Annotated in this window: 48 protein-coding genes, 4 tRNA genes, 1 pseudogene and 1 riboswitch (1 of these 54 running past the window's edge); of the genes and pseudogenes, 15 read left to right on the top strand and 38 right to left on the bottom strand. The window is 60.4% G+C overall.

The genetic code is table 11. The features are described from left to right. Positions 1 to 222 carry the 3' end of a SprT family zinc-dependent metalloprotease gene (locus tag LIY45_RS25700; protein ID WP_026077778.1) on the top strand. Its footprint begins 273 nt before the window's first position, so only the last 222 of its 495 coding nucleotides appear in the window; its start codon lies off the left edge, out of view; it ends in the stop codon at positions 220 to 222. Positions 223 to 310: 88 nt separating this feature from the next. Here the strand turns inward: LIY45_RS25700 and LIY45_RS25695 are convergent, their stop codons facing one another. Beyond that, positions 311 to 1,492: a CaiB/BaiF CoA-transferase family protein gene (locus LIY45_RS25695; RefSeq protein ID WP_226478031.1), complete on the bottom strand. Its 1,182-nt coding sequence runs from the start codon at positions 1,490 to 1,492 to the stop codon at positions 311 to 313. 149 nt (positions 1,493 to 1,641) lie between these two features. Then, positions 1,642 to 2,976 (bottom strand): dicarboxylate/amino acid:cation symporter, encoded by a 1,335-nt coding sequence (locus LIY45_RS25690; RefSeq protein ID WP_226478030.1) that lies wholly within the window; start codon positions 2,974 to 2,976, stop codon positions 1,642 to 1,644. A 339-nt stretch (positions 2,977 to 3,315) separates the two neighbouring features. Here LIY45_RS25690 and LIY45_RS25685 point away from each other — a divergent pair, with 339 nt between their 5' ends. Next, positions 3,316 to 4,314 (top strand): AraC family transcriptional regulator, encoded by a 999-nt coding sequence (locus LIY45_RS25685; RefSeq protein ID WP_226478029.1) that lies wholly within the window; start codon positions 3,316 to 3,318, stop codon positions 4,312 to 4,314. 129 nt (positions 4,315 to 4,443) lie between these two features. Here LIY45_RS25685 and LIY45_RS25680 read toward each other — a convergent pair whose 3' ends face one another. The 3 genes from LIY45_RS25680 to LIY45_RS25670 are packed head-to-tail and all read right to left on the bottom strand — an operon-like array spanning position 4,444 to position 6,791. Then, entirely contained in the window at positions 4,444 to 5,790 is a 1,347-nt protein-coding gene (locus LIY45_RS25680; protein WP_226478028.1) for an ATP-binding protein, read from the bottom strand. Beyond that, a complete protein-coding gene (locus LIY45_RS25675; protein WP_003214228.1) occupies positions 5,787 to 6,464 on the bottom strand; it encodes a response regulator transcription factor in 678 nt (225 codons plus the stop codon). The genes LIY45_RS25680 and LIY45_RS25675 overlap by 4 nt, the downstream gene beginning before the upstream one ends. Before the next feature lie 18 nt (positions 6,465 to 6,482). After that, on the bottom strand, positions 6,483 to 6,791 hold the full coding sequence (locus tag LIY45_RS25670) for a hypothetical protein (protein ID WP_017475848.1): 309 nt from the start codon (positions 6,789 to 6,791) through the stop codon (positions 6,483 to 6,485). A 179-nt stretch (positions 6,792 to 6,970) separates the two neighbouring features. On the opposite strand from LIY45_RS25670, the gene LIY45_RS25665 reads away from it, so the two are divergent. Continuing rightward, complete coding sequence (locus LIY45_RS25665; protein ID WP_226478027.1) at positions 6,971 to 7,687, top strand: 4'-phosphopantetheinyl transferase superfamily protein; 717 nt, start codon at positions 6,971 to 6,973, stop codon at positions 7,685 to 7,687. 88 nt (positions 7,688 to 7,775) lie between these two features. Here the strand turns inward: LIY45_RS25665 and LIY45_RS25660 are convergent, their stop codons facing one another. Further along, positions 7,776 to 9,386, bottom strand: a complete 1,611-nt coding sequence (locus tag LIY45_RS25660) for an ATP-binding protein (protein ID WP_226478026.1) — start codon at positions 9,384 to 9,386, stop codon at positions 7,776 to 7,778. Beyond that, positions 9,383 to 10,108, bottom strand: a complete 726-nt coding sequence (locus LIY45_RS25655) for a response regulator (protein ID WP_226478025.1) — start codon at positions 10,106 to 10,108, stop codon at positions 9,383 to 9,385. Before LIY45_RS25655 ends, LIY45_RS25660 begins: the two co-directional genes overlap by 4 nt. 729 nt (positions 10,109 to 10,837) lie before the next feature. Here LIY45_RS25655 and LIY45_RS25650 point away from each other — a divergent pair. Next, a complete protein-coding gene (locus LIY45_RS25650) occupies positions 10,838 to 13,735 on the top strand; it encodes a ribonucleoside-diphosphate reductase subunit alpha (protein ID WP_063027882.1) in 2,898 nt (965 codons plus the stop codon). Positions 13,736 to 13,828: 93 nt separating this feature from the next. Here the strand turns inward: LIY45_RS25650 and LIY45_RS25645 are convergent, their stop codons facing one another. The 7 genes from LIY45_RS25645 to LIY45_RS25615 all read right to left on the bottom strand — a co-directional run bounded on the left by LIY45_RS25645 (position 13,829) and on the right by LIY45_RS25615 (position 20,078). Next, entirely contained in the window at positions 13,829 to 14,902 is a 1,074-nt protein-coding gene (locus tag LIY45_RS25645; protein WP_226478024.1) for a hypothetical protein, read from the bottom strand. 172 nt (positions 14,903 to 15,074) lie between these two features. Then, positions 15,075 to 16,397: a flagellar hook protein FlgE gene (gene flgE / locus LIY45_RS25640; protein WP_226478023.1), complete on the bottom strand. Its 1,323-nt coding sequence runs from the start codon at positions 16,395 to 16,397 to the stop codon at positions 15,075 to 15,077. A 31-nt stretch (positions 16,398 to 16,428) separates the two neighbouring features. Then, positions 16,429 to 17,157, bottom strand: a complete 729-nt coding sequence (gene flgD, locus LIY45_RS25635; protein ID WP_226478022.1) for a flagellar hook assembly protein FlgD — start codon at positions 17,155 to 17,157, stop codon at positions 16,429 to 16,431. A gap of 16 nt (positions 17,158 to 17,173) precedes the next feature. Beyond that, positions 17,174 to 17,626: a flagellar basal body rod protein FlgC gene (flgC, locus tag LIY45_RS25630; protein ID WP_017475856.1), complete on the bottom strand. Its 453-nt coding sequence runs from the start codon at positions 17,624 to 17,626 to the stop codon at positions 17,174 to 17,176. A 3-nt stretch (positions 17,627 to 17,629) separates the two neighbouring features. Then, a complete protein-coding gene (gene flgB / locus LIY45_RS25625; protein WP_003214246.1) occupies positions 17,630 to 18,037 on the bottom strand; it encodes a flagellar basal body rod protein FlgB in 408 nt (135 codons plus the stop codon). Between the two features lie 237 nt (positions 18,038 to 18,274). Further along, on the bottom strand, positions 18,275 to 19,102 hold the full coding sequence (cheR, locus tag LIY45_RS25620) for a protein-glutamate O-methyltransferase CheR (RefSeq protein ID WP_010165768.1): 828 nt from the start codon (positions 19,100 to 19,102) through the stop codon (positions 18,275 to 18,277). A gap of 43 nt (positions 19,103 to 19,145) precedes the next feature. Beyond that, entirely contained in the window at positions 19,146 to 20,078 is a 933-nt protein-coding gene (locus tag LIY45_RS25615) for a chemotaxis protein CheV (RefSeq protein ID WP_017475858.1), read from the bottom strand. A gap of 80 nt (positions 20,079 to 20,158) precedes the next feature. Here LIY45_RS25615 and flgA point away from each other — a divergent pair, with 80 nt between their 5' ends. The 4 genes from flgA to LIY45_RS25595 all read left to right on the top strand — a co-directional run bounded on the left by flgA (position 20,159) and on the right by LIY45_RS25595 (position 22,750). Continuing rightward, positions 20,159 to 20,923, top strand: a complete 765-nt coding sequence (gene flgA / locus LIY45_RS25610) for a flagellar basal body P-ring formation chaperone FlgA (protein ID WP_226478021.1) — start codon at positions 20,159 to 20,161, stop codon at positions 20,921 to 20,923. 142 nt (positions 20,924 to 21,065) lie between these two features. Then, positions 21,066 to 21,389, top strand: a complete 324-nt coding sequence (gene flgM, locus LIY45_RS25605; RefSeq protein WP_226478036.1) for a flagellar biosynthesis anti-sigma factor FlgM — start codon at positions 21,066 to 21,068, stop codon at positions 21,387 to 21,389. Positions 21,390 to 21,437: 48 nt separating this feature from the next. Then, the gene (locus LIY45_RS25600; protein ID WP_226478020.1) at positions 21,438 to 21,905 is read left to right on the top strand and encodes a flagellar protein FlgN; all 468 of its coding nucleotides are present in this window, start codon (positions 21,438 to 21,440) and stop codon (positions 21,903 to 21,905) included. A gap of 95 nt (positions 21,906 to 22,000) precedes the next feature. Further along, positions 22,001 to 22,750, top strand: a complete 750-nt coding sequence (locus LIY45_RS25595; RefSeq protein WP_017475861.1) for a flagellar brake protein — start codon at positions 22,001 to 22,003, stop codon at positions 22,748 to 22,750. Positions 22,751 to 22,811: 61 nt separating this feature from the next. On the opposite strand, the gene LIY45_RS25590 is transcribed toward LIY45_RS25595, so the two are convergent. Next, complete coding sequence (locus LIY45_RS25590) at positions 22,812 to 24,197, bottom strand: MFS transporter (protein WP_226478019.1); 1,386 nt, start codon at positions 24,195 to 24,197, stop codon at positions 22,812 to 22,814. A gap of 342 nt (positions 24,198 to 24,539) precedes the next feature. Further along, positions 24,540 to 24,616: transfer RNA gene (locus LIY45_RS25585), tRNA-Arg, on the bottom strand. A gap of 337 nt (positions 24,617 to 24,953) precedes the next feature. Between LIY45_RS25585 and LIY45_RS25580 the strand changes: the two genes are divergently transcribed. The 3 genes from LIY45_RS25580 to LIY45_RS25570 all read left to right on the top strand — a co-directional run bounded on the left by LIY45_RS25580 (position 24,954) and on the right by LIY45_RS25570 (position 26,144). Then, a complete protein-coding gene (locus tag LIY45_RS25580; RefSeq protein WP_226478018.1) occupies positions 24,954 to 25,181 on the top strand; it encodes a hypothetical protein in 228 nt (75 codons plus the stop codon). Between the two features lie 20 nt (positions 25,182 to 25,201). Further along, the gene (locus LIY45_RS25575) at positions 25,202 to 25,381 is read left to right on the top strand and encodes a PA3371 family protein (protein WP_017475886.1); all 180 of its coding nucleotides are present in this window, start codon (positions 25,202 to 25,204) and stop codon (positions 25,379 to 25,381) included. A gap of 436 nt (positions 25,382 to 25,817) precedes the next feature. Then, entirely contained in the window at positions 25,818 to 26,144 is a 327-nt protein-coding gene (locus LIY45_RS25570; protein WP_003175643.1) for an Arc family DNA-binding protein, read from the top strand. 109 nt (positions 26,145 to 26,253) lie between these two features. Here LIY45_RS25570 and mgtE read toward each other — a convergent pair whose 3' ends face one another. The 8 genes from mgtE to ltaE all read right to left on the bottom strand — a co-directional run bounded on the left by mgtE (position 26,254) and on the right by ltaE (position 34,003). Then, positions 26,254 to 27,696: a magnesium transporter gene (gene mgtE / locus LIY45_RS25565; RefSeq protein ID WP_226478017.1), complete on the bottom strand. Its 1,443-nt coding sequence runs from the start codon at positions 27,694 to 27,696 to the stop codon at positions 26,254 to 26,256. 339 nt (positions 27,697 to 28,035) lie between these two features. Further along, a tRNA-Arg gene (locus tag LIY45_RS25560) sits at positions 28,036 to 28,112 on the bottom strand. Between the two features lie 72 nt (positions 28,113 to 28,184). After that, positions 28,185 to 28,261 (bottom strand) — tRNA-Arg (locus tag LIY45_RS25555). A 108-nt stretch (positions 28,262 to 28,369) separates the two neighbouring features. Continuing rightward, a tRNA-Ser gene (locus tag LIY45_RS25550) sits at positions 28,370 to 28,460 on the bottom strand. A gap of 62 nt (positions 28,461 to 28,522) precedes the next feature. Next, positions 28,523 to 28,711: a carbon storage regulator CsrA gene (gene csrA, locus LIY45_RS25545; RefSeq protein WP_002554426.1), complete on the bottom strand. Its 189-nt coding sequence runs from the start codon at positions 28,709 to 28,711 to the stop codon at positions 28,523 to 28,525. Between the two features lie 185 nt (positions 28,712 to 28,896). Then, the gene (locus LIY45_RS25540; protein ID WP_003214308.1) at positions 28,897 to 30,138 is read right to left on the bottom strand and encodes an aspartate kinase; all 1,242 of its coding nucleotides are present in this window, start codon (positions 30,136 to 30,138) and stop codon (positions 28,897 to 28,899) included. Between the two features lie 95 nt (positions 30,139 to 30,233). After that, positions 30,234 to 32,852, bottom strand: coding sequence for an alanine--tRNA ligase (gene alaS, locus LIY45_RS25535; RefSeq protein WP_063027864.1), 2,619 nt, complete (start codon positions 32,850 to 32,852; stop codon positions 30,234 to 30,236). 146 nt (positions 32,853 to 32,998) lie between these two features. Continuing rightward, on the bottom strand, positions 32,999 to 34,003 hold the full coding sequence (gene ltaE, locus LIY45_RS25530) for a low-specificity L-threonine aldolase (RefSeq protein ID WP_226478016.1): 1,005 nt from the start codon (positions 34,001 to 34,003) through the stop codon (positions 32,999 to 33,001). Positions 34,004 to 34,193: 190 nt separating this feature from the next. Continuing rightward, positions 34,194 to 34,363: riboswitch (FMN riboswitch) on the top strand. Between the two features lie 111 nt (positions 34,364 to 34,474). Here ltaE and LIY45_RS25525 point away from each other — a divergent pair. Further along, complete coding sequence (locus tag LIY45_RS25525) at positions 34,475 to 34,984, top strand: 6,7-dimethyl-8-ribityllumazine synthase (protein ID WP_017475890.1); 510 nt, start codon at positions 34,475 to 34,477, stop codon at positions 34,982 to 34,984. A 130-nt stretch (positions 34,985 to 35,114) separates the two neighbouring features. On the opposite strand, the gene astE is transcribed toward LIY45_RS25525, so the two are convergent. The 7 genes from astE to LIY45_RS25490 form a co-directional block, all read right to left on the bottom strand. Further along, the gene (gene astE, locus LIY45_RS25520) at positions 35,115 to 36,119 is read right to left on the bottom strand and encodes a succinylglutamate desuccinylase (protein WP_226478015.1); all 1,005 of its coding nucleotides are present in this window, start codon (positions 36,117 to 36,119) and stop codon (positions 35,115 to 35,117) included. Positions 36,120 to 36,130: 11 nt separating this feature from the next. Continuing rightward, entirely contained in the window at positions 36,131 to 36,421 is a 291-nt protein-coding gene (locus tag LIY45_RS25515) for a hypothetical protein (RefSeq protein ID WP_003214319.1), read from the bottom strand. Positions 36,422 to 36,444: 23 nt separating this feature from the next. Continuing rightward, the gene (gene astB / locus LIY45_RS25510) at positions 36,445 to 37,791 is read right to left on the bottom strand and encodes an N-succinylarginine dihydrolase (protein WP_226478014.1); all 1,347 of its coding nucleotides are present in this window, start codon (positions 37,789 to 37,791) and stop codon (positions 36,445 to 36,447) included. Positions 37,792 to 37,967: 176 nt separating this feature from the next. Beyond that, complete coding sequence (gene astD / locus LIY45_RS25505; RefSeq protein WP_226478035.1) at positions 37,968 to 39,437, bottom strand: succinylglutamate-semialdehyde dehydrogenase; 1,470 nt, start codon at positions 39,435 to 39,437, stop codon at positions 37,968 to 37,970. Continuing rightward, a complete protein-coding gene (gene astA / locus LIY45_RS25500; RefSeq protein WP_003214325.1) occupies positions 39,434 to 40,459 on the bottom strand; it encodes an arginine N-succinyltransferase in 1,026 nt (341 codons plus the stop codon). Before astA ends, astD begins: the two co-directional genes overlap by 4 nt. Before the next feature lie 49 nt (positions 40,460 to 40,508). Continuing rightward, a complete protein-coding gene (gene aruF / locus LIY45_RS25495) occupies positions 40,509 to 41,528 on the bottom strand; it encodes an arginine/ornithine succinyltransferase subunit alpha (protein ID WP_226478013.1) in 1,020 nt (339 codons plus the stop codon). Positions 41,529 to 41,773: 245 nt separating this feature from the next. Continuing rightward, complete coding sequence (locus tag LIY45_RS25490) at positions 41,774 to 42,994, bottom strand: aspartate aminotransferase family protein (RefSeq protein ID WP_088426877.1); 1,221 nt, start codon at positions 42,992 to 42,994, stop codon at positions 41,774 to 41,776. 292 nt (positions 42,995 to 43,286) lie between these two features. Between LIY45_RS25490 and LIY45_RS25485 the strand changes: the two genes are divergently transcribed. Then, on the top strand, positions 43,287 to 48,251 hold the full coding sequence (locus LIY45_RS25485) for a leucine-rich repeat domain-containing protein (RefSeq protein WP_226478012.1): 4,965 nt from the start codon (positions 43,287 to 43,289) through the stop codon (positions 48,249 to 48,251). On the opposite strand, the gene LIY45_RS25480 is transcribed toward LIY45_RS25485, so the two are convergent. The 7 genes from LIY45_RS25480 to acs all read right to left on the bottom strand — a co-directional run bounded on the left by LIY45_RS25480 (position 48,248) and on the right by acs (position 56,265). Beyond that, positions 48,248 to 49,228 (bottom strand): GlxA family transcriptional regulator, encoded by a 981-nt coding sequence (locus LIY45_RS25480; RefSeq protein ID WP_003214334.1) that lies wholly within the window; start codon positions 49,226 to 49,228, stop codon positions 48,248 to 48,250. The genes LIY45_RS25485 and LIY45_RS25480 overlap by 4 nt on opposite strands. Before the next feature lie 246 nt (positions 49,229 to 49,474). Then, positions 49,475 to 50,239, bottom strand: coding sequence for an ATP-binding cassette domain-containing protein (locus tag LIY45_RS25475; protein WP_003214336.1), 765 nt, complete (start codon positions 50,237 to 50,239; stop codon positions 49,475 to 49,477). A gap of 27 nt (positions 50,240 to 50,266) precedes the next feature. Beyond that, positions 50,267 to 51,379 carry a succinylglutamate desuccinylase/aspartoacylase family protein gene (locus LIY45_RS25470; RefSeq protein ID WP_226478011.1) on the bottom strand — a complete coding sequence of 371 codons (1,113 nt, stop codon included), beginning with the start codon at positions 51,377 to 51,379 and terminating at the stop codon, positions 50,267 to 50,269. Between the two features lies 1 nt (position 51,380). Further along, complete coding sequence (locus tag LIY45_RS25465) at positions 51,381 to 52,079, bottom strand: ABC transporter permease (RefSeq protein WP_010165618.1); 699 nt, start codon at positions 52,077 to 52,079, stop codon at positions 51,381 to 51,383. After that, complete coding sequence (locus tag LIY45_RS25460) at positions 52,076 to 52,765, bottom strand: ABC transporter permease (RefSeq protein WP_003214341.1); 690 nt, start codon at positions 52,763 to 52,765, stop codon at positions 52,076 to 52,078. Before LIY45_RS25460 ends, LIY45_RS25465 begins: the two co-directional genes overlap by 4 nt. Before the next feature lie 91 nt (positions 52,766 to 52,856). Then, positions 52,857 to 53,642 (bottom strand): ABC transporter substrate-binding protein, encoded by a 786-nt coding sequence (locus tag LIY45_RS25455; protein WP_017475899.1) that lies wholly within the window; start codon positions 53,640 to 53,642, stop codon positions 52,857 to 52,859. Between the two features lie 667 nt (positions 53,643 to 54,309). Continuing rightward, the gene (gene acs, locus LIY45_RS25450; RefSeq protein WP_003214346.1) at positions 54,310 to 56,265 is read right to left on the bottom strand and encodes an acetate--CoA ligase; all 1,956 of its coding nucleotides are present in this window, start codon (positions 56,263 to 56,265) and stop codon (positions 54,310 to 54,312) included. 394 nt (positions 56,266 to 56,659) lie between these two features. On the opposite strand from acs, the gene LIY45_RS25445 reads away from it, so the two are divergent. Next, entirely contained in the window at positions 56,660 to 56,929 is a 270-nt protein-coding gene (locus tag LIY45_RS25445) for a DUF2790 domain-containing protein (RefSeq protein WP_026077783.1), read from the top strand. Between the two features lie 484 nt (positions 56,930 to 57,413). Continuing rightward, a pseudogene (locus LIY45_RS25440) lies at positions 57,414 to 57,671 on the top strand (ribonucleotide-diphosphate reductase subunit beta); the annotation flags it as partial.

Raw genomic sequence — 57,671 nt, 5'->3', positions numbered from 1 at the left:
CAATTGATCATGCGTGGGGTTTACGAACTGCCGCCGGATCGCTGCCACACCTATGAAATCCAGCGGCGGCGCGTGACGCGGTATATCTACCGCTGCCCGTGTGCCGACAGTGACTTCCCGTTTTCGCCACAGCGTCACGGGCTGGTGAGCCAGGGGCGGCGGTATTTGTGTCGCCGGTGCCGGCAGACCCTGGTATTTACCGGGGAAACCCGGGTGGAGTGAGGGCCTCATCGCAGGCAAGCCAGCTCCCACAGTTGAAATGCATTCCCCTGTGGGAGCTGGCTTGCCTGCGATAGCGTCAGCCCAAGCGCTACTGAACTACCTTGGCACACCGCAGATCATCTATCTGCTGAGCACTGAAGCCCAACTCCGCCAACACCTCATCGCTGTGAGCGCCCAACGCCACTCCGATATGCCTGGCCGCCGGCAAGCCCTCGGAAAACTTCAGCGGGCAGGCGATTTGCGCCTGGCTGGATCCATCGCCCCGCGGCACCTGGCTGACCAGTTCCCGGGCTTTCAACTGCGGGTGCTCAACGGCCTCGCTCAGATTCAGGACCGGCTCGACACACGCATCAATCGCGTCAAACAGCTCACACAGCTCATCAAAGCTGCGTTTCTCGAACTCAACCTGCAACGCCAGCTTGAGGGCTTTCTGCTGCTCGGGTTTGGGCGACAAGCCTTGCGCCGCCAACTCAGGGCGCCCAAGGGCCTTACACAGTTGCTGCATGAACGCCGGCTCCAGGCTGCCCACCGACAACCAACGCCCTTCCCGCGAGCGGTAATAGTCATAGAAACTGCCCCCATTAAGCACCTGGTTCTCCCACGCCGGCTCCACGCCGCACGCCAGGTAACCCGCGCCGGCCATGGCATTCAGGCTGAAAGCGCAGTCGGTCATGCTCACGTCCAGGTATTGCCCCACCCCGCTGTGCTGCCGGGCAATCACCGCCGCCAGCAAGCCGATCACCGCATGCAACGAGCCGCCGCCCACGTCCGCCAACTGCACTCCCAAGGGCAATGGCCCGCTGTCCTGGCGCCCGGTGTAACTGGCGACACCCGCCAGGGCCAGGTAGTTGATGTCATGGCCGGCTCGGTGCTTGTAGGGGCCGGTCTGGCCGTAGCCGGTGATGGAGACGTAGATCAGCTTCGGATTGATCGCCTTCAACGCCTCGTAACCCAGGCCGAGTCGCTCCATCACCCCAGGGCGGAACTGCTCGAGGACGATGTCATGGTCCACCACCAACTGCCGCACGATCTCCACCGCCTCGGCCTGCTTGAGGTCCAGGGCCAGGCTGCGTTTGTTGCGGTTCAGATAGGCATGGCTGGCCGACACGCCCTGGTCATGGGGCGGCAGTACCCGCAGCAGGTCCATGCGCGTGGGAGATTCGATGCGCAACACCTCGGCGCCCATGTCGGCCAGCAGCAACGAGGCGAACGGCCCCGGCAGCAAGGTGGAAAAATCCAGTACTTTGAGGGACGCCAAGGGACCTGACATGGGGACTCCGATTCCGATTCGATTGGCCACAGAGTAGGCAAACCTGGCGGTCAGCAGCAATCACATAAACCATCATCCGGAGTGACTGAAGTTTCCCGCGGGCATAAAAAAACCCATCCGAAGATGGGTTTTTCACACAGGGTGCAGCCTTACTTGACGGCGGTTGGAGCCGGGCCTTCGGCCACGCCCAGGTCGTCTTCTTCACGGGTCTCGGAGATACCGCGACCACCGGAAGCCAGTTCGACTTGCAGCTTGTCTTCGTCCAGTTCCTTGACCCACTTGGCCACAACCAGGGTAGCAACAGCGTTGCCTACCAGGTTGGTCAGTGCGCGGGCTTCGGACATGAAGCGGTCGATACCCAGGATCAGCGCCAGGCCGGCAACCGGCAGGTGGCCAACGGCCGACAGGGTAGCAGCCAGTACGATGAAGCCACTACCGGTCACGCCAGCAGCGCCTTTGGAGGACAGCAGCAGTACCAGCAACAGGGTGATCTGGTGGGTGATGTCCATGTGGGTGTCAGTCGCCTGGGCGATGAACACGGCGGCCATGGTCAGGTAGATCGAAGTACCGTCCAGGTTGAAGGAGTAGCCAGTCGGGATAACCAGGCCGACGACCGACTTCTTGGCGCCCAGGCGTTCCATCTTGATCAGCATGCGTGGCAGTGCGGATTCGGACGAGGAAGTACCCAGTACGATCAGCAGCTCTTCACGGATGTAGCGGATCAGTTTCAGGACGCTGAAGCCGTGTGCGCGGCAGATGGCGCCCAGCACCAGGACCACGAACAGGATGCAGGTGATGTAGAAGCAGATCATCAACTGACCGAGCTGCACCAGCGAACCTACACCGTAGGCACCGATGGTGAACGCCATGGCGCCCAGGGCACCGATTGGCGCGAGCTTCATGATCATGTTGATGATGTTGAACATCACGTGGGCGAAGCGATCGATGAAGTCCAGCACCGGCTTGCCGTAGGCACCCAGGCGATGCAGGGCGAAACCGAAGATCACCGAGAACATCAGCACTTGCAGGATGTCACCAGTGGCGAACGCACCGACGATGGTGTTCGGGATCACGTTCAGCAGGAAGCCAACGATGCTCTGGTCTGCACCGGCAGTCACGTAGGCCGCGACTTTAGAGGCGTCCAGGGTAGCCACGTCGATGTGCATGCCGGCGCCCGGTTGCACAACGTTGACCACGATCAGGCCGATCAGCAGGGCGATGGTGGAGACGACTTCGAAGTACAGCAGCGCGTAGCCGCCGGTTTTGCCGACCGATTTCATGCTTTGCATGCCAGCGATACCGCTGACAACGGTGCAGAAGATGATCGGGGCGATGACCATTTTGATCAGCTTGATAAAGCCGTCACCCAGTGGCTTGAGGGCCACGCCGGTCTGCGGGTAGAAGTGACCGAGCAAAATACCGATAACGATTGCAACGATCACCTGGAAATACAGGGATTTGTACAGTGGCTGACGAGTCGTCATTGCAAAGTTCCTCAATCGTCCCGTGTGGCAAATATCCGCCATTGCCCACGACACTTGAATTGCGAACCCTCCTGCACTGGAGGGATTTGTTGTTTGAGAGCCCGCTCAAGGCCGGTCTCCCTGCGTTCTCTATCGCAAGCGTCGTGCCACTTTTACTGAAAACCGCTGAAGGCCTTTAGACATCAGCCCTTGGGGCGATTTTCATTTTAAGACAACGCCTACAGAGAGTGGCGGGTTTCCGCCTTACCTCCTTGTCTCGTCCTACAATTTGGCGGATATCCGCCTTGTTGCCCCCCCACAGGATGGCTAACATTCGCCACTCAATGGACGAGGCCCCTCATGCGTGAACGTACCATCGCCAGTCACTACGCCCGGGCCGCCCTAGGCGGTGCTCGCCGGGCCGGCTACGACTATTCGGGCCTGCTGCTGCAAGTGGGCATTACCCCGGAACTGCTGAGCGAACCCCGCGCCCGCATCGCCCCGGAGCAATTCACCCGGCTGTTGCAAATGCTGTGGCTGGCGCTGGATGACGAATACCTGGGTTTCGCCGAAGGCCCGAGCAAGCGCGGCACCTTCGCCATGATGTGCCACGCGCTGATTCACTGCCGCACCCTCGAGAAGGCTCTGGAACGCGGCTTATTATTTTATAGCCTATTCCCGCAGGGTCCGCGCTGGCGTCTGACACATGAAGGAGAAATGGCCCGCCTGAGCCTGGACGATTCGCAGCTCTGGGACCCGGATCACTTCCTCAGCGAATGCCTGCTGGTGATCTGGCATCGCCTCGGCAGTTGGCTGATTGGCCAGCGCATCCGCCTGGACCAGGCCACCTTCAGCTACCCGATGCCGGCCCATGCCGGTGAGTACGACTTGCTGTTCCCCTGCCCCCAGGTGTTCGCCGCGCCCACCAGCAGCCTGGTATTTCCCAGCCGCTACCTGAGCCTGCCGCTGTTGCAGGACGAACGCACCCTCAAGCACTTTCTCGAACGCTCACCGGCCGACCTGCTGTCACGGCCGGATGAGGGCGACAGCCTGAGCAGCCAATTGCGCCGTTTATTGAGCCGCGACCGCACGCCATGGCCCGACCTCGAAGCCGTCGCCCAGCACCTGCATATCAGCCCGCAGACCCTGCGTCGGCATTTACGGGAGGAAGGCACCAGCTTTCAGGCACTCAAGGACGAGTTGCGCCGGGACATTGCGATTTATCATTTGGGGCGGGCGGATTTGTCGTTGCAGGAAATCGCCGAGCAGTTGGGGTTTTCCGAACCATCGGCGTTTCATCGGGCGTTCAAGAAGTGGACCGGGCTGACGCCGGGGGCCTATAGAGCGCAGGAAAGCTAGGTGTGTATTGATGCGACTGGCCTCTTCGCGAGCAAGCCCGCTCCCACATTTGACCGAGTTCCACCTTGGGAATGCCATCGAATGTGGGAGCGGGCTTGCTCGCGAAGAGGCCGGCACAGCCAATAAAGATCAAACAGCCGGAAAGTGAATCTTGAACGCCGCGCCACCCAGCGGTGAATCCCCAAGGGTCAACCGTGCGCCGTAGCTTTCAATGATGTCCTTGACCACCGCCAGGCCAATGCCCTGCCCCGGATGCTGACGGTCCAGGCGTTCGCCCCGTTGCAGGATGCGCGCACGCTGGTCCGGTGGCACGCCGGGGCCGTCGTCTTCGATGCACAACTCGGTGCCCTCCAGGCTTTCCTGCAGGGTGATGCGCACTTCGCTCAGGCACAGGCGGTAGGCGTTCTCCAGCAGGTTGCCGAGCAGTTCCAGCAAGGCGCCCTTCTCGATCGGCACGTCGCATTCGTCCGGCAGTTCAAAGGCGACCCTCACGCCCTTATCGCGATAAACCTTGTCCAGCGTGTCGCACAGGCTTTGCAGCACCGGCTCCAGCCGCACCTGGTGGCGCACCAGGCCGCTTTTACGCAGGCTGGCGCGCTGCAATTGGTAGCTGATCTGCTGGCTCATGCGCTCGATCTGCGATTGCAGCACCCAGGCTTGGTCGCGATCTTCGGGGCGCTGGGCCATGTCTTCGCTCACGCCTTGCAGCACCGCCAACGGGGTTTTCAGGCTGTGGGCCAGGTCATCCAGGGAATCGCGGTAACGGGTGCGTTGCTCGCGCTCGCTGTGGAGCAGACGGTTGAGGGAGCCGGTCAGGCGCAGCAGTTCCCGGGGGTGTTGTTCACTGAGGCTTTCCCGGGTGCCACCTTCGATTTCATCCAGTTCCTGGCTCAGCCGCCGCAGCGCTTGCAGGCCCCAGGTCAGGCCCAGCCACAACAGGGTCAGCAGCACCAGCAAGGCGGCGCCGAAGCCCAGGTAGAGGTTTTCCCGCAGGCCTTCGAGGGTCAGTTGGTATTCGCGCACAGGTTGCAGGGCGACGATACTGAACGCCGCACTTTTGCCGCCCAGCAGCTTGACCTCGACGTCATAGACAAAAAATTCCTGGCCGTTGGCCTCGCGGATCCGCGCAAACTCGTTGCCGCGCCCGTCATAGCGCGGTTTGTAGTTGATGTTCTCTTCCTGGGTCGCGCGCGAACGCCAGACCAGATGGCCTTCGCGGTCATAGATGTAGCCCAGCAAACGGCTGTCGGTGAGGTTGAAGCGCTCATCCGGCAACTGCGCAGGCATCAGCAGGCGATTGTTTTCAACCCGGGCCGCCGAAATCAGCGTCGTGACATCCGACGCCAGGCGCTGCTCGATGGAGTCCTGCAGAGCCAGGCTGAAGGCGCCCTGCATGGCGGGCAACAAGGCCAGCATAAACAGCACGGCCAGGGTGGTGGCCGCGAGCATCAAACGCACACGTAACGAGCGGATCAACGGCAGCGCTCATTAAACAGGTAGCCAAGACCGCGCACGGTATCGATCGGCTTGAACCCCGCCGGACCTTCCAGTTTGCGGCGCAGGCGGCCTACCAGCACTTCGATGACGTTCGGATCGCGCTCGTCGTCATCGGGATAGAGCTGTTCCATCAGGCGGTCCTTGGCAACCACCTGCTGATGGTGACGCATGAGGTATTCGAGGATGCGGTATTCGTAGGCGGTCAGCGCCAGCGGCTGTTCGTCGAGGGACGCCTGCTTGCGATTGAGGTCCAGCAGCAAGGGCCCGGCGACGATGGTCGACTGGGTGAAACCGCTGGAGCGGCGCAGCAGTGCGTTCATCCGCGCTTCCAGCTCTTCGAACTGGAACGGCTTGACCACATAGTCGTCGGCACCCGCAGCCAGGCCTTCGACCTTGTCCTGCCAGTTGCCGCGGGCGGTCAGGATCAGGATCGGGAACGTCTTGGCCTGGGCGCGCAGTTGGCGGATCAGGTCCAGGCCGCCCATGCCGGGCAGGCCCAGGTCGATGATCGCCAGGTCGTGGTTGAATTGCCCGGTCTGGTACAGCGCCTCTTCGGCGTTGGCGACGGCCTCGACCACGTGACCGCTGTCGGTGAGGCGGGTCAACAGGTGATGACGCAGCAACGCCTCATCTTCGACAACCAGCAATTTCATAAAGCTCTCCAAGGCAAATCAACTTTCCAACTGGGGTATATCATAGCGGCCTTGCAGGTCTTGCTGGCGCAGTTTACTGCCGTTGAAGTGACCTGACAGGTTTTCATTGCCCACGCGATAGTCCGACTGCGGCGTGTGCTGGCCCAGGGACTGGCCCCACGGAGCCGCCTGTTCGCCGGCATCCTCGAAGCTCACCCGCTGGAGAAGGCTGTAGGGCTTTTTGCTCTTCTCCTTGGAGAAACCCGCGAAGCTGGCATCAGAGGCCTGGACGCCAGCAGTGGCGCTGAGCATGGTTAATGCCAACATCAGCTTCTTGATCGCAGTCATGGTCTACCTCATACGCTTTGGCTTTGGGTACGGGGCCAGACTACGCAGCCCCCGCTGAACTCCCCCTGAACACTCTCTGAACCTGGGCTGAACCGAGGCCGGCTACTGTGTAAAGAGTTATTTACGTATCCCCGCCCGCAGGCTATCCAGCGGCCCTCCAACTCGGCAAAATACCCGGCATGAATTCCCTACCCGCCTGCTGCACCCCACTTGACGCCCATTGGCCGTTGCCCGTTGCCTTGCCCGGCACCGTCTTGCTGAGCACCCGCTTTGACCCGGCCCTGCTGGCCGTCGGTGACTTCCAGCGCAGCGCCGTGCCGCCGCCCGCGAGCATCCAGCGGTCGGTGGCCAAGCGCCAGGCGGAGTTTCTGGCCGGTCGCCTGTGTGCTCGCGCGGCCTTGCAACAGCTGGATGGGCTGGATTGCGTGCCGGCGATCGGCGAGGACCGTGCGCCGATCTGGCCCGCCCATATCAGCGGCTCGATCACCCACAGCACCGGCCACGCGGCAGCCATCGTCGCCCACAAGGCACAGTGGCGTGGGCTGGGGATGGACCTGGAGAACCTGCTGACCCTGGAGCGGGCGGAACGCCTGGCCGGGGAAATCCTGACGCCGGATGAATTGCAGCGCATGGCCGCCGGCACGCGCGAACAGGTCGCGCAACTGGTGACGCTGACGTTTTCGGCCAAAGAGAGCCTGTTCAAGGCCCTCTACCCGATCGTGCAGAAGCGCTTCTATTTTGAGCATGCCGAGTTGCTGGAATGGTCGGATACCGGCCATGCGCGGCTGCGGTTGCTGACGGACTTGTCCGCCGAGTGGTGCCATGGCAAGGAGCTGGAGGCGCAGTTTGCGGTGGATGGCGGGCAGTTGTTGAGCTTGGTGGCCGTCAGCGCCTGAAGCACCGTCATCGCAGGCAAGCCAGCTCCCACCTTTGATCGGGTTCACACTGCAAAATGTGGGAGCTGGCTTGCCTGCGATGGCCGTTTCAGGTTTTCTCTTGGTCCCTTGGCCAACTCAGGCTGAAACACGCGCCACCCAGGTTGTTGCTCTTGCTGATCAACGCCCGGCCGCCGTGCCAATAGATGATCCGCCGTACAATCGACAATCCCAACCCGTGCCCACCCGACGCGCGAGTACGGCTGTCATCCAAACGCAGGAACGGGGTGAAGATCCGTTCCCAGGCACTTTCCGGTACGCCCGGGCCATCGTCCTCCACGTCGATGCGGCAACGCACCTGACCCACCTGATAGCTGATCAGCACCCGCCCTTGGGCATGGCGCATGGCATTGCTCACCAGGTTTTGCAGGGCGCGATGCAGGTAACGCGGTTCTGCCTCCACCCACGCATCATCCCAATGGGCAGAAGACAGGCAGATGCCCCGCGCCACGTTGATTTCCGGGCGCAGCGGCGACAGCTCATCAATCACCTGGTCGAGCAACGCGCTGAGGTCGACCCGCTGGAAATTCAGTGCCGGCGAGCCCTGCTCCAGTCGCGCATAAGTCAGCATTTCGTCCACCAGGCCATCAAGGTCCTGGATGTCGCTGTCCATGCCTTCCATATACTTGCGCCGCGCCTCAGGCGTGGCCGCGTCGCCAATCATCTCCAGACCGAACCGCAGGCGCGCCACCGGGGTGCGCAGTTCGTGGGACACCGCACGCACCAGTTCGCGCTGGATTGCCAACAGACGTTGCAGGTGTTCGGCCATGCCATTAAACGCCGCCGCCAGGCGCCCTACCGAATCGGCACCCCGGGCCGGCACTCGCACTTCCAGGCTGCCTTTGGCGATGCGCGTGGCGGCGGCTTCCAGGCCACTCAAGCGCCGCTCCAGTTGGCGCACCAATAGATAGACGATCAAGCCGATCAGGGTCAGGCTGATCAACGCGATCAGGATCAGCCACTGCGGCGGGTACGGGTTCATCTGGTACAGCGGCCCGATTTCCAGGACCCACGGCGTGCCGACCATGCCGGCGAACACCCGGATCGAATCACCGCCCTTGCCCAGGGCCATCACCGTATCGCCCTCGGACACGCGGCGGCGCTGGTCCTGGTCCATGTCCGCCTGATCGAGCATCACCAGGTGCATCTCGAAACCAAAGCCCTTGGCCTCTTTCAGGTCCGCAAGTTTTTGCGGTTGCTCGGCCACCGGGAAACGCACCAGCTCATCGGCCAGCAGGTAAATGGTCGCGCGGGCCAGTTGTTCGCTGATTTGCTGCACTTCGCCGGTGAGCAACAGTTGCTCCTGATCACTGACCAACCGCAGCACCCTGGCCGCGTGGGGACCGGTTTGCTCCACCAACACCTGGCCGCGTTGCAGGCGGGTGCGCTGGCTCAGGTCCAGATGCGCCTCGGCCACGGTCTGCAATTCCAGCGGGATGCCCAGCAAGCGTTCCCACACCGCCAGGGCACGGCGGCGTTCGATGGCGCTCATGGGTTGCAGGTTGTCGCCCATCAGCGCGAAGGTGCCGTGGGCCAGGCGCTCGCGGTATTGGCCGCTGCGCACTTCATTGAGCAGGTGCAGGGCCAGCACGCCGAGCAACGCCACCAGAATCAGCGCCGCGCACATGCCGCCGTAGATACGCAGGAAGATCGAGTTCACGGCGTAAGTTCAGCAGCGGCTTCGGGGACGAACAGATAACCTTTGCTGCGAATGGTCTTGATCAGGCGTGGGTGGATCGGGTCGTCGCCGATTTTCGGGCGAATCCGCGAGATGCGCACGTCGATGGAGCGGTCCTGGCCGTCATAGCCAATGCCGCGCAAGGCGGTGAAGATTTCTTCCCGGGACAGGATCCGGCCGGCATTCGCCACCAGCAGCCACAGCAGGTCGAATTCGGCGCTGGTCAGTTCGATGCCACCCTCGTGCAGCCAGGCTTCACGCAGGGCGTTGTCCACCACCAGCGGGCCGAATTGCAGGCGCCGCTGTTTTTCGGGGATGGCCGGTTCAACGCTTTCGCTGCGCCGCAACAGGGCCTGGATGCGTGCCAGCAACAGACGCGGGCGCACGGGTTTGCACACGTAGTCGTCGGCGCCCATGTCCAGGCCCAGCACCTGGTCCATGTCGTCGGTGCGTGCGGTCAGCATCAGGATCACCCCGTCGTAGTCCTCGCGGACCTTGCGGCAAATGCTCAGGCCGTCTTCGCCGGGCAACATCAGGTCGAGGATTACCAGGTCCGGCTGTTCGGCAATGATCCGCGCGGCCGCCAGGGCCCCGTTACCCTCCACCGACACCCGCAGGCCGTTGCTCTCCAGGTAGTCACGGGTCAACTCGGCCAATCGCTCGTCGTCCTCGACAATCAATACCTGCCAGGCTTCATGCTCCACGGGTGACCTCGACGTCCATATAGAAAGGAAGATGCCCCCCGTATTTTTGTCATGTTGGGGGTGCATAACACAGCGTGTATCCGGGCCGATTGTAGCAACGGGCCAGCCCTCTGGCACAAGCGCGCAAATGCGTTCGGACATTGTGTTTTTTTGTGATAGGGTTCGCGCCCGCAAAAATCCAACCGGATGTTTTTACCTCGGAATATTCGGTGACAAACGGCGCGACGCAGCAGTACTGCGGCCTACACGCCTGTTCCATGTTTCATACACATTTTACCCACAGCGTTATCCACAGGTAGTGCGTTGCCATACCCCCAAAAACGCATTATCTTGTAGGTCGTCGCCAAAAAAACCCTACATGTAGGGTTTTGGAGCGAAAAGACCAAACACAAATCAGACAAGAAACTCAAGTTCTTTCTTGCTCCTGTTTGGTTGAACTTAAGCCTTTTTCAGAAGACCAAACCGCGCACGCGGATGGCAGCCGTTTTTAGCCCCGATCAGGCAGAAACGGTACGGGTGTTGCAGTACGAAACTGTCCCCCACCAGGAATACGGTAAAGAGCCCCAAGCTTGTACCGAAGACTTCGGCATGGAAGCGGCGCGAACAGCTCCCTTCCTCCTGTCCCGAAGTTGTTATGCCAGGCCCCAGGCCTGTTGTAAGTGCTTCAGGACGGAACGGTGGGCACCGTGATGGTGCCCAAATAAATATAGAATGTGGAGACAACCCCCCATGCAAACCGACACAACTCGCGAGAACCCGCAAGGCTCCGTGCCGCAGGCCGCTGATTCGAACCTGGATCTGTCCGCCACCGCGCCCGGCCAACTGCGTGTGATCAAGCGTAACGGCACTGTCGTTCCTTACACCGATGACAAAATCACCGTCGCGATCACCAAAGCGTTTCTTGCAGTTGAAGGCGGCACCGCTGCTGCCTCGTCGCGCATCCACGACACCGTTGCGCGCCTGACCGAACAGGTCACCGCAACGTTCAAGCGTCGCATGCCATCGGGCGGCACCATCCACATCGAAGAAATCCAGGACCAGGTCGAACTGGCCCTGATGCGTGCCGGCGAGCAGAAAGTTGCCCGCGACTACGTGATCTACCGTGACTCCCGCGCCAAGGAACGCGCCGTACGCTCCCCGGCCGAAGAAGCTGCCGTACAAGCTCACCCGTCGATCCGCATCACCCTGGCCGACGGTACGTTCGCACCACTGGACCTGGGCCGCCTGAACACCATCATCACCGAGGCCTGCGAAGGCCTGGAAGAAGTCGATGGCGACCTGATCCAGCGCGAAACCCTGAAGAACCTGTACGACGGCGTGGCCCTGACCGACGTCAACACCGCCCTGGTGATGACCGCCCGTACCCTGGTCGAGCGTGAGCCGAACTACTCGTTCGTGACCGCGCGCCTGCTGATGGACACCCTGCGTGCCGAAGGCCTGGGCTTCCTCGGCGTCGCCGACAGCGCCACTCACCACGAGATGGCCGACCTGTATGCCAAGGCCCTGCCGGCGTACATCGCCAAGGGTATCGAATTCGAATTGCTGAACCCGATCCTGGCCACCTTCGACCTGGAAAAACTCGGCAAGGCGATCAACCACGAGCGCGACCAGCAGTTCACCTACCTGGGCCTGCAAACCCTGTACGACCGTTACTTCATCCACAAGGACGGGATCCGCTTCGAACTGCCGCAAGTGTTCTTCATGCGCGTGGCCATGGGCCTGGCGATCGAAGAGAAGCAGAAAGAAGACCGTGCCATCGAGTTCTACAACCTGTTGTCGTCCTTCGACTACATGTCGTCGACCCCGACCCTGTTCAACGCCGGCACCCTGCGTCCACAGCTGTCCAGCTGCTACCTGACCACCGTGCCGGATGACCTGTCGGGCATCTACCACGCGATCCACGACAACGCCATGCTGTCCAAATTCGCAGGCGGCCTGGGTAACGACTGGACGCCGGTGCGTGCACTGGGTTCGTACATCAAGGGCACCAACGGCAAGTCCCAGGGCGTTGTACCGTTCCTCAAAGTAGTGAACGACACCGCTGTAGCCGTGAACCAGGGTGGCAAGCGCAAAGGCGCTGTGTGTGCCTACCTGGAAACCTGGCACATGGACATCGAAGAGTTCATCGAACTGCGCAAGAACACCGGTGATGATCGTCGTCGTACCCACGATATGAACACCGCCAACTGGATCCCTGACCTGTTCATGAAGCGTGTCTTCGATGACGGCCCGTGGACCCTGTTCTCGCCATCCGAAGTGCCCGACCTGCACGACCTGACCGGCAAGGCCTTCGAAGAGCGTTACGAGTACTACGAAGCCCTGTCCCAGTACCCAGGCAAGATCAAGCTGTTCAAGACCATCCAGGCCAAAGACCTGTGGCGCAAAATGCTGTCCATGCTGTTTGAAACCGGCCACCCATGGCTGACCTTCAAAGACCCGTGCAACCTGCGCAGCCCGCAGCAGCACGTGGGCGTGGTCCACAGCTCGAACCTGTGCACCGAGATCACCTTGAACACCAACAAGGACGAGATCGCCGTTTGCAACCTGGGCTCGATCAACCTGCCGAACCACATCGTCAACGGCAAGCTGGACACCGCCAAGCTGGAACGCACCGTGAACACCGCCGTTCGCATGCTCGATAACGTTATCGACATCAACTACTACTCGGTCCCACAGGCGCAGAACTCCAACTTCAAGCACCGTCCGGTGGGCCTGGGCATCATGGGCTTCCAGGACGCGCTGTACCTGCAGCACATTCCTTACGGTTCGGACGCTGCGGTCGAGTTCGCCGACAAGTCCATGGAAGCGGTCAGCTACTACGCGATCCAGGCTTCCTGCGACCTGGCCGACGAGCGCGGCGCCTACGAGACGTTCCAGGGTTCGCTGTGGTCCAAAGGCATCCTGCCGCTGGATTCGCAACAGATCCTGATCGAGCAGCGTGGCCAGAAGTACATCGACGTTGACCTGAACGAATCCCTGGACTGGGCACCGGTACGTGCCCGTGTGCAGAAAGGCATTCGTAACTCCAACATCATGGCCATCGCACCGACCGCCACCATCGCCAACATCACTGGCGTGTCGCAGTCGATCGAACCGACCTACCAGAACCTGTATGTGAAATCGAACCTGTCGGGCGAATTCACCGTGATCAACCCGTACCTGGTTCGCGACCTGAAAGCCCGCGGCCTGTGGGACTCGGTGATGATCAACGACCTCAAGTACTACGATGGTTCCGTGCAGCAGATCGAGCGCATCCCGCAAGAACTCAAAGAGCTCTACGCGACTGCCTTCGAAGTGGACACCAAGTGGATCGTTGACGCCGCCAGCCGTCGCCAGAAGTGGATCGACCAGGCTCAGTCGCTGAACCTGTACATCGCCGGCGCATCGGGCAAGAAGCTGGACGTGACCTACCGCATGGCTTGGTACCGTGGCCTGAAAACCACTTACTACCTCCGTGCCCTGGCCGCCACCAGCACCGAGAAGTCGACCATCAACACCGGCAAGCTGAACGCTGTTTCCAGCGGCGGCAACCACGGTGATGATTCGGTTCTCGCAGCACCTGCCGGTCCGGCGCCAGTGCCAAAAGCCTGCGCGATCGACGAGCCGGATTGCGAAGCTTGCCAATAAGCTGAGCCAGTCCCGGGCTTGAACACCCGGGATTGAAAAGCCCGATAACCCCCGACTACAAAGGGCTTATCGGGCTTTTTTCGTTTAACGCCCTTAGAGGAAGGCGTATGCCTCACCCTCTTTTGGCGAGCCGCCTCGCTGCCCCCACAACTCGACGCGCCCACCAATCACCACCATTGAATGATGATCATAGGCGACCACCCCCAGCTTGCCGCTCGCCAGCTCACTGCTTGAAGAGTTCCTGTAGAGCCCCCTCAGCCCAAGGCGGTCCAGCGCTTCGTGAGGCATTTCGCCGTTGTTCAGGCTCTGCATTGCATGGGCAAAACTTCTTTGCGCCGCACCTGGCATGTCGTCCTGACCATTTCCTTCCATCTGCGCCCGCTTGGCACTCGCGGCGAACATGAAGTTCGCATCGGTCATCATCGCCGGATCATCGCCTTTAAACCGTGCATATTCGGCCGCCTGCCTGAGTTCATCCCTGGACAAATTAAGCTCGAACCCGTCCCTCATTTTCACGTGATAGCCATCTCCCGTCTCTTTCACTTCGCTGAAAACGTCAGTGGGTTTCTGACCGAACTTCATCATCGCGCCCTTTATCGCTGACACAGTGACGCAGTTACCATCAGGGCCCTGGCTGAAGCCACTCCAGATATTGTCCGGTTTCTTTCCAGGGTTGCTGTGGTCGGGCTTGTAGTTGAAATGCTTTGAACCCTCGGTCAACGGCTTGTTGCTCATGGGCTCGCTGGGGCCAAAACCACTTCTGTCAGCACCGCCGCCGCCGCCGCCGCCGCCCCTTGGCGATGGTGCAGGAGCTGGCGCAGGAGAGGGTGATGTGTCGTCCGAGTCCGGAAACAAGATCTTCAGCAGTTTCTTGAGAAACTCAAGCCACTGCCCGGACGCCTCTTCAATCAGCTTGTTGAGGATTTCCTTGAATTTCTCGTCACCGATCTCCGCTCGCACTTCGTTGAGCTTGTCTCGCAGATCTTGAGCCAGCTGGCTCTTGGAGGTTTTCTCGGCGTCATCCAACTCGGTGAGGAGTTTTTTGACCGCCTCCTCCTTAGAGACGTCTTTATTTTTCCCATCGACCGACTGACCCGACCACGCAATACCCTGACCTGAAAAAACCACGCCCCCGTCGGCACCACCCGAAACCGACACACTCGCCATAGCCTGCTCTCCACCCGTTAACCTCAGCTTTCTTGGCTTGGTAGGTGGAAAAACAGGCGTAGGGGGTTCCGCCAAAAACATGTCATCCGGTGACCGCACAGGACAATCGACAGGCAAAAAAAAGCCCCTCGACCGAGGGGCTTTTCCAGTGTTGCAGCTTAAAGCGACAACATCAGGTCATCTGAATAATGGTCTGCATGATGGTGCTTTGGGTGGAGATGGTCTTGGCGTTCGCCTGATAGTTGCTCTGGGCCTTGATCAGGTCCACCAGCTCGTTGGTCAGGTTGACGTTGGAGTTCTCCAGGGAGTTGGCCACGATCGAACCCAGGGTGCCGACTTGGGGGGTATCAAAACCCGGCTGGCCCGACGCGAAGGTTTCTTTCCAGGTGGTGCCGCCAGCTGGCTGCAGGCCCTGCTCGTTGTTGAAGCTGGCCAGGGAGAGCTGGCCGATGGCCTTGCTCTGCTGGTTGCTGAACGTGGCGAACATTACACCGCTGCCGTCGATTTTCAGCCCGGTGATTTGACCGGTGGCGTAACCGTCGGTGGTCGGCGGGTTGCGGTAGGTAGCCGAGTTGAACTGGGTGATGTTCGCCATGTTGACGGCCACGCCGTCTGTGTTGGCGGCCGCGCCGTTAGACGTCCAGACACCATTGACCAGGGCACCCGGCTTCCAGTCGGAAATGGTCAGGGTGGTGTTCGAAGCAGTGGCTGGCGGGGTGATGATCCCCGAGAGCTTGCCGGCGGTATCAAACGACAGCGTCGAGGCAACAGGCGCCTTGACGTCAGTACCGGTGCCACTGATCGGCGAGCCGTCAGGGTTGCGCCCATCGATCAGGGTGTAGGACTTCCAGGTATTGGAGTCTGTCTTCACCAGGTACTGCACCATCGGATGCGCGTTGCCCTGGGTATCGTAGAGCGTGGTGGAGTACTGAGTGGTGAAGGTCTCCGACTTGGTCGGATCAAACGGGGTCGCCGTCTGGTCGATCACCGGCGAGGACGAGTTCAGGTTACTGGTGGAATCCACCTTGCTCGAAGCCTTCGGCGGCAGGTACGACAGGTTGAGCTGAAGGTCGGTCAGGGCGCCCTTCTGGATGTTGCCATCGGCGTCCGCCGCGTAGCCTTGCAGGCGCGAGGTGCCGGTGTTGTTGGTGATGTAGCCGTCTTTGTCGGCACGGAAGGCACCGTTACGGGTGTACTCCAGCGAACCGTCGCTGCCCTTCTGCACGAAGAAGCCGCCGCCCTGGATCGCCATGTCCAGCGTGCCGCCGCTGTTGTTGACGTCACCCTGGGTGAACTGCTGGGACACTGCCGCCAGGTTCACGCCGTTGCCGATGCTGTTCTGGCCGGTGCCCAGCTTGGACGCCGCGTAGATATCCGAGAACTCGGCGCGGGACGACTTGAAGCCGGTGGTCGCGACGTTGGCGATGTTGTTGCCGGTCACGTCCAGTTGTTTGTTGGCCGCATAGAGGCCGCTAAGGCCGATGTTAAAAGACATTGTTCTCTCCTTTTGCCGTATTTAGCCGGCTCTATGTACCGATAGTCTGAATTTGCGACAGCTTGATACTGCCCATGCCGCCCGCCAGGTTGAGCAGCATCTCGCCGCCGGTCTGGCTCAGGGTCACGCTGGTCACCGTTGCCGGCAGCGAGGTGGGCAGGGCCACCGAGTCGCCCTTGTCATTCTTGGTGGTGGCATTGAAGGTGTAGGTGCCGGGAGCCACCGTCTCGCCCGCATCGTTCTTGCCGTCCCAGACAAAGCTGGAATTGCCGGCGCTCTGGGCGCCCATGTCGATGGTGCGAACGACGTTGCCGTCCTTGTCGGTGATCTTGACCGAGACGTTGCCCGTCGCCGCCGTCACCGCCACGGAACCGGTCATGCTCTTGCTGGTGTCGACCATGGCCTTGTCGGTCTGGGTGATCACCGAGCGGCCCACCAGCGACGACGCCTGCAGCGCCTGGGAGGAGCTGAAGTTGCTGGAGATCGCATTCACCGAGTCGTTCAGGGTGTTGATGCCTTCCAGGCTGCTGAACTGAGCCAGCTGTGCCACGAACGCGCCGTTGTCCTGGGGCGACAGCGGGTTCTGGTTTTTCAGCTGGGTGACCAGCAGTTGCAGGAACGCGTCCTTGCCCAACGACTGGTTGCCCGTCGCCGACTTGGCTGCATCGGCGACGCTGCTGTTATCTGTCGCCGTCTTGACCTTGGAATTGAAAAGGTCCTGGACCGCCGTGTTCGTCGAACTGGTATCAACAATGGCCATTATTTGGCGCCCCTTATCACTGACCCAGGGTCAGGACTTTCTGCATCATGGTTTTGGCGGTGTTCATCATTTCCGCGTTGGTCTGGAACGAGCGGCTGGCGGAAATCATGTCTGCCATTTCCTCGACCACGTTGACGTTGGGGTAGTACACGTACCCTTTGGCATCAGCGGCGGGATGGTTCGGCTCGTAGCGGGCATCCAGGTTGCTCTGGTCTTCGACCACACCGAGCACCTGCACGCCCTGGCCCGCGGCATCCTGGTTCTGAAACAGCGAATCGCCGCTACCACTCTGGCCGCCTTGGCCGCCCTGGAACATGGTGGCGAACACCGGGTGCCGGGCACGGTAGGTCTGGTCAATGCTCGAGGACACGGTCTCGGCGTTGGCGATGTTACTGGCGACGGTGTTGAGGCGCGTGGTCTGGGCGCTCATGCCACTACCGGCAATATTGAAAACACTGGCGAGGGACATGGCTTATTCTCCACGCAGGGCTGACATCAGCCCTTTGAATTTGCTGTTGAGCAGGGTGAAGCTGGCCTGGAAGTTCACCGAGTTCTCGGCGTACGCCGATTGCTCCAGTTGCGCGTCCACGGTGTTCTGGTCGATCGACGGTTGCATCGGCGTGCGATACAGCAGCGACTCGTCACCATTGCCCAGGCCTTGCGCTTCGATATGACGGCTGTTGGTCATGTTCAGGGCGAAGGTGCCGTTCTTGGTCTTGTCTTGCTGTGCGGCAAGCACGGCAGAGAAGTCCAGGTCCCGAGCCTTGTAGTTCGGGGTGTCGGCGTTGGCGATGTTGTTGGCCAGGACTTCGGCACGCTGGGCGCGGAAGCCCAGGGCTTGTTCGTGGATACCGAGCGCTTTATCGAAGCTGATGCTCATGGCGGAAACCTTTAGGGGCTGACCTGCTTTTCGTAACTAGGATTTAGCAAGGGCCATGCCAAGTTGCTTGGGCGCCGTAAATCAAGGGTTTGCGGGGGAATTGCCGGCGGCAATGCCAGAAAAGCGGCAAAGGGTTTCCGCGAAACGCCAGTAAAGCGGCAATGAGGGCTTGCCGCTTTGCGGCCATAAAAAAAGAGAGGCCTGTGCGGGCCTCCCTTTTTTTTGTTCAAGCATTCATCACTTGGCCTGGTAAATGATCCCAGGGCTGCACTGCACCATCTGGTAATGATCCGGCAAACCGTTCAGCGCCTCGGAAGCGCCCAGGAACAGATAACCACCGCGCTTGAGGGTGCCGTGGATGCGCAACAGAATGTCCTTCTTCACCTCGGCCGAGAAGTAGATCAGCACGTTGCGGCAGAACACCATGTCGAACTTGCCCAGGCTGGCGTAGCTGTCCAGCAGGTTGAACGAGCGAAACTCCACCCGGCTCTTGATCGGCGCCTTGACCGCCCAGCGCCCCGCGCCTTTAGGATCGAAGAACCGCTGCAAGCGCTCCGGAGACAACCCGCGCCCCAATGCCAGGCTGTCGTACTCACCGGTCTTGCAGTTGGTGAGCATGGTGCCCGACAAATCCGTGGCCACAATTTGCGCCCCGGCCTTCAACTGGCCCATGTTGGTTCGCTCGAACTCATCGATGGACATCGAAATCGAATACGGTTCCTGCCCCGATGAACAAGCCGCCGACCAGATGCGCAGGCGCTGGCCGGGTGCGGCCTTGATCGCCTCAGGCAGTACCTTGTTCTTGAGCACTTCAAACGGATAGGTATCGCGAAACCACAAGGTTTCGTTGGTGGTCATGGCATCGACCACCATCTCCTTGAGCCCGCTGCGCGGCTGACCCTGGATCCGTTGCACCAACTCCCCGAGGGACTTGATGCCTTGCTGCTCCATCAGTTTGTTGAGACGGCTGGATACCAGGTACTGCTTGTTTTCACCGAGCAATATGCCACAGGCTTTTTCCAGGAAGACCCGGAACTGTTCGAAATCCAAATTACCCGTAGACAATGATACCGCCTCTTAAATCGTGTGACCGCCAGGGAAAAGGCCCCTAGCCGTGATCTGCTGCCTTGATCCGGTCGACTACCCGGGATGCCAGGTCATCAGGGCGGAATTTGGCCAGGAAGTCATCGGCACCGACCTTCTTGACCATCGCCTGATTGAATACACCCGACAACGAAGTATGCAGGATGATATGTAGTTTTTGCATGCGTGGGTCGTTGCGTATCTCGGCCGTAAGGGTGTAGCCGTCCATTTCCGGCATCTCGATGTCGGAAATCATCATCAGGAATTCTTCTTCCGGCTTCTTGCCCTCATCCACCAGCTTGCGCAGGTAATCCAGGGCCTGTCGACCGTCATTGAGCGCCACCACTTCAACGCCAACCGTCTGCAGGCAACGGGACACCTGTTTGCGCGCCACCGAGGAGTCGTCCACCGTCAGCACCCGCAGCGAGATCGCCTTGTGCGCGGTTTCGGCGTCTACCACACCCACCGATATCGACTCCGAGGTCGGAGCCACTTCGGCGAGGATTTTCTCCACGTCGATGATTTCCACCAACTGGTTGTCGACCCGCGTCACTGCCGTGAGGTAGTGATCGCGGCCGGTGCCCTTGGGCGGCGGATGGATCTCTTCCCAGTTCATGTTGACGATGCGTTCCACCGAGCGCACCAGGAAACCCTGGGTCTTGGTGTTGTACTCGGTGATGATCACGAACGGACTCTCGCGATCCTGCAAACCCGACGAACCGGTGGCCATGGCCAGGTCAAGAATCGGGATGGTCGCGCCACGGATATTGGCCACACCGCAAACCACCGGGCTGGACTTGGGCATGATTGTCAGCTTGGGACACTGCAGTACTTCTCGAACCTTGAAGACGTTAATCCCGTAGAGCTGCTTGCCGTCCAGACGGAACAGCAGCAACTCCAGGCGATTCTGCCCCACCAGCTGTGTGCGCTGGTTCACTGAATCCATTACACCGGCCATGCACAGACTCCTACGCTAAAACTTAGGGGTACGACGCGTACCCAACACTAAACGGCACGAGCTTTGCTTTTTTATTGGCCATGGACATCAAAACGACAGTTTCCCGACGCCTCCGATCCCCACAGTACCGCAGATTGCTCTGCGTCTCGATGGCGTTGCTTGCCTTGGCTACGGGCCAGCCGGCCCGCGCCGATAACGTCACCTTGCCTGATCTACTTATCGGCGTCACTCAAGGCTTTCTTGAGTTCACTGTAGAAGATTATCTGGCGACGACGCAGACACCGGGCCGCTATGAAATCCAGGTCAACCAGTTGGATCCGCGCTTGCGCATGCCCATGTGTGACAGAGAATTGACAGCGTCCCTGGAAAGCCCCGCCCAGCCCATCGGGCGCGTGACCGTGAAGGTGCGCTGCGAAGGCGCCTCGCCCTGGACAGTGTTTGTGCCGGCCCAGGTCAAATTGTTCCGCGACGTCGTGGTGGTGACACGCCCGCTGAAACGCACCGGAATCATTGGTGATGGGGACATTGCGATGCGCGAACGGGACATCAGCCTGATCAACCAGGGCTATCTCACGTCTCTGGATCAGGCGCTCGGGCAGAAACTTACCCGACCAATGGTCGCCGACCAGGTGATTACCCTGGTCCATCTTGAACAGGCCGAAGTGGTGCGCAAAGGTGACCAGGTGGTGATCTCCGCCAGCAGCGGCGGCCTGAATGTAAAAATGCCGGGGGAAGCCCTCTCCAATGGCGGCATGAGTGAACAGATTCGCGTGAAGAACCTCAACTCCAACCGTGTGATCAAGGCCCGAGTGACAGCACCGGGGCAAGTTGAGGTGGCTTTATAGATCACTGGCATCGGACGCCGGCTTTTCCTACACTGTGCGCAAAGCGGCATCGCGTATAGGTTTATTGTCAATCGAGCCTAAAGTTTGTCCGGGTATGGCCGAAAACATGGCAAGCGTCCAAATACCCAGAGGTTTTTTTAACATGGTCATCGATTTCAGTCGTTTGAATAACGCCCTGCCAACGCCCGGCTCTTCGCGCACCAACGGTGCCAAAGACAGCGTTGAAGCCAAGTCCCAGCCTCTGCCTGCCAAGACAGAACAGGCCGGTGCGAGCCAAATCGGGGAATCGGTACACCTGAGCAATGAGGCTCAACAGTTGCAGAAGGTCACTGACTCGCTGAGCGATCAGCCAGTTGTCAATAAAGCCCGCGTGGCTGAATTGAAGCAGGCGATTGCGGATGGCAGCTATAAGGTCGACAGCAACCGTGTAGCCAGCAAGCTGCTTAACTTCGAAGCCGAGCGCTAGGCAAAGGCCTGCGCCAGGCTTTTGGACGCTTAAAACCCAAGGCCAGCCATGCACGACGAAAACTTGCTACAACTGATCATTGAAGACCTGCCTCCCGCACAGCAGTTGCTGGAGCTACTTCGAGAAGAGTCCCTGGCCCTGTTCGGGCGGGACATGCGCATGCTGGAAGAAATCCTGGCGCGCAAGCAATCGCTGATCGTCCTGCTGGAGCAGCACGGCAAGAAGCGCAGCCAGATTCTTGCCAGCCTGGGCCTCCCGGCCGACCACAAAGGCCTGGAACAACTCGCCAGCCACTCCACGGTGGGCGACCAGTTACTGGCCCAAAGCAAAGAACTCAACCAATTGCTGACCCTGTGCCAGGAAACCAACCTCGTCAACGGCCAGGCGATCCAGCTGCAACAAGCCACCACCGCCAATCAGTTGCGCATCCTCCACGGCGGCGAGCCTCCGGCCCTCTACAACGCTCAAGGCTCCACTTCACGCCTGGCCAAGCCAAGCACCCGCAGCCAAGCCTGATACCAGCTCACGCGCGCCCTATCCAAGGCGCGCCACATGCTGGCAAAATGAAAGCACTTGCGTGTAGTCGTATTTTGTCTGGAGATGGAAGAACCGTGTTCAACGCCCCTAACGCGGAAGATGCTCCGCAGCCACCCAAGGTACTCACCACGCCGCTGGAAATCGCGGGCACCTTGCGGATGCTACAAGAGAGCCATGATCCGCTGATCATCACCTTCCACGAACGCAACCAACGCTTTCAAAGCTACCTGGTGGAAATCGACCGCGACAGCAAGACGCTGGCCCTGGACGAAATGATCCCGCGGGACGGCGAACGCTACCTTGAGAATGGCGAAGCTTTCCGCATCGAAGGTTTCCACGATGGCGTGCGAGTGGCCTGGGAAAGCAACGGCACCCTGACCATCGACGAAGCTGGCGGCCACCGCATCTACCGCGGCAGCATGCCCGACGAAGTGATCTACCATCAGCGTCGCAACGCCTTCCGCGCCGCCCTGAAGCTGGCGCAACTGGTCAGCGTCGAACTGGGTGGCGAGAAACTCAAGGCCCCCATCAGTGGCAAGTTGCTGGACATTTCCGCCACCGGCTGCAAATTGCGTTTCGAAGGGGACATCTCCGAGCGCCTGCAACTGGGCCAGGTCTACGACCGCTTTATCGCCGCCCTGCCCTTTGGCAGCATGACCACCTCGGTGGAACTGCGTTACCTGCACTTCGAAGAAAGGATCAACACCACCTTCGCCGGCGTACGCTTTCATAACATGAGCGGGCTGGTGCAGCGTCAGGTCGAGCGGTTTGTGTACCAACTGCAGCGTGAAGCTCGCCGCTTCGACAAGGACGATGATTTTTAAACCCTAAAGATCGCAATAAAAAAACGGGCAGTTCCTCAAGGGAACTGCCCGTTTTTTGCTGTCAGGGGCGCGCCCTGCTCAGGTCATGGGGGTGCTCATCCGGGTCCGGATGCTCCGGGGGCTCGGTGACCGCTGTTGGCTCCTCCACTTCGGGATCGACTTCAGGCTCAGGGCCCTCCGGAACGGCGGTCTGCATCTGCTCCTGCACCACCTGCTCGTCCACTCGTGGGTCGAGACACGCCACCAGCGGCGAACTGGACATGCTGTCAGGCATCGCCACGTGATGCAGCGGTGCATCGTCCACCTGATGCAGGTTGGTGACGGCCTTGGGCCGGATGCGCCACACCAGGATCAACGCACACAGGCTGAAAAACGCATACAGCATGTGGCTGCCGAACAGCTTCATCACCACACCGGCCAACAGCGGGCCTACGCTGGCGCCGACGCCGTAGGTCACCAGCAACATCGCGGTAAGCGACACCCGGCGATCACCCTCGACGTGGTCGTTGGAAAACGCGACCGCCAGCGGGTAAAGGCAGAACTGCACCAGGGAACAGAGAAAGCCTGCGACAAACAGCACTTCCAACGGCACCTGGGTCATGATCGCCAACGGCAACGCAGCCACCGCCAGGCACAAGGCGAAGCAGCGAATCAACAGCGCGCGGTCATACCGATCAGACAGCCAGCCCAACGGCCACTGCACCAGCAGCCCGGCAAAAATACAGCTGCCCATGAACAGACCGACCTGCTCGGTAGTCAGCCCCTGCTGAGAGGCGTAAAGCGGCGCCAAACCATAGAAGGAACCCACAATCAGCCCGGCCCCCAACACCGTACTGAGGGACTGCGGCACCCGCTTGATAAAGAAGCGCGGTTCCATCGGCGCCGGATGCAGGGGGGCCGGGTGAATACGGCGAGTCATGGCCACCGGCACCAGGCACAGCGCAAAACACAGCGCGACCAGCATCAGCAACTCAAGGCCCAACTCAGGGTGCATCACAAGGATCAGTTGGCCCAGCACCAGGCCCAGGTACGAAGCAATCATATAGCCGCTGAACACCGCCCCGCGCTGCTTGGCTTCAGCCTGCTCGTTAAGCCAGCTCTCGATGACCATGTACTGGCACATCATGCCCAGGCCGACAATCATCCGCAGCACAATCCAGGCTGGCAGCCAGTTGATCAGCCCGTGGCCCAACACCGCCGCGCCGACGATCCCGGCACAGGTGGCGTAGGCCCGGATATGCCCGACGCGGCCAATCAGGCGGTGACCGATCTTGCCCCCCAATACCAGGCCAAAATAGTTGGCGGCCATCAGCGCACCCACCCACAGGCTGTCGACGTGATCTGCCGCCAGGCGCAAGGCCAGGTAAGTACTGAGCAGGCCGGAGCCGATCAGCATCATCAGGGAAGCAAAATAAAGGGCTCGAAAAGGTTTCCAGATCTGGCGCATCGGCGTTCCGAGCGGCTCCTTGCTGTGGGTGTCAGGACTACCGGAATGATAGTCCCGGGTCGTCGGGTCCGGACAACCAAAACACGCGGTTGCCGGGGAATATTTTGCTTATGCCAATTGGCTACGTGTCAGACGCTCGACAGTGACCTGGGAGGTACACGATGCAGACGAATACTTGCCCCGCCCCGCCCACGCCTCCCGTGTGAACCTCAAACGCGGGCAAGGTTCGGTTGGTGTTTGAAAAGACTGCCGCGCTCAAACGCCCGGGCACAAAAAAGCCCCGCCAGATAAATCTGATCGGGGCTTGCTGACGTATCGGCCGCGGGGGCAGAAACGATTATGTGGTGTCCCAGGGCCGGTTCGAACGGCCAACCTTCCCCTTAGGAGGGGGATGCTCTATCCAATTGAGCTACTGGGACTAATGACAGTCAACCAGCAAGGAGCACGGCGACGGACGGCGTGCATGTTAACGGCGCAGGTCAATTTTGTCATGTCGTCCGTAGGCTTTTTGAGTGTAGGCCTACGCCCCTGACTTTAACGCGTATTCCACTCAACGATTACGGGCAGTCGACCGCCATCGTGCAAAATGCACTCCCCCAAAATGCCATCATTGCAAATTGCAACATCACGACAAAGTGGAACATATATAACTATTTGATTTAAAAGGATTTATTGTCAAATAAAGACTGGCACGGCCCCTGCAATCCTTTATCCTACAAATACAGTCCGGCCCAGCCACCTGCGGAGAACATACCCATGAACAGCGCACTTCTACTAGCCCTCAATACCGTTGCATTGGCTGCGCTGGTGATGTTCCATTTTCAATCCACCACCGCTGATGATGCCGCACAGGTCAGCCAGGCGGTTCCCCATCACCTGCAGCAACGTCCGCAGCTGGCAGTCATGAAGCCGAACATGCAATCACCGCTGCAACTGACCCAGGGCACTCAGGCCGCCCCCGCCACTGAACACTGGGTTTTCTGAACCGCTTACCGGAGTATTCCATGACCAAGTCCGCCTGGCTGTTTCTGACCCTGGCCCTGGCCGCCGTCGGCCTCGGCTTGAACGTATTGTCGCAAGATGTACAGACCGTCGCTTTCGTCGCCGCAGCTGTATTCGGTAGCCTGTGGTTATTGGCAATCATCATAGGCCGCCGCATCAAATTCGATCCTGTACTGCGCTGAATCCCCCCGCTCGTCGCCCTCTCTGCACAGGCAGTCAACCTCAGGCTCACCCGTCCGAACGACTGACCATATGTCGCTCCGCCCTCGTAAATTGGCAATTTGCCACTAATCTTAAAGTTAAGGGCAAAAGGCCATATTGCTATAGGATGTGCGCCCGAAAAGCCTTTTGCGCCTAGGGCCTGCGGCCTCAACACCTATTTGGGTGCAACCGTGGAAAAGTTTTCCAACCAGTCCGCAAATTTTGAAATGAGTACTGGCATAAAGCCGGTAGCCGGTTCAATATTTGTCACAGAATTGACGCCAAGGAACTGGCAAAACTGAGGCATGATGCGGCCTCTTTGCAATTCAGGTTGAACATTTGGCAGCAAGCCTTGTCCTAACATGCATCTTGCGGCCAATTCCAAAAACCGCTCCCCTGAACTAACCGGTTAAATATATGCGCCCATTGAAACAGGCAATTTATTCCAGCCGTACGGCTGACAAGTTCGTCGTACGTCTGCCAGACGGAATGCGGGAACGCATTGCCGAGGTGGCTCGCAATCATCACCGCAGCATGAACTCCGAAATCATCGCACGCCTGGAACAAAGCCTGATTCAGGAAGGTGCGCTGGGCGACGAGCTGAGCATGCGCCTGGACAGCCCCGAGCTGTCACTGCACGAACGCGAACTGCTGCAGCGTTTTCGTCAGCTCTCCCACCGCCAGCAAAATGCTCTCGTCTCGCTTATCGCTCACGACGTTGAGGCAGCTGCCGAAGCCAACTGATTGGCAACCGAAAGCTGAAAGCCAGCCATGGGCTGGCTTTTTTTTGCCCGGGATTTGCTAAAGAAAAGAGAGGATCAAGGGGCATAAGCCCCCTGACCTATAGATGGGATCAAAGCAGGAAGATGGTTGCCAGGCCCAGGAAGATGAAGAAGCCGCCACTGTCGGTCATGGCGGTGATCATTACACTGGCACCCATGGCCGGATCTCGCCCAAGGCGCACCAGGGTCATTGGAATCAGAACCCCCATCAAGGCCGCCAGCAGCAGGTTGAGCGTCATCGCCGCGGTCATGACCACACCGAGGGACCAACTGCCATACAGCAGGTACGCCACGATACCGATGACACCCCCCCACACCAGGCCGTTGATCAGCGCGACCGCAAGCTCCTTGCGCATCAAACGCTTACCGTGCCCGGTACCCACCTGATCCAGCGCCATGGCACGCACGATCATGGTGATGGTCTGGTTACCCGAGTTACCGCCAATCCCGGCCACGATCGGCATCAGCGCGGCCAAGGCCACCAGCTTCTCGATGGAACCTTCAAACAGGCCAATCACCCGTGACGCAATAAACGCGGTAATCAAATTGACTGCCAGCCAGGCCCAACGGTTACGCAGGGACTTCCAGACCGACGCAAAAATATCTTCTTCTTCCCGCAGACCAGCCATGTTGAGGACTTCGCTTTCGCTCTCCTCACGAATCAGGTCGACCATTTCATCAATGGTCAGACGGCCGATCAGCTTGCCGTTCTTGTCGACCACCGGGGCCGAGATCAAGTCGTAACGCTCGAACGCCTGGGCAGCGTCGTAAGCGTCTTCGTCCGGATGGAAACTCACCGGGTCACTGGCCATGACATCCGCGACTTTCTTCTCCGGGTCATTGACCAGCAGACGCTTGATCGGCAGCACGCCCTTGAGAATGCCTTCGTAATCGACCACGAACAGTTTGTCGGTGTGGCCGGGCAGTTCCTTGAGGCGGCGCAGGTAGCGCAGAACCACTTCCAGGCTGACGTCTTCGCGGATGGTGACCATCTCGAAGTCCATCAACGCACCGACCTGCTCCTCGTCGTAGGACAGCGCCGAGCGCACACGCTCACGCTGCTGGGCGTCGAGGGTTTCCATCAGCTCATGGACGACGTCACGCGGCAGCTCGGAAGCCAGGTCAGCGAGTTCGTCGGCATCCATGTCCCTGGCGGCAGCCAGGAGCTCGTGATCGTCCATGTCGGCGATCAGGGTTTCACGGACCGAGTCGGATACTTCGAGGAGGATGTCGCCGTCGCGATCAGCCTTGACCAACTGCCAAAGCGTCAGGCGGTCATTAAGCGGCAGGGCTTCGAGGATGTAGGCAACGTCGGCAGAGTGCAGGTCGTCGAGCTTGCGCTGCAGCTCGACAAGGTTTTGCCGGTGGACCAGGTTCTCAACCCGGTCATGATTCGCGCCTTCCTGGCGATGGGTCAGGTCTTCGACCACACGCTGGCGCTGCAGCAGCTCGACGACTTGAGCCAGGCGATCCTGCAGGCTTTCTTGTGTTTTCTTTACTTCAACTTCGGTCATAGGCGAACTCCACTCCCAGCAGCGGGGCACGCCGGAAGGATCAATCAGTCAATTCATGATTGGTAAAACGGGGTACTGAGTAACTACTGGGTAAGTCCATGGAGGTGTTCCACAAGCCCCGGCGGGGCTGACGGGCGCAATGATACACCGGGCGGCCGCTTTTAACGTCAAAAAACTGGAAAGAACAAGCGCTTGCGACACAAAGCTGAGCATTGGCCACACATATGAACTGCGACGACGCCGCTTGAAAGGAAAACACATGGGCGGGAGAAAAAGGCGCCACGGCAAATAAAAACCCCAGACGGCAAAAAGCCCGCACTAGGCGGGCTTTTTGTTGTTTGGTGCACTCGACAGGATTCGAACCTGTGACCGCTCGGTTCGTAGCCGAGTACTCTATCCAGCTGAGCTACGAGTGCAGATTGTGTTTTTAGACCAGATCACAACTGGTTGAAGCCAAGTTACCTGCATTGCTGCAACTAACTCTTAAATGGTGCACTCGACAGGATTCGAACCTGTGACCGCTCGGTTCGTAGCCGAGTACTCTATCCAGCTGAGCTACGAGTGCATTTGTTGCCGCGCATTATAGGCCGTTCAATCTCTATGTAAAGCTATTTTTTCGTTTAATTTCAACAACTTAGCGAAAAAACCAGATTGCAACGTACTAAGCAAATAATGGCGGAGAACGGGGGATTCGAACCCCCGACACCCTTTTGAGGTGTACTCCCTTAGCAGGGGAGCGCCTTCGGCCACTCGGCCAGCTCTCCGCAACACGGGGCGTATATTAACCAGCTTCATCCCCGTTTGCAAACATAAAAAACGATAAAAATTAATGGCTTGGTTCTTCGTCCTTCTCTTTCTTGATCCGCAGGTAGATTTCCTCGCGGTGGACAGCCACCTCTTTCGGAGCGTTAACCCCGATACGCACTTGATTGCCTTTGACGCCGAGCACGGTCACGGTGATTTCGCCATCACCAATAATCAGGCTTTCTGCGCATCGACGAGTCAGAATCAACATACCTTTCTCCTCACGCATTTCATTTCGGGAACAACAGTCTGCAAAAAAAAGGCATTCGACCTACAACCAGATGGCCGTAGCCCTACCGCCTAAGTATTGTCGAGCGCAGGCAAAAGAACAGGTCTTCACCACGCGCCCGGCAAAAAAATGAAAGGCGCGGATAACCGCGCCTTCCTGGCAACGCATCACTCGCCCTGTCGGGCCGGAGCGTCGAGCTCAAACGCGGTATGCAATGCGCGTACAGCCAGCTCCAGGTACTTCTCTTCGATCACCACCGACACCTTGATTTCCGAGGTGGAAATCATCTGGATGTTGATGCTTTCCTTGGCCAGGGCTTCGAACATGCGGCTGGCAACGCCCGCATGGGAGCGCATGCCCACACCCACGATCGACACCTTGGCAATCTTGGTATCGCCGACCACTTCACGGGCGCCGATTTCCTTCGCGGTGTTCTGCAGGATCCGCTCCGCCGCATCGTACTCGTTGCGGTGCACGGTGAAGGTGAAATCGGTGGTGTTATCGTGCGAAACGTTCTGCACGATCATGTCGACTTCGATGTTCGCGCCACTGATAGGACCCAGAATCTTGAAAGCCACGCCCGGGGTGTCTGGCACGCCACGGATAGTCAGCTTGGCTTCATCACGGTTGAAAGCGATACCGGAAATGATCGGCTGTTCCATGGATTCCTCTTCATCAATAGTAATGAGGGTGCCCGGACCCTCCTTGAAGCTGTGCAGTACGCGCAGCGGAACGTTGTACTTGCCGGCAAACTCAACGGCACGGATCTGCAATACCTTGGAACCGAGGCTGGCCATTTCCAGCATCTCTTCGAAGGTGATCTTGTCCAGGCGCTGGGCCACGGACACAACCCGCGGGTCGGTGGTGTAGACGCCATCCACATCGGTGTAGATCTGGCACTCGTCAGCCTTCAGGGCTGCCGCCAGGGCCACGCCGGTGGTGTCGGAGCCGCCACGACCGAGGGTGGTGATGTTGCCGTGCTCGTCGACGCCCTGGAAACCGGCGACAACCACCACACGACCGGCCTTCAGGTCAGCGCGAATCTTCTGGTCATCAATCTGCAGGATGCGTGCTTTAGTGTGCGCGCTATCCGTAAGAATGCGGACCTGGTTGCCAGTGTAGGACACCGCCGGCACCCCACGCTTGTTCAGCGCCATGGCCAGCAACGCGATGGTCACCTGCTCACCAGTGGAAATGATCACGTCCAGCTCACGGGGAACCGGTTGCTGATCGCCACTGATTTGCTTGGCCAGATCGATCAGGCGATTGGTCTCGCCGCTCATGGCCGACAGCACCACCACCAGGTCATCGCCGGCATCGCGGAATTTCTTAACCTTGTCGGCGACCTGCTCGATTCTTTCGACAGAGCCGACCGAGGTGCCTCCAAATTTCTGTACGATCAAAGCCATTTCTAAGCCGCCTCAGCCCGTAAAGGGGCGCCTGTTATTCAATCAACCCGCACTGACTGAGCCCGCGACTAGACCACGGGCTCATTAACAGCGTCTTAAATACCTGCCTCGACAAACGGCACGGTCAGGGCCAGGGCCGCGTCCAGGGCGCCGGCGTCAACACCACCGCCTTGCGCCATGTCCGGACGACCACCGCCCTTCCCGCCCACTGCCGCAGCGGCCTGCTTCATCAAATCACCGGCCTTGAGTTGGCCAGTCAGGTCTTTGGTTACACCGGCAACCAGAACGACCTTCTCCTCATGGACACTGCCGAGCAGGATCACTGCGCGGCCGAGCTTGTTCTTCAACTGATCGACCAAGGCCAACAGCGCCTTGCCGTCCTGACCGTCCAGGCGCACGGCCAGCACTTTCACACCCTTGACGTCCAGGGCGGAAGCCGACAGATCGTCGCCCGCCGCGCTGGCCGCCTTGGCCTGCAACTGCTCCAGCTGTTTCTCCAGCTGACGGTTACGCTCCAGTACGCCGGAGAGCTTGTCGATCAGGTTGTCGCGGCTGCCCTTGACCAGGCCGGCCGCTTCCTTGAGTTGTTCTTCTGCCGCATTGAGGTAAGCCAGGGCCGCAGCACCGGTGATCGCTTCAATACGACGCACGCCGGAAGCCACACCGCCTTCGCTGATGATCTTCAGCAGGCCGATGTCGCCGGTACGGCTGGCGTGGATACCGCCACACAGCTCCACCGAGAAGCTGCCGCCCATGCTCAGTACGCGCACTTCGTCGCCGTACTTCTCGCCGAACAGCGCCATGGCGCCTTTTTGCTTGGCGGTCTCGATGTCGGTTTCTTCGGTTTCCACCGGAGTGTTCTTGCGAATCTCGGCGTTGACGATGTCTTCCAGGGCCTTCAACTGCTCAGGCTTGATCGCCTCGAAATGACTGAAGTCAAAACGCAGGCGCTGGCTATCGACCAACGAACCCTTCTGTTGCACATGCTCACCCAGCACCTGACGCAACGCAGCGTGCAGCAAGTGAGTGGCAGAATGGTTCAAAGCAGTTGCATGCCGTACGTCGGCATCTACCTGAGTGTCCACCGGCGCGCCGACGGTCAGGTTACCCAGCACCAGCACGCCGTGATGCAGGAAAGCACCGCCGGTCTTGGTGGTGTCGCGCACTTCAAAGCGACCGGACGTCGAGCTCAGGAAACCGCAGTCACCCACCTGGCCACCGGATTCAGCGTAGAACGGGGTCTGATCGAGGACTACAACGCCCTCATCACCTTCGTTCAGCACGTCCACCGACTTGCCGTCCTTATAGATAGCCACGATCTTGGCCGAGCCAACGGTGGCCTCATAACCAATGAACGAAGTCGCTACATCAACCTTTACCAAGGTGTTGTAGTCCAGGCCAAAGGAGCTGGCGGAACGGGCACGCACACGCTGGGCTTCCATCTCACGCTCAAACCCGGCTTCGTCGATGGTCAGCTCGCGTTCGCGGGCGATGTCAGCGGTCAGGTCCATCGGGAAACCGTAGGTGTCGTACAGCTTGAACACCACGTCGCCCGGCACCACGGTGCCTTTGAGCTCAGCCAGGTCCTGCTCGAGGATCTTCAGGCCGTGCTCCAGGGTCTTGGAGAACTGCTCTTCTTCAGCCTTGAGCACGCGCTCGATGTTGGCTTGCTGCTGCTTGAGTTCCGGGAAGGCATCGCCCATCTCGGCCACCAGCGCGGCAACGATCTTGTAGAAGAAGCTGCCGGTGGCGCCCAGCTTGTTACCGTGACGGCAGGCGCGACGGATGATGCGGCGCAGCACATAGCCACGGCCTTCGTTCGACGGCAGCACGCCGTCGGCGATCAGGAAGCCGCAGGAGCGGATGTGGTCCGACACCACCTTGAGGGACGACTGATTGTCGTTGGCACAGCCAATGGCCGCGGCCGAAGCGCTCAGCAAGTTGGTGAACAGATCGATCTCGTAGTTGGAGTGAACGTGCTGCATCACCGCACTGATCCGCTCCAGGCCCATGCCGGTGTCCACCGACGGCGCTGGCAACGGATGCAACACGCCATCGGCGGTGCGGTTGAACTGCATGAACACGTTGTTCCAGATTTCGATGTAGCGGTCGCCGTCTTCTTCCGGCGAGCCCGGTGGGCCGCCCCAGATGTCGGCGCCGTGATCGTAGAAAATCTCGGTGCACGGGCCGCACGGGCCAGTGTCGCCCATGGTCCAGAAGTTGTCGGAGGCGTAAGGCGCGCCCTTGTTGTCGCCGATGCGAATCATGCGCTCGACCGGCACACCGATCTGCTGGGTCCAGATGTCGTAGGCTTCGTCATCGGTGGCGTAGACGGTGACCCAGAGTTTTTCCTTCGGCAGCTTCAGCACGCCGGTCAGGAAGGTCCAGGCGAAGGTGATCGCATCTTTCTTGAAATAGTCGCCGAAGCTGAAGTTACCCAGCATCTCGAAGAATGTGTGGTGGCGGGCGGTGTAGCCCACGTTTTCCAGGTCGCTGTTCTTGCCGCCGGCGCGTACGCACTTCTGGCTGCTGGTGGCGCGGGTGTAGGCGCGCTTTTCCTGGCCCAGGAAGCAGTCCTTGAACTGGTTCATCCCCGCGTTAGTGAACAGCAGGGTTGGGTCATTGCCTGGGATCAAGGAGCTGGAGGCGACACGGGTGTGACCTTGCTCTTCGAAGAAGCGAAGGAAGGCTTCACGGATTTCTGCGCTTTTCATTAGGTTCTTCCACGGAGGCTGCGGCCAAAGGCCAGTGCTAAACGTCATCAGACGGAGCGACGGCAAAGGGCCGCATTATATCGGCCCTTTGCCCGTGGTACAGCGTGTTTATGTGATAGAAACAGTCAATTAGACGGTCTGCACTGTCATTTCCGGGAAAACTCGACAAATGTCGCGAGCACTTGCTCGATCTGTGCCCGGCTGACGTCCAGGTGAGTGACCATGCGCAGACGCGGCGCGGCGCTCAACTTGATCCCGCGCTCGGCAGCAAACGCCTTCAAGGCCTGGGCCCGATCACCGATATCCACGTAGACCATATTGGTCTGCACCGGCTCCACCGTATAACCCGCCTTGCGCAGCTCATCCCCCAGCCATTGGGCGTTGGCGTGGTCGTCGGCCAGGCGCTGCACCTGGTGATCCAGGGCGTACAGCCCCGCCGCCGCCAGCGAACCGGCCTGACGCATGCCGCCCCCGACCATTTTGCGCAAACGGCGGGCCTTGGCGATCAATGCCGTGGAGCCGCACAACACCGAGCCGATCGGCGCGCCCAGGCCTTTGGACAGGCACACCGACACCGAATCGAAGTGCCGGGCAATCTCCCGCGCATCCACACCCAGCTTGACCGCCGCGTTGTAGAGCCGCGCGCCGTCCAGGTGCAAGGCCAAGCCGTGCTCCCGGGTAAACGCCCGCGCGGCCGCCAGGTACTCAAGGGGCAAGACTTTGCCCTGCATGGTGTTTTCCAGCGCCAGCAGGCGGGTGCGGGCGAAGTGGAAGTCGTCCGGCTTGATCGCCGCCAGCACGTGCTCAAGGTTCAGGGAACCGTCGGCCTGCACTTCCAGGGGTTGCGGCTGGATCGAGCCGAGAACCGCCGCGCCGCCGCCTTCGTATTTGTAGGTGTGGGCCTGCTGGCCGACGATGTATTCCTCGCCACGCTCACAGTGCGCCATCAACGCCAGCAGGTTGCTCATGGTGCCGGTGGGCACGAACAACGCGGCGGCAAAACCCAGGCGCTTGGCCAGTTCGGCTTCCAGGCGATTGACGCTCGGGTCTTCGCCGTAGACGTCGTCGCCACTGGCGGCCGTTGCCATCGCCTCGAGCATGCCTGGGGTCGGTTGGGTCACTGTGTCGCTGCGCAGGTCAATCACGGTCATCAAACTAGCCTCTAGCGGATTGGAGCGTTTCTTGTATTAACGATTACTGCGGGCAAACCCGCGGAATATCAAGCCCCGTGCTTGCACAATCGAATACCCACCAAACAAACCGATATAGGTTATCGATAAACCAACCGTGCAGTTTCTGAAAAACCATGATAAAAACTCTCCGCCGCCAGGGTTCTGGCGGCAACGTTCTCAGGGCGGGGTGTAATTCCCCACCGGCGGTAATTGCACGCAATGTGCATAGCCCGCGAGCGCTTGGCGCCTCGAACTGCCTCGGCAGGACGGCGACAAGGTCAGCAGACCCGGTGTGATCCCGGGGCCGACGGTCATAGTCCGGATGAAGAGAGAACGGGATTGGCACCTAAGGGCCGCGCTGACGTCATGGTTACATGAGCCCGCTGTGCGTACCCTTAAATCCCATTCGATTCATAACGCCCTGTTTTTTTCTTAAACAGGAGTCAGAACATGCAACCCACCGCAATCGACAGCAAAAGCAAAAACCATCACGGCGAGCGCGTCGCGTTTATCCAGGCCTGCTGGCACAAGGATATTGTCGATCAGAGCCGTAAAGGTTTCCTCGCCGAAATGATCGCCCAGGGCTACCAGGAATCGGACATCGATTTCTTCGAAGTCGGCGGCGCCTTTGAATTACCCCTGCACGCCAAGCTGCTGGCCAAGTCCGGCCGTTATGCCGGTATCGTCGCGGCCGCCCTGGTGGTGGACGGCGGGATCTACCGTCACGAGTTCGTGGCCCAGTCCGTGGTCAGCGGCCTGATGCAGGTCCAGTTGGAAACCGAAGTGCCGGTGTTCTCGGTATCCCTGACCCCGCACCACTTCCACGCGGGCAGCGAGCACCACACGTTCTTTTATGAGCACTTCGTGCACAAGGGCCAGGAAGCGGCACGCACCTGCGCCGACACCCTGCACAAGGTTCGCGCACTGCGTCGCAATGAGCCACGGGCGGTAGCGGTTTAAGCAACACCACCAAGCAAATGTGGGAGCGGGCTTGCTCGCGAAAGCGGAGTGTCAGTCAATACATGTCTGACTGATACACCGCCTTCGCGAGCAAGCCCGCTCCCACATTTGACCGAGTCAGTCTCGGGTTTCAGGCCAGGCCAGCATCCGTGGTCGGCACAATCAATATCCCTGCGCGCAAGCCATTCTTGACCTTCGGGTTCGGGAAGATGATGCGTGCGCCCTCCTCCTCGATCACCCAGCGGGTCTTGGCAATGTCCTCGGCCAGCAGGTAACCCTTCTCCAACTCCGAAAAGTTTTCCACGTCCGCCGGCAAATGCAGGACGAAGGTATCGCTGTGCTTGATCACTTCCCGGGAGACGCTGAACAGCTTCAAGCCGTCCAGGCTCTCGGTGACCGGCTCGTTGCCTTCGATGATCTGCTTGAGGCGGGTTTCCAGGCGCGATACGTCCACGCCCTGGTTCTGCCCGAACGGCCGGGCCTTGCCCAGCTCCAGGGTGAAGGACTCGGCCTCAAGCTGCTCGTAGGTAAACGCGGTGAAGGTGATCGAGGTCTTGTTCTGCAGCAGCACCGCTTCCATGCCGGCGGCTCGCAGGCGCGCCAGTTCACGGCGTGAATGCTGACGACCGTCTTTCCAGGGATAGAGCGCGAACTGCTCGATCTTCGAGCCACGGATGGCGGTGTGCAGGTCGTAGTGCAAACGGCTACGCCCCGGCACACTGAAGAAGGTGCGGGCCAACTGCTCAAGCTCGGCGGCGCGCATGGCTTCAGGGCCGATGTTTTGCTCGTGACGGCCGTTGAACAGCCGGTTGACGTCCAGTTCGAGATAACGCTCGCCGCGGCGCATGGCCTCGGGGTTACCGAACAGGAACAGAATACGGGTACGGGGCTTGATCTCCCCGCGGGCAATGCCATGCAGCAAGCGGTCGGCCAATTCGATCGGCGCGGTTTCATTGCCATGGATGCCGGACGACAACAGCAGGTCGCCGCCGTTGTCCCGCGCCTCAGGAGGCCGCACTTCCAGCGCGCCCTCACTGAGCCAGCGCAGTTGCACGCCATCGACAGTCAGTTGAATTTTTTGCGCCGGTTCGCGACCGGCGAGGGTCAGTTCAAGCAGTTTGCCGAGGGCGAGCATAAGCAGCTTCCTTAGTGGTTGCAGCCAGGACCGTGGACGTGATCGTCGTCATCACCTTCAACGTCGGCCGGTTCCATTTCCAGTTGCAGGCTCATCAGGTTGGTGGCCAATGGGCGCATCAGCAGGTTGGCGTATTCCGCGTCACCCTCTTCCACGTCCACGCCGATCAGCAGTTGGCCACGGCCGTCGTGCTGGATCCAGATCTCCTTGCCCTGCCACACCACGGCGACGCGGGTGCAGGAGGTTTCCAGCTGGGTGCCGTCGGTGTCTTCAAGGATCAGTTTCAGGGTGTCGGTGGTCATAAATAGTTCTCAGCCGTGCGGCGTTAATTGATCTGGAAAGGATAAACCGAGCCCAGTTTAAGGATTTGCGTCAGTTCATCCAGTGCCGTCCGGCACTCAAGCAGCAATTGCGGGTCAGCCAGGTCAGTTTCCCGCAGGCTGTCGCGGTAGTGCTTGTCGACCCATTGGGTCAGCGTGTCGTACAACGGCGCCGTCATGATAACCCCTGGGTTGACCGCCGCCAGTTCGGTTTCATTCAGCGCGACGCGCAAGCGCAGGCACGCCGGGCCACCGCCGTTCTGCATGCTTTGCTTGAGGTCGAAGACTTTGACTTCGCGGATCAGCCCGCCCGAGGACGTCAGGCCTTGCAGGTACTGCCAGACGCGTTCGTTGGCCCGGCATTCTTCCGGCACGATCAGCAGCATCGAACCGTCGGCGCGGCTCAGCAACTGGCTGTTGAACAGGTAGGAACGCACCGCATCTTCAACGCCGACCTGGGCACGGGGCACGCAGATCGACTGGAAATTGCCACCGAGCTGGCCGAGTTTGCCCTGCAACTCGCCGAGCATCTGTTCGGTGTTGAGGAACGCATCCTCGTGATAGAACAGCACCTCGCCATTGCCCACCGCGATCACGTCGTTGTGGAACACACCGGCATCGATCACCGCCGGGTTCTGCTGGGCGTAGACCACGCCGTCATCCCGCAGGCCGTGCAGGCGCGCGACCGCCTGGGAGGCTTCGAGGGTCTGGCGCGCCGGGTACTTTTGCGGCGCCGGGTAGCGGGTGTCGAACGCACTGCGACCGAACACGAAAAACTCTACGCCCGCCTCGCCATAGTCGCGGCAGAAACGCGTGTGGTTGGCCGCACCTTCGTCACCGAACTGCGCCACCGCCGGTAATGCGGCGTGGTGAGCGAAGTGCTTCTGATCAGCGAACATCGCCCCCAGCACGCGGCTGGTGGTCGGGTGCTCGATGCTGCGGTGGTATTTGCAGTTGAGGTTGGCGGCAGTGAAATGCACGCGGCCATCGGCTGTGTCTGCGCTTGGGCTGACGGTGGCGGCGTTGGCCACCCACATGCTCGACGCCGAGCAACTGGCAACCAACAACGGCATGGCTTGTTTGGCGGCTTGCTGGATGACCTGAGCGTCGGTGCCGGCAAAACCGAGGCTGCGCAAGGCGGCCACATCCGGACGTTCCTGGGGCGCCAGCACACCTTGCACAAAGCCCATTTCCATCAGCGCTTTCATCTTCGCCAGGCCTTGCAGCGCCGCTTCCTTCGGGTTGGAGGACTGCTGGCTGTTGCTCTGGGACGCGACGTTGCCGTAGGACAAACCGCCGTAGTTATGGGTCGGCCCCACGAGACCGTCAAAATTGACTTCACAGGATTTCATCGGCGAGGCTCCACGAACATCTGTATTTTTATAGGCATCAAGTGCAGATCTGTATCTGTTAACCCGATCAAGTGTGGGAGCTGGCTTGCCTGCGATGCGGGCAACTCGGTCATGCAGATACACCGAGGTGATGCCATCGCAGGCAAGCCAGCTCCCACATTAGATCAGTGTCACTTTCACTTAAGCGTTACGCCTGGGGTCAGCGACGCAGGCAACACCAGGCTCGGGGTCTCAAGGGAGGCCACCGGGTACGCACAATAATCCGCCGCGTAATAGGCGCTGGCGCGATGGTTGCCCGACGCCCCTACCCCACCAAATGGCGCGCTGCTCGCGGCACCCGTCAGTTGCTTGTTCCAGTTGACGATCCCGGCACGACTCTCCAGCCAGAACTGCTGGTAACGCGCTTCGGAATCCGACAACAACCCGGCCGCCAAGCCGTATTGGGTGTTGTTGGCCTCGGCAATCGCCGCCTCGAAATCGGTGTAGCGGATCACTTGCAGCAGCGGGCCGAACAGCTCTTCATCAGCGCGATCGGTGACCTCGGTCACATCGATAATCCCCGGTGTCAGCAACGCTGCCTGGGCCTGGGGTTGGGTCATTTCCAACAGCGCCACGGCGCCATTGGCCAGCAGCAATTCCTGGGCATCCATCAACGCCTTGGCGGCACCGAGGGAAATCACCGAGCCCATGAACGGCGCCGGTTGTTGGTCAAACGCGCCGACTTCAATGGTCGAACTCACTGCCACCAGGCGCGCGAGCAACGCATCGCCCCAGGCGCCTTGCGGCACCAGCAGGCGACGGGCACAGGTGCAACGCTGGCCGGCCGAGATAAACGCCGACTGGATAATGGTGTACACCGCCGCGTCCACATCGGCCACTTCGTCCACCACCAGCGGGTTGTTGCCGCCCATTTCCAGCGCAAGTATCTTGTCCGGGCGCCCGGCGAATTGCTGGTGCAGATGGTTGCCGGTGCGGCTGGAGCCGGTGAAGAACAGACCGTCGATGCCCGGGTTGGCCGCCAGGGCGATCCCGGTTTCCCGCGCGCCTTGCAGCAGGTTCAACACGCCCGCCGGCAGACCGGCGTCGATCCAGCATTGCACGGTCAGCTCGGCGACTTTCGGGGTCAGTTCGCTCGGCTTGAACAGTACGCTGTTACCCGCCAGCAAGGCCGGCACAATGTGGCCGTTAGGCAGGTGACCCGGGAAGTTGTAAGGGCCAAACACCGCCACCACACCGTGGGGCTTGTGGCGCAATACGGCGGTGGCGTCGCCCAGTGGGCCGCTCTTCTCGCCGGTACGTTCGCGGTAGCTTTGCACCGAGATCGCCACCTTGTTGACCATGCTGGTGACTTCGGTCGCCGATTCCCACAAAGGCTTGCCGGTTTCCTCACCGATGCAGCGGGCGAGTTCGTCGGCACGGCTTTTCAGGTTGGCGGCGAAGGCTTCCAGCACGCTCAGGCGCTCTTCCAGGGAGCGCTTGGCCCAGGCTGGAAATGCCTGGCGTGCGGCCTGAACGGCGGATTCGACCTGCTCGGCAGTCGCGCTGTTACCCGACCACACCACCTGCTGGGTCACCGGGTTCAGGGATTCAACGACTTCACCCTGGCCAGCCAACCAGCTACCTGCGATATACAACGAATTCATTATTTCGACTCCCGGGCAGCGGACAACGGTACGGCACGCACTTGATCACCGGCGATCAGTTGCAGGCGCTTGGCAGTCTGTTGATCGACCACCAGGGTGCCCGCAGCCAACCGCGCCGGTGCGGCGGTAATGCGGCAATCTTCGCGTTTACGGTTATGGATCAGGAACGGCGTGGCGTCGTCGCCCGGCGTGCCAATCGCCAGCACCAGCGCTTCGCTGTCGCGCACGGCGCGGATCTTGGTGGTTTCACATTCCACCGCCGGGCCCGCGTCGAAGATGTCGACGTAGCCCTGGTAGCTGAAACCTTCGCTCTTGAGCATGCTCAGGGCCGGCTCGGTGTCGGTGTGGACCTTGCCGATCACGTTGCGCGCGTCTTCAGACAGGAAGCAGGTGTACAACGGAAACTTCGGCATCAGCTCGGCGATAAACGCCTTGTTGCCCACGCCGGTGAGGTAGTCGGCCTGGCTGAACTCCATCTTGAAGAAGTGCCGACCCAGGCTTTCCCAGAACGGCGAGCGCCCGGCTTCGTCGGACATGCCGCGCATCTCGGCGATGATCTTGTTGCCGAACAACTGCGGGAATTCGGCGATAAACAGCATGCGCGCCTTGGCCAGCATGCGACCGTTAAGGCCGTTGCGGTAATCGGCGTGCAGGAACAACGAGCACAACTCGGAGTTGCCGGTCAGGTCGTTGGCCAGGAACAGCGTCGGGATTTCACGGTAAATGTTCAGCTCCTGGGAGGCGCTGACCGTCAGGCCGACCCGGAAGTTGTACCAGGGCTCGCGCAGGCCGACGGCACCGGCGATGGCGGAAATTCCCACCACGCGGCCTTCGTCGTTTTCCAGCACGAACAGGTAGTCCGCATCACCACGCCCGGCTTCGCCGCGAAAGGTCTTTTCAGCCCAGCCGACCCGATGGGTCAGGCGCTCTTCGTTGGCCGGCAAGGTGGTGAGGCCGGTGCCGGTGCTGCGCGCCAGATCAATCAGGGCCGGTAAATCGCTGCTGCGTACGGGACGAACGATCATGCTATCTCCTCAAACGGGCCGCCTTGCAGGCCACCCGCGAAACTCATTCTTAAACCGCTACCAGTCGAACGCTGGCACCCTCGCCGACGCCCAGGGCTTCGGCGGTTTCCAGGTCCAGGGTCACTGGCTTGCCCGGTGCGTAGTCCAGTTCCAGCATCACCGCGCGGTAATCCTGCAACTGGCCGTTGCTCACCAGGTACTGGCGGCCGATACCCTTGACCATCTCACCGATCTTCACCGGCACCACACGGCTCTGGGCGATCGAGCGAATGCCCGAGACCCGTGCATGCAGGGTTGGGCCGCCGTCGAAGATGTCGATGTAATGGTCAGTCTCGAAGCCTTCGCGCATCAGGATGTCGAAGGTGATCTGCGCCCGCGGGTGCACCTGGCCCATGGCTTCCTGGGCGGCGTCCGGTAGCAGCGGCACGTAGATCGGGTAATGCGGCATCAGTTCGGCAAGGAAGGTTCGGCTCTTCAACCCGCACAGGCGCTCGGCGGCGGCGTAGTTGAGGTCGAAGAAGTTGCGGCCGATGGCGTCCCAGAACGGCGAATCACCGTTCTCGTCGCTGTAGCCCACAATCTCGGTCACCACCGAATCCGCGAAGCGCTCCGGGTGACCGGCCACGAACAACAGGCGGCCACGGGAGTTGAGTTCCGACCACGGCGAGCCTACCAGTTCCGGCACCACGTAGAAGCTGGTCAGCAGGCTGTTGCCGGTGAGGTCATGGCACTGCGAGAGCACGTGGATCTTGTTGTGGATCTTCAGCTCGCGGGACGCGTGCACAAAGGTCTCGTTACGGAAGCTGTAGAACGGTTCCGAGTAGCCCGCCGAAGCGACGATGGCCGAGCAGCCCACCAGCTTGCCGGCGTCGGTGTCTTCAAGCACGAAGAAATAGCTTTCTTCGCCGTTGAAGCTGACCTCGGCGGCGAAGGACGCTTCGCTCGCGGCGATCTTGTCGCTCAGGCGTTCGACATCATCCGGCAAGGAAGTGACACCAATCGGGCTGTCCGCAGCCAGACGCTGTACCTCGCCCAGATCAGCCATTTGCGCGGGGCGCATCACCAGCATGGTGTCACTCCTTAACTCGAAAAACTCACAGGAAAAAATGCCGGACACGATCTTGAAATCAGTGAGGTCAAGTGTGGGAGCGGGCTTGCTCGCGAAAGCGGTGTGTTATTCAACATTTCAGGTGACTGAGCCACTGCATTCGCGAGCAAGCCCGCTCCCACATTTGATCTTCACAGCTTCAACTAAAGAGTCCGGCATACAAAATTTGTGTTGGATACCCGACTCGCCGGGCACCCAACGGTCTATCAGGCTTGCGTCAACTTTTTAACAGCACGTTCGAAGCGGTCCAGGCCTTCCTGGATATCGGCATCTTCCACCACCAGGCTCGGGGCGAAGCGCACCACATCCGGGCCGGCTTGCAGGATCATCAGGCCTTCACGCTCAGCGGCGTTGAAGATGTCCTTGGCCTTGCCTTTCCAGGCATCGCTCAGCACGCAACCGAGCAGCAGGCCCAGGCCACGCACTTCGGTGAAGATGCCGTATTGCTGGCCGATCTTCTCAAGACGGGAGACGAACAGGTCGTGCTTGGCGTTAACACCCGCCAGTACTTCCGGCGTGTTGATCACGTCGATCACCGCTTCCGCCACCGCGCACGCCAGCGGGTTGCCGCCGTAGGTGGTGCCGTGGGTGCCGACCACCAAATGCTTGGCCAGGTCTTCGCGGGTCAGCATGGCTGCGATCGGGAAACCGCCGCCCAGGCTCTTGGCGCTGGTGAGGATGTCGGGCACGACGCCGTAATGCTGATAGGCGAACAACTCGCCACTGCGGCCCATGCCGGTTTGCACTTCGTCGAACACCAGCAGCGCGTTGTTCGCGTCGCACAGGTCGCGGGCACCTTGCAGGTACGAAAGTTCTGCCGGCAATACGCCGCCTTCGCCCTGGATCGGCTCCAGCACCACGGCGCAGGTCTTGTCCGAAATGGCCGCTTTCAGCGCATCCAGATCGTTGTAAGGCACGTGGGTGATGCCGACGATCTTCGGACCGAAGCCGTCGGAATACTTCGACTGGCCACCCACGTTCACGGTGAACAGGGTACGGCCGTGGAAGCTGTTCAGCGCGGCGATGATTTCGTATTTCTCGGTGCCAAAGCGGTCGAACGCGACGCGACGGGCCAGCTTGAAGGCGGCCTCGTTGGCTTCGGCGCCGGAGTTGCAGAAGAACACACGCTCGGCAAACGTGGCGTCGATCAGCTTGTGGGCCAGGCGCAGCGCCGGCTCATTGGTGAAGACGTTGGACACGTGCCACAGCTTGTTGGCCTGTTCGGTCAGTGCACCGACCAGCGCCGGGTGGGCGTGGCCCAATACATTGACCGCGATGCCGCCGGCAAAGTCGATCAGCTCTCGGCCCGCCTGGTCCCATACGCGGGAACCTGCGCCACGCACGGGGATGAAAGCGGCAGGTGCGTAGTTGGGAACCATGACCTGGTCGAAATCGGCACGTTGCACCGGGGCTTGCTCAACGGACATCGGAGTCTCCTGAAGAGGAACGCCTGCCTGAAACTGGCGGGCGATGCAGGGATTGTAAGGACAGTTTTCAGCGCGGCCTTGCCGCCAAGCGACAACTTCTTATAGCGCCAACCCGCGATTTTCGCGGGTTTACGCCAATGCGACAAATAGCATCGCAATGGCGCAGTTTAAACCGCGCGGCCCTCTGTGCGGCAGGGGCACGCGCAATTGATTTATGCGCAACTATCTACTGCCAATCCCCCTCGCCGCCCTGTTGTGCTGTCGGCTTACTCCGCGCAACAGGAAAAGCGCCATGCCCGACACCTTGAACCCTGCCGATGCCCAGCATCCGGACAGCCATTATCAACCACTGCAACAGGCTATCGCGCCTTGGCTGCTGGCCGCCACGGCCGCCCGGCGCGAGGCCTTGAACGCCAGTTCGCCCCATGTCAAACCCTGGTACCGCAGCACCACGGCCGAGCAACGCCAGCAATGGCGCGCGCTCAACGCCAGCCACTGGCATGCACAAAACCAGGTCGATCAACGCCTGGCGGCGCTGCAGGATGTGCAGGCGTTCGCCGAGCCGTTACTGAAAGCTACCCTGAAAGATCAGTTCGGGTTGGAGCTGAACGTGAAGACCACGTTCCTGCGCCTGTACATCCCGGCCACCATCCCCTGGTTCCCGATCAAGAGCGGCGCCGCACGCACCTGGACCCTGTCGTTGCTGGAGGCGGCGCTGCATAACTTCGAAGCCGACGAGCGCTTTGAAGCGTCCTCCGACTACATCAACCAACCCGACGCCCAAGGCCAGTCAACGCCGCTGCCCGGCATCCAGGCCACACTACCGATCCAGCGCTTCACCCAGCTGTGCCGCACGCTGGATATCGGCGCCCGCTACCAGCGCTACCTCGAAGAGAACCTGGGCCTGAGCGACGCCGTCGTTGCTGCCGTGCTCCAGACGCAGGTCAGCGCCAGCCAACGGGCCGCCCTGGACACCGCGCTGCAACTGGCGTTGATGAAAAACGATATCCCCCCCGCCGCGCACCAGGCGCTGCAACGGTTGCTCGACGGCCAACCCGGCGCGAGCCTGGGCGGCAAACCGCTGCGTGGCCATGACGTGCGGATGATGAACGCCCAACTGACCGGTCCCGTGCTGTTCGCGCCGGACCTTGAACGCCAGCAGGCCATCGTCCCGGTGATCGCTTACGTGCCGGACGACCCCGAGCATCCGATCAAGTACTACCCTTCCAGCGCCGCGTTCATGACAGAACTGACCCGGCAACTGCGCAGCCACGACTATCAGCAATTTTTCAGCCGCTTCGTAAACCACGAGGATCGCGGGCATTTTTTCGCCAACCTCAACAGCCGCCTGAGCCACATCACCTGGCACCCTCATACGCCCGGCGACCCGCTGCCCAGTTGGCGCGACACCCCCAGGGACCGCCCCAACCTGCAGCTCAGCGCCGTGGCGATCCCCGGCGCACTGGCCAACCATCGCTACCAACGGGCGCTCGACAAAATCCTCAATGACGCTAAAGTGATCGCCGTGTCCACCGCCCGCGTCGACCAGAAAGCCCGCTGGGCGCTGTGGGATTCATTGCAGCAGATCGCCTCGACCCTGCTCAACATCGCCGCGATGGTGGTCGCGCCCTTCGTGCCGGTACTGGGGGAAGCGATGCTGGCTTATATGGCCTACCAGTTGCTGGATGAAACCTTCGAAGGGGTGGTTGATTGGGCGCAGGGCCGCACCCGCGAGGCGTTCGAGCACCTGATGGGCACGGTACAGGCGCTGATTCAACTGGGCACTTTCGGGGCCGGCGGTACGATTGCCGCCAGCGAACTTCGGGCACTGATGGCGCCCTCCGCGAAAACCTTTATCGACGGCTTCAAGCCAGTCCCGATGGCTGACGGCAAAACCCGGTATTGGCAGCCCGACCTGCGCCCCTACCAACGCCAGGCAGCCCTGCCGGAGCAGTCAAAAGCGGATGAGCAAGGCATCTACCACCATCAGGACCAGGCCGTGATCACGGTCGACCGGCAGCCGTTCACCCTGAATAAGGCGCCCGGTCGCGAGCACTACAGCTTGCTTCACCCCACCCGCCCCGAGGCCTACCAGCCACGGGTCTGGCATAACGGCACGGGGGCCTGGCATACCGAGCTGGACCAACCGTTGTATTGGGACGCCACCACCTTGATGCGCCGCCTCGGCCACAGCATGGAGGGCTTCAGCCCGACACGGCTGGAACAGATCCGCAGCGTCAGCCATATCCCGGAAAACACCCTGCGCCAGTTGCATGTACAGCGCCAGCCCACCCCGGCCGTGCTGGCCGATACCGTGCAGCGCTTTCGGATTGATGAGGAGCTGGCGACCTTTATCCGCCAGATGAACAGCGACGACCCGGGCCAATACGGCAAGGCCGATGCCCTTACCCAATTGCAGTTGCTTGGCCGCCCCGACCTGTGGCCCGACACCAAGGCCCTGCAAGTGGTCGATAGCCAGGGCCAGGTCTTTTGGCAATACGCCAGCCAGGACGCGCTGCCGGCGGTGCGCATCAGCCAGGCCCAACTGAACAATGGCGAACTGCTGGAGACTGCCCTGCGGGCATTGGAGGAAGACGAAATCAAGCCGATGCTGGGGGAGGAATTCGGCCAGCCGCCCAAGGCGTTTGCGCCGCGGCTGCACACCCTGCGCAAAAAAATTGCGGCGGCGGCCCAGGCACGGCGCAGTAACCTGTTCGACACGCGCTATCAATCGCTCAACCGCCCGCAGACCGCTGATGGCCAGCGCCTGATGGACGAGCACAAGGCATTGCCGGGGTGCGTCGCCGATGAACTGACCCGCCAGGCCACGGCCCAGGAACGCCGCGAACTGAACGCTGGCAAACTGCCCAGGAGCCTGGAGGACCTGGCCCGCTGGACCGCCCAGGAAGTCCGCCTGAACCGCGCCTATGAAGGCCTGTACCTGGAATCGAGCGACAACCCCGACACCCGCACCCTGGCCCTGCATTCCCTGCCCAGGCTGCCCGGCTGGTCCGGCAGGGTGCGCCTGGAAGTGCATGAACATGCATTCAACGGCACCGTCAGCCAGCGCATCGGCACCGGCAACGGCAATGCCCTCAAGGTACTGGTGCACGAAGACGGCCTCTATCAGGCCTATGACAGCCAGGGCCGGCACCTGCATGGCGAAACCGACCTCTACACCGCCATCCTGCAAGCCCTGCCGGATACCGAGCGCAACCGGCTCAACCTGCACATCCGCCAAGGCACGCAGTTGCGCGAAGCCCTCAGCCAGGTGGCGCTGCCTCGCGACCGACTGCTGCCGGCCCTGGAGCACTTTCCGCGCCGGCGCCCCACCTCTGGCAAACAACCACGCCTGCTCGGCGGCATGGACGGCTACCCACTGCCCGACCATCCGGCACCTGTGCCAGGCACACCGCCGACCGTGCTGCAGCGCACCCAGGCGCTGTACCCCGGCTTCACTCACGCGCAGAACGTGGCGCTGCTGCGCCAGCTCAACCAATTGCCCGGCGGCGCCTTGCCAGGCCTGGCAGGGCTGGAGCAAGAGTACGCGCAGTTGGAGGCGCAACTGCTGCAGTGGCACATCCAGACACCTTACTTGCACCCGCAAACGGGTGTGCAATTGACGGTGCAAGCGTTCAGCGAACAATTGCAGAACCGCCTCGACCTGAGCAACGAAATCAAACGCTGCTGGCGCCGGGAAACCCCGATGGACACGCATTATGGCGATGAGCGTGACGGCTACATCCTGGCCAATGACAACCCGATCATGGGCCACCTGCCCCGCCTGGAGGCAGATTTCTCCCATGTCTCGGCCCTGTCACTGACAGGCGATGAGAGCACCCTGGGCGCCCACGCGTTCTGTGCCAGCTTTCGCAATGTGCGTCACCTGGGGTTGCGCAACATCCCCCTCGGTACGTTGCCCGAAGGGCTGGAGAGCATGCCGCGCCTGACCGAGCTGGTATTGAGCAACGCCAACATACGCCTGAGCGCCGAGAGCCTGGCAACCCTCACATCGCTGTCGCGCCTGGAATCCCTGGACCTTTATGCCAACCCGCTGGGCCTGGTGCCCAACGTCGAAGGAATGCCGGACCTGCGCTACCTCGACCTGGCGGCCACCGGCATCGAGCACTTGCCGGCGGGCGTACTCACCCGCCCGCACCTGCAAACCGCCGTGCTCAATAACAATCGCATTACCGCGTTGCCCGACGCGCTTTTCGCGCTGCCAGACCTGACCAGCGAAGCCTTCGACTTCGGGAACAATCCTTTCCCGGAAGCCGTGATCAACCGTATAAAAAGCCACTTTCAGCGCACAGGTGAACGCTGGGATGCCTCAGCTCCGAGCGTTGATATCGAGCGACTCAAGGCGCTGTACCCCACCTTTACCACCCCGGAATGCAACCGCTTCCTCTATGGCATGCCGGGTAGCCTGCAAGAGAGCCGGGTGGAATTGACGCGCATGGAAGCCGAGTACGAAAAACTCCAGGCGGACCTCGAGGAGTGGCGCATTGACGCCCCCCACCGACACCCGACCCAGAACACCCTCTTGAGCCAGCAGCAACGCGCTGAAGAACAGGCCAGGCGGTTTGGTTTCAAAAACCTGATGGAGCAGTGCTGGCGCCGGGAAACCCCGATCGATAGCTTCGACGACGGCCCCACCGCTGCCCACGAACTGCGCTATGAGGTGACCCTGCTGGGCGACCTGCCTGCGCTCACGGCCAATTTCGACCATGTGTCAATGCTCTCGCTTTACGCTCAAAACACCACGTCAAAGATAACCCCCTTCCTCGAGCGCTTCCGCCGACTGCGAAGCCTCTCCGTCCAGGGCTACCCGTTGGGCAACGTTCCGGAGCCGATCTTCCACATGCCTCGGCTCAAAGAACTGATCCTGCCCCAATGCACTCTCCGGCTGACGACCAGCACAGCGGAGCAGCTCGCCGGCCTTGAACAGCTGACCTACCTGGACCTGAGCGATAACCCGCTGGGCATCACACCGCGACTCACCAACATGCGGCACTTGAAGATCCTCGACCTGCAAAACACCGGCATCCGCCACGTGCCCCCCGGGCTGTTCAGCTTGCGCGAACTGACCATCGCAGACTTGAGCAACAACGCTATCCGCCATATCGGTACCGGCATTTTTGAAGTGCCTGCGGATATCTTCCACGCACTGGACTGGGGCGGTAACCCGCTGTCGCCGCAGAGCAGCTCCCTCCTCAGGCGCTATCGGCAACGCATGGGTGTGCAGGTAGAAAGTTAACCGCGCTCGGACGGCACCGACGACAACTCGAACGGGCTGCTGCTGCGCCGCTGGTTGCGGTCTTCACGAGGGGTGGCGCCAAAGAAGTTGCGGTAGGCGCTGGAGAAGTGCGGCCCCGAGGAGAAGCCGCAGGACAGGCCGATCTGGATGATCGACTTGCTGGTTTGCATGAGCATCTGGCGGGCCTTGTTCAGGCGCAGTTCCAGGTAGTACTGGCTGGGGACGCGATTGAGGTATTGCTTGAAGATCCGCTCGAGCTGTCGTCGGGATACGCACACATGCTGGGCGATTTCGTCGGTGGTCAGCGGCTCTTCGATGTTGGCTTCCATCAGCAACACCGCCTGGGTCAGCTTTGGATGGCTGGAGCCCAGGCGGTTTTGCAACGGAATGCGCTGGCGCTCGCCGCCTTCGCGGATGCGCTCTACCACCAGTTCTTCCGAGACGGCGCCGGCCAGCTCAGCGCCGTGGTCACGGGCCAGTACTGCCAGCAGCAGGTCGAGTACCGACATGCCACCGCAGGCGGTCAGGCGGTCACGGTCCCAGTCGAACAAATGACTGGTGGCGATGACCTTGGGGAAACGCTCGGCGAAATCGTCCTGCCAGCGCCAGTGCACGGCAGCGCGATAGCCGTCGAGCAGACCGAGTTGGGCCAGCGGGTACACGCCGGCCGACAGACCGCCAATCACGCAACCGGCGCGCACCAGTTGCTTGAGGGCGGTGCTGAGCTGGGAGGCGATGACGGTCGGTGGCTCATCTGCCAGCAGGAACAACTTTTGAAAGCCTTCCAGCTTGCCGGCCCAGGGTTCACCCGGCAGCTGCCAGGCACCGTCGATTGGCGGTTCGGCCTGCAAAAACGAGAGTTCGTACACCACGTCCGGATGCACCCGCTGAGCAACGCGCAAGGCCTCCTCAGCCAGCGCAAGCGTCAGTGCTTTAGTGCTGGGCCAAATCAGGAAACCAATTCGATGGGCAGTCATGGAGTGCTATCCGAAGCGAGTAACAGTAATGAAGACAAAGGCCAATGCTAGCCCGTAAACCGACACAAATCTCAAACCATATGGAGATCTAATGTGGGAGCTGGCTTGCCTGCGATGGCGGCGTGTCGGTGCCAGAGAGGCAAACTGACCCACCGCTATCGCAGGCAAGCCAGCTCCCACAGGGGATCGGGGCCAGCCTTAAAGCTGTGAAGCTTGCACTAATTCAGTGCATAAAAGCAGTCCTGATTACTTCAAGCTGCCGGAAAGAAACTGCTGCAAACGCTCCGACTGTGGGTTTACCAGCACTTCGCGCGGGTTGCCACGTTCTTCAACGATGCCTTTGTGCAGGAACACCAGTTGGTTGGAGACTTCACGGGCAAAGCCCATTTCGTGAGTCACCACCACCATGGTCCGGCCTTCCTGGGCCAGGTCCTGCATCACCTTGAGCACTTCGCCCACCAGCTCCGGGTCCAGCGCCGAGGTGGGTTCGTCGAACAGCATCACTTCAGGCTCCATCGCCAGGGCCCGGGCAATCGCCACGCGCTGCTGCTCGCCGCCAGACATGTGGCCAGGGAACGCATCCTTACGATGGCCCACACCCACTTTAGCCAGGTAGTGCTCGGCCTTTTCCCGGGCGTCTTTTTTCGACATGCCCAGCACGTGCACCGGCGCTTCCATGACGTTTTCCAACGCGGTCATGTGGGACCACAGGTTGAAGTGCTGGAACACCATCGACAGTCGCGAACGCATGCGTTGCAGCTGTTTCGGGTCCGCGGCCTTCATGGCGCCGTCTTTGTTGGCCACCAGTTTCAGCTCTTCGTTATTGAGCAGAATCTTGCCGGCGTGGGGTTGCTCCAGCAGGTTGATGCAGCGCAAAAAGGTACTTTTGCCCGAGCCACTGGACCCGATGATGCTGATCACATCACCGGCCGCGGCGGCCAGGGACACACCTTTGAGCACTTCATGACTGCCATAGCGTTTATGCAGGTCTTGGACTTCAAGTTTGTACATGCGGTCGGTTCTCACAAAAACAGTTGGTCAGTCGTTGAGCAAGCGCCCGTGCCGCAGCGCTTTGCGCCCCGCCACCTTGGCCAGCCAGAAACCCGCTTGGGCATAACGTAGCCGTTCAACGGCAAACAACACCCCAGGCGTGCCCGCGCAAACAATGCTCACGCGGTCGGACAAGGGATCGATCACTTCAAATATCGGGTCGCCGGTTTCCACCACATCCCCGGCTTTACGCAGGTAGCTGATCACGCCGGCGTGAGGCGCGAACAACAACTCGGTGCCTTCAAAGGGCAGGCCTTCACAGGGTTCGTGCTGCGGCGCGGGCCATTCACCACGGATCAGGCCTTGTTCGGCGAGGAACGCCAGGATGCCTTCGGCGTGGAAAATCGCTTCGTCACGGCCGGTATCGGCCTGGCCGCCCAACTCCAATGTCGTCGCCAGGCACGCCAATGGAATCTGCGCCTCGGGGAACGCCCGGGACAGCCGCAGCCACGGCAGCGAACAGGCTTCGTCAAACGAACTGCCGCCGGAATCTTCCGCCAGCAGGCCGACCTTCACATTCAGGTGCGCCGACAGCGAACGCCACTGCGGCCAGTGTTGCGGCAGCGCGTACATGTGCAGCGCGGCCTCGGCATCACAATGCAGGTCGAGGACCACGTCGGCGGTGCAGGCATGGCTCAGCAACACCCGCTGCATGCCTTGCAGCTGGCTGCTCGGCGCGGGCAAGGCGTTGAGCGCATCGGTCATGGCCTGGCGGATCATGCGCACGTTGGCGTGGGGATCATCCCCCAGCTTGCCATTGAGCAACTCGGCAACCGGCTCGCTCAACTCGACGAAATCACGGTTGAAATTCTTGCCGCTGCCGATCTCGAAACGGCCCTGGTGACTGCCTTGCAGCAACTGCCCCAGGCCCATCGGATTGGCGACGGGAACCAGCTCGATCACGCCGTTGAGGGCGCCTTGCTGTTCCAGTTCCGTCAGGCGCTTTTTCAGCTCCCAGGCGGCGCGCATGCCGGGCAATTCATCAGCGTGGAGGCTGGCCTGGATATAAGCCTTGCGCTCGCCGCTGCCGAAACGGAACACCGTCAGTTGGCGTTCGCAGCCCAGGTGACCCCAGGGCAACAGGTGATCGATACGTTCCATATCAATGCTTCCGTGGAGCCAGGTAGCTCAGCCAGCGGCCTTCGGCCAACTTGAACAGGCGCACCAGGATGAAGGTCAGGCACAGGTAGAACGCACCCGCCGTGATATAGGCTTCGAACGGCAAGTAGTACTGGGCGTTCACCGTGCGCGCGGCACCGGTGATGTCGATCAGGGTGACGATGGAGGCCAGGCTCGTGGTCTGCAGCATCATGATCACTTCGTTGCTGTACTGCGGCAGCGCCCGGCGCAGGGCCGATGGCAGCAGGATCCGGCGATACAGCTTGTAGCGCGACATGCCCATGGCCTTGGCCGCTTCGATCTCGCCATGGGGCGTAGCCTTGAGGCTGCCGGCGATGATTTCGGCGGTGTAGGCGCTGGTGTTCACGGCAAACGCCAGGCAGGCGCAGAAGGTCGCGCTGGACAGCAGCGGCCACAGGAAGCTTTCCCGCACCGCTTCGAACTGGGCCAGGCCGTAGTAGATCAAGAACAGCTGCACCAGCATCGGCGTGCCGCGAATCACATAGGTGTACAGCCAGGCCACACCGTTGACGATCGGCTGCTTGGACACGCGCATCAGGCCCAGGGGCAAGGCCGCGAGCAAGCCGAAGAACAGCGAAATGGCCAGCAGTTTCAGGGTGGTCAGCAAGCCGCCGAGGTACAGCGGCATGGCCTCCCAGATGACGTTGTAGTCGAAGATCATAGATCAGCCGCCTTTACGCCTACCGAGTAGCGCTTCTCAAGATGACGCAGGGCCAGCAACGACACGCTGGTGATCACCAGGTACATCGCCGCCACCGCGAGGAAGAAGGTAAAAGGTTCGCGGGTGGCGTCTGCCGCCTGCTTGGCCTTGAACATCATGTCTTGCAGGCCCACCACCGAAATCAGTGCGGTGGCCTTGGTCAGTACCAGCCAGTTGTTGGTAAACCCGGGGATCGCCAGCCGAATCATCTGCGGCACCATCACCCGGAAAAACACCTGGAACGGGCTCATGCCATACGCCAGGCCGGCTTCGGCCTGGCCCTTGGGAATGGCCATGAAGGCGCCACGGAAGGTTTCCGAAAGGTAGGCGCCAAAGATGAAACCCAGGGTGCCGATACCGGCGGCCAAGGGGTTCAAGTCAATGTAGTCGTTGTAGCCGAGCAACGGCGCAACGCGGTTAAGCAGGTCCTGACCGCCGTAGAAAATCAGCAGGATCAGCACCAGGTCGGGGATCCCGCGGATCACCGTGGAGTACAGGTCGCCCAGCCAGGCCAACCAGCGCACCGGCGAGAGGCGCAACGCGACCCCGATCAGACCCAGAACAATGGCCAAGGCCATGGACGACAAGGCGAGCTGAAGCGTCAACCATGCGCCATCGAGGATGACAGCCCCGTAGCCTTTCAACATGATTCAGGTCCTCGAAAAGGGGGATGAAAAAATGGCGCAAACTTCAGAGATCCTGGTGCTTGCGCCATTCTGGACAGACAGCTGCGACGGTTTACTTGGCTTCTGGGCCGTAAATGTCGAAGTTGAAGTACTTGTCCTGGATTGCCTTGTACTTGCCGTTGGCACGGATCGCGGCGATTGCAGCGTTGATGCGGTCCAGGTTTTCCTTGTCGCCTTTACGTACCGCGATGCCGATGCCGTCGCCGAAGTACTTGGCGTCGGTGAAAGCCGGGCCGGTGAACGCGTAGCCTTTACCGGCTGGCGTGTCGAGGAAGCCTTCCTGCAACAGGGTAGCGTCGGCCACGGTGCCATCAAGGCGACCGGCTTCTACGTCCAGGTAGATTTCGTTCTGCGAGCTGTAAGGAACAATGGTGGCGCCTTTGGGAGCCAGCACTTCCTTGGCGAAACGGTCGTGGATCGAACCGCGCTGCACGCCGATTTTCTTGCCTTTCAGTTCGTCCAGGCTGTCGCTGACGGCAGTGCCTTCCTTCAATACCAGACGAGCTGGGGTCAGGTAGTAGCGGTTGGTGAAGTCCACGGACTTCTTGCGGTCTTCAGTGATGGACATCGAGGACAGGATGGCGTCGATCTTGCGCACTTTCAGCGCCGGGATCAGGCCGTCGAATTCCTGCTCGACCCAGGTGCACTTGACCTGCATCTGCTCGCACAGGGCGTTGCCGATGTCGTAGTCGAAACCGACGATGCTGCCGTCCGGTGCCTTGGAGGCGAACGGAGGGTAAGCCGCTTCAATACCAATCTTCAGTGGCTTGCCTTCGGCGAAAGCCTGCATGGACAGCACGGACAGCGCCAGGGCGCCCAACAGCACGAGTTTCTTCATCTTGGGACTCCATCGGTATAGGGCAAAACAGCAGTATGAGCCAGGGCCCACGATGCGAATGAGTGAAACCGAATAGCGGTGCTGCGTCCTGCGCCAGTTCAGCATCGGCGACGACGAGCGAGTGATCGGCATTCTAACGACAGGCCGGAAGCCGATATTTCCTCAATGCGACAACAATTTACAGAAGCACCGAGAAAGCGGTTCCAGCACATTGACAGCCTCTGGATTTTATGCAGAGGCAAAAGATATTAAACCTGTTAACGCTGCAAGTTGCGGGCCTATTATTCGCAAACCCTTCTAGCACGGCAAGTGTAGCGTTTGATCTAATTTTTCAGGGCGTCTAAAACGCGGGTTTTCGGGGCAACGGCGTAGCACTTTGCCTCATGTTTGGGCGTGGGGTTACACATTTACGGCGCTCGGTAACATTCAGAAACTTCCTACGAGCAAAACCGATATTTATTGGCCTCGTGGAAGGAACCCGATCACCTGTGGGAGCTGGCTTGCCTGCGATAGCGTTTTATCAGTGCCAAGCAGGTTGACTGGCCCACCGCCATCGCAGGCAAGCCAGCTCCCACATTAATCCGGTCTTGGCAGTGACATTTGTGGCGCCTCACAAAAAAGCCCCACCCGGCCTATGCCGAATGGGGCTTTGTCCCACAAACCCGCCTTACGCGACGTTCATGGTCTTGTGCGTCTCGATCAGATGCGCCACCACACTCGGATCCGCCAGGGTGGAGATATCCCCCAACCCGTCGTATTCAGCGGTGGCAATCTTGCGCAGGATCCGGCGCATGATTTTCCCCGAACGGGTCTTCGGCAAGCCCGGTGCCCACTGGATCACATCGGGTGAAGCAATCGGCCCGATCTCTTTACGCACCCAGTTTTTCAGTTCCAGGCGCAGCGCTTCATTCGGCTCTTCGCCGTTTTTCAGCGTGACATACACATAGATGCCCTGGCCCTTGATGTCGTGGGGCACACCCACCACTGCCGCTTCCGCGACTTTCGGGTGGGCAACCATCGCGCTTTCAATCTCGGCGGTGCCCATGCGGTGGCCGGACACGTTCAACACGTCGTCCACCCGACCAGTGATCCAGTAGTAGCCATCCTCGTCACGACGCGCACCGTCGCCGGTGAAGTACATGCCACGGAAGGTCTTGAAGTAGGTGTCCACAAAGCGGTCATGGTCGCCATACAGGGTACGTGCCTGGCCCGGCCACGAATCCAGAATCACCAGGTTACCCTCGGCCACGCCTTCAATCAGGTTGCCGAGGTTATCCACCAGCGCCGGCACCACGCCAAAGAACGGACGTGCCGCCGAACCCGGCTTCAGTGCATGGGCGCCCGGCAGCGGGCTCATCATGTTGCCGCCAGTCTCGGTCTGCCACCAGGTGTCCACGATCGGGCAACGGGATTGGCCGACGTTCTTGTAGTACCAGTCCCACGCTTCCGGGTTAATCGGCTCACCCACCGAACCCAGCAGGCGCAAGCTGCTGCCATCGGCGCCTTCGCAGGCAGCGGTGCCGGAAGCCATCATGGCGCGGATCGCGGTCGGTGCGGTGTAGAGGATGTTGACCTTATGCTTGTCGACGATCTTCGCCACCCGGGTGATGTCCGGGTAGTTCGGCACGCCTTCGAACATCAGCGTGGTCGCGCCGTTGGCCAGTGGGCCATAGACGATATAGGTGTGGCCGGTGACCCAGCCGACGTCGGCGGTGCACCAATAGATTTCCCCCGGGCGGTAGTCGAATACGCGCTCGTGGGTCAGGGCTGCGTACAACAGGTAGCCGCCGGTGGTGTGCTGCACACCCTTCGGCTTGCCGGTGGAGCCAGAGGTGTAGAGGATGAACAGGGCTTCTTCGGCGCCCATCTCTTTCGGCGCACACACGGTGCCCGCCACTTTCATCAGGTCTTCGTACCAGATGTCGCGATGCTGGTTCCACTTGATGTTGCCGCCGGTGCGCTTGCACACGATGACTTTCTGGATGCTGCTGGTTTCCGGGTTGGTCAGGGCGTCGTCGACGTTGGCCTTCAGGGAAATTTTCTTGCCGGCACGAATGCCTTCGTCGGCGGTGATCACCACCTTGGATTTGCAGTCGATGATCCGACCGGCCAGGGCCTCTGGCGAGAACCCGCCAAACACCACCGAGTGAATCGCACCGATCCGGGCACAGGCCAGCATGGCGACCGCGGCTTCGGGAATCATCGGCATATAGATAGTCACCACGTCGCCGCGGTGCACATCCTGGCCGCGCAGGGCGTTGGCGAACTTGCAGACTTCTTCGTGCAGCTCGCGGTAGGTGATGGTGCGGCTTTCGGCAGGGTCGTCGCCCTCCCAGATGATTGCCGGCTGGTCGCCACGCTCGGCGAGATGACGGTCCAGGCAGTTGTAGGAAACGTTGAGGGTGCCGTCGGCAAACCACTTGATGTCCACATGGTGATCGTCGAAGGAGGTCTGCTTCACCGTGGTGAAAGGCTTGATCCAGTCAAGGCGCTTGGCTTGCTCGCGCCAGAAACCGTCGGGGTTGACCACCGACTGCTGGTACATGGCCTTGTAGGTCGCCTCATCGGTCAGCGTGTTGGCTGCTACTTCGGGGCGAACGGGGTACAGAGAAGCCGCACTCATCTTTCTTACCTCGGTGACATAGTTGTTGTTGTATGGCCCTGTTGTAGCCGGGCCGGCCCTATAGAACCATTCGACGATGGTAGTAACAAGCCCCTACAAATTGCCCACCTATCCCCCGGCGGCGCTCTGGGCCGTGGCCTGTGGCGCTTTGCAGGTTTCTGAAAAAACCTTCATTTCGGGATTGTTACAAAAACCACCAATAGTGTTTATCAAAAGCACGGGTATATGAATATAACTCGGACGCCTAAAATCAACCTCGCCATCAAGGCACTGTGATTAACAACGTAACAGCCCCCACGAAGGCAACGTTAATCCGAACTTCCCAATCAAGTTTCACACGTGGCCTCACAAGGGCCCCGTGACCCCTTTCGACCGCCAAAAGGTAAATAGTCAAATGAAAGCGTTATTAGTTATGGCCCTTAGCAGCTTGTGCGCCACCGCCGCCCTGGCCGACGAAGCCCCGACTGACGTAGCCAGCCAGAGCACCCCGATTGTTGAGGATTACACTTACAGCACCCACCTGGACGTCGCCAAAGTAGTGTCCATGAGTGAAGTCCCGGATGTATGCAACGTTGTCCCGGTAAAAATGGAATATGAAGACTCACAAGGTCAGCGTCATATTCTTCAATATCAGGTCATGGGTAACGGTTGCTCTAACGGATAACAACTTCGTTAGTTTGAACTGAACCTGATCTTATTCGCCGCAAGAAATCGTTCTTGCGGCAAAGAGCCGGCCCGACCTTCGCCCCGCTTCACCCCCTCGAAAAAAATCCTACCGCTCGTCCCTCCAGCCAACCCCAACAAACCCGCGCTCTGGCTCGAAAAGCAGGCTTTTTGTCTGCGATCCGTGGCCATCCGCCGCAACACAAAGCCGAATTTTTCCCTATAATGCGCGGGTAAATCGGGCCTGCAATATCCCTTTACATGGGGATGAAGAGCCAGACCTGAGGCCCCCGCTGGAGCCAGCAAGCATTGCTCCGCCCCTCAAGCCTCAAGCAGAACACCCGTAACCCTGATTCCGTTTAATGCGTGCGTTAGCTGCAACAAACGATTCCTTAAGATCCACCGCGGCCTTTGGGCCGTGTGAACACCCCACCATCCGGTTTCACACGGGCACCTTAGAGCCCTCACGCAGGAGACGACACGTCATGCTGAGCTGGGACGAGTTCGACAAAGAAGAAGACGGCGAAGTAGTTGCCAAAGGCGCCAACGCCGGCCACGCCACCGAAGCCAACATGGACCGCCTCGACGGCGCCGGCGCTGCTGCCGCCATCGAAGCCCGCGCCGTCACCGCCAATGACTCCGCCGCCATCGTGCGCGCCAAGGCTGCCCTCGACAAACTCGACGTCGCCGAAGGCCTCGCCGAGCTGGAAGGCTCCGCTGCCCGCGTCGCCGTAGACGAAAAG

It is taken from the genome of Pseudomonas sp. MWU16-30323, assembly GCF_020515595.1.
In the GTDB taxonomy this organism is placed as follows: Bacteria; Pseudomonadota; Gammaproteobacteria; order Pseudomonadales; family Pseudomonadaceae; genus Aquipseudomonas; species Aquipseudomonas yamanorum.
This window is presented reverse-complemented; position numbering and strand designations above follow the sequence as displayed.

What these genes read in the sequence shown, in the direction of transcription:
- LIY45_RS25695 (WP_226478031.1), bottom strand. Translation starts at nt 1,492, where the DNA reads ATGTCAGGTCCCTTGGCGTCCCTCAAAGTACTGGATTTTTCCACCTTG.
- LIY45_RS25690 (WP_226478030.1), bottom strand. Translation starts at nt 2,976, where the DNA reads ATGACGACTCGTCAGCCACTGTACAAATCCCTGTATTTCCAGGTGATC.
- LIY45_RS25685 (WP_226478029.1), top strand. Translation starts at nt 3,316, where the DNA reads ATGCGTGAACGTACCATCGCCAGTCACTACGCCCGGGCCGCCCTAGGC.
- LIY45_RS25675 (WP_003214228.1), bottom strand. Translation starts at nt 6,464, where the DNA reads ATGAAATTGCTGGTTGTCGAAGATGAGGCGTTGCTGCGTCATCACCTG.
- LIY45_RS25670 (WP_017475848.1), bottom strand. Translation starts at nt 6,791, where the DNA reads ATGACTGCGATCAAGAAGCTGATGTTGGCATTAACCATGCTCAGCGCC.
- LIY45_RS25665 (WP_226478027.1), top strand. Translation starts at nt 6,971, where the DNA reads ATGAATTCCCTACCCGCCTGCTGCACCCCACTTGACGCCCATTGGCCG.
- LIY45_RS25650 (WP_063027882.1), top strand. Translation starts at nt 10,838, where the DNA reads ATGCAAACCGACACAACTCGCGAGAACCCGCAAGGCTCCGTGCCGCAG.
- LIY45_RS25645 (WP_226478024.1), bottom strand. Translation starts at nt 14,902, where the DNA reads ATGGCGAGTGTGTCGGTTTCGGGTGGTGCCGACGGGGGCGTGGTTTTT.
- flgE (WP_226478023.1), bottom strand. Translation starts at nt 16,397, where the DNA reads ATGTCTTTTAACATCGGCCTTAGCGGCCTCTATGCGGCCAACAAACAA.
- flgD (WP_226478022.1), bottom strand. Translation starts at nt 17,157, where the DNA reads ATGGCCATTGTTGATACCAGTTCGACGAACACGGCGGTCCAGGACCTT.
- flgC (WP_017475856.1), bottom strand. Translation starts at nt 17,626, where the DNA reads ATGTCCCTCGCCAGTGTTTTCAATATTGCCGGTAGTGGCATGAGCGCC.
- flgB (WP_003214246.1), bottom strand. Translation starts at nt 18,037, where the DNA reads ATGAGCATCAGCTTCGATAAAGCGCTCGGTATCCACGAACAAGCCCTG.
- LIY45_RS25615 (WP_017475858.1), bottom strand. Translation starts at nt 20,078, where the DNA reads ATGGCCGGTGTAATGGATTCAGTGAACCAGCGCACACAGCTGGTGGGG.
- flgA (WP_226478021.1), top strand. Translation starts at nt 20,159, where the DNA reads ATGGACATCAAAACGACAGTTTCCCGACGCCTCCGATCCCCACAGTAC.
- flgM (WP_226478036.1), top strand. Translation starts at nt 21,066, where the DNA reads ATGGTCATCGATTTCAGTCGTTTGAATAACGCCCTGCCAACGCCCGGC.
- LIY45_RS25600 (WP_226478020.1), top strand. Translation starts at nt 21,438, where the DNA reads ATGCACGACGAAAACTTGCTACAACTGATCATTGAAGACCTGCCTCCC.
- LIY45_RS25590 (WP_226478019.1), bottom strand. Translation starts at nt 24,197, where the DNA reads ATGCGCCAGATCTGGAAACCTTTTCGAGCCCTTTATTTTGCTTCCCTG.
- LIY45_RS25580 (WP_226478018.1), top strand. Translation starts at nt 24,954, where the DNA reads ATGAACAGCGCACTTCTACTAGCCCTCAATACCGTTGCATTGGCTGCG.
- LIY45_RS25575 (WP_017475886.1), top strand. Translation starts at nt 25,202, where the DNA reads ATGACCAAGTCCGCCTGGCTGTTTCTGACCCTGGCCCTGGCCGCCGTC.
- LIY45_RS25570 (WP_003175643.1), top strand. Translation starts at nt 25,818, where the DNA reads ATGCGCCCATTGAAACAGGCAATTTATTCCAGCCGTACGGCTGACAAG.
- mgtE (WP_226478017.1), bottom strand. Translation starts at nt 27,696, where the DNA reads ATGACCGAAGTTGAAGTAAAGAAAACACAAGAAAGCCTGCAGGATCGC.
- csrA (WP_002554426.1), bottom strand. Translation starts at nt 28,711, where the DNA reads ATGTTGATTCTGACTCGTCGATGCGCAGAAAGCCTGATTATTGGTGAT.
- LIY45_RS25540 (WP_003214308.1), bottom strand. Translation starts at nt 30,138, where the DNA reads ATGGCTTTGATCGTACAGAAATTTGGAGGCACCTCGGTCGGCTCTGTC.
- alaS (WP_063027864.1), bottom strand. Translation starts at nt 32,852, where the DNA reads ATGAAAAGCGCAGAAATCCGTGAAGCCTTCCTTCGCTTCTTCGAAGAG.
- ltaE (WP_226478016.1), bottom strand. Translation starts at nt 34,003, where the DNA reads ATGACCGTGATTGACCTGCGCAGCGACACAGTGACCCAACCGACCCCA.
- LIY45_RS25525 (WP_017475890.1), top strand. Translation starts at nt 34,475, where the DNA reads ATGCAACCCACCGCAATCGACAGCAAAAGCAAAAACCATCACGGCGAG.
- astE (WP_226478015.1), bottom strand. Translation starts at nt 36,119, where the DNA reads ATGCTCGCCCTCGGCAAACTGCTTGAACTGACCCTCGCCGGTCGCGAA.
- LIY45_RS25515 (WP_003214319.1), bottom strand. Translation starts at nt 36,421, where the DNA reads ATGACCACCGACACCCTGAAACTGATCCTTGAAGACACCGACGGCACC.
- astB (WP_226478014.1), bottom strand. Translation starts at nt 37,791, where the DNA reads ATGAAATCCTGTGAAGTCAATTTTGACGGTCTCGTGGGGCCGACCCAT.
- astA (WP_003214325.1), bottom strand. Translation starts at nt 40,459, where the DNA reads ATGATCGTTCGTCCCGTACGCAGCAGCGATTTACCGGCCCTGATTGAT.
- aruF (WP_226478013.1), bottom strand. Translation starts at nt 41,528, where the DNA reads ATGCTGGTGATGCGCCCCGCGCAAATGGCTGATCTGGGCGAGGTACAG.
- LIY45_RS25490 (WP_088426877.1), bottom strand. Translation starts at nt 42,994, where the DNA reads ATGTCCGTTGAGCAAGCCCCGGTGCAACGTGCCGATTTCGACCAGGTC.
- LIY45_RS25485 (WP_226478012.1), top strand. Translation starts at nt 43,287, where the DNA reads ATGCCCGACACCTTGAACCCTGCCGATGCCCAGCATCCGGACAGCCAT.
- LIY45_RS25480 (WP_003214334.1), bottom strand. Translation starts at nt 49,228, where the DNA reads ATGACTGCCCATCGAATTGGTTTCCTGATTTGGCCCAGCACTAAAGCA.
- LIY45_RS25475 (WP_003214336.1), bottom strand. Translation starts at nt 50,239, where the DNA reads ATGTACAAACTTGAAGTCCAAGACCTGCATAAACGCTATGGCAGTCAT.
- LIY45_RS25470 (WP_226478011.1), bottom strand. Translation starts at nt 51,379, where the DNA reads ATGGAACGTATCGATCACCTGTTGCCCTGGGGTCACCTGGGCTGCGAA.
- LIY45_RS25465 (WP_010165618.1), bottom strand. Translation starts at nt 52,079, where the DNA reads ATGATCTTCGACTACAACGTCATCTGGGAGGCCATGCCGCTGTACCTC.
- LIY45_RS25460 (WP_003214341.1), bottom strand. Translation starts at nt 52,765, where the DNA reads ATGTTGAAAGGCTACGGGGCTGTCATCCTCGATGGCGCATGGTTGACG.
- LIY45_RS25455 (WP_017475899.1), bottom strand. Translation starts at nt 53,642, where the DNA reads ATGAAGAAACTCGTGCTGTTGGGCGCCCTGGCGCTGTCCGTGCTGTCC.
- acs (WP_003214346.1), bottom strand. Translation starts at nt 56,265, where the DNA reads ATGAGTGCGGCTTCTCTGTACCCCGTTCGCCCCGAAGTAGCAGCCAAC.
- LIY45_RS25445 (WP_026077783.1), top strand. Translation starts at nt 56,660, where the DNA reads ATGAAAGCGTTATTAGTTATGGCCCTTAGCAGCTTGTGCGCCACCGCC.